Origin of the sequence: Agromyces sp. CCNWLW213, from assembly GCF_037199545.1 — a bacterium.
Taxonomy (GTDB): Bacteria; Actinomycetota; Actinomycetes; order Actinomycetales; family Microbacteriaceae; genus Agromyces.
Window position 1 is genome coordinate 80,036 of sequence record NZ_JBBBDX010000009.1, and the last position, 49,423, is coordinate 129,458.

Annotated in this window: 45 protein-coding genes; 27 read left to right on the plus strand and 18 right to left on the minus strand. The window is 73.8% G+C overall.

What is annotated here, in order from left to right; translation table 11 throughout:
* Nucleotides 1–121 precede the first annotated feature (121 nt).
* A complete protein-coding gene (gene gap, locus WBQ80_RS15165) occupies nt 122–1,117 on the minus strand; it encodes a type I glyceraldehyde-3-phosphate dehydrogenase (protein WP_336573045.1) in 996 nt (331 codons plus the stop codon).
* 190 nt (nt 1,118–1,307) lie between these two features.
* Between gap and WBQ80_RS15170 the strand changes: the two genes are divergently transcribed.
* Nucleotides 1,308–1,766 (plus strand): VanZ family protein, encoded by a 459-nt coding sequence (locus tag WBQ80_RS15170; protein WP_336573046.1) that lies wholly within the window; start codon nt 1,308–1,310, stop codon nt 1,764–1,766.
* 9 nt (nt 1,767–1,775) lie between these two features.
* On the opposite strand, the gene WBQ80_RS15175 is transcribed toward WBQ80_RS15170, so the two are convergent.
* Nucleotides 1,776–2,723 (minus strand): GlxA family transcriptional regulator, encoded by a 948-nt coding sequence (locus WBQ80_RS15175; protein ID WP_336573047.1) that lies wholly within the window; start codon nt 2,721–2,723, stop codon nt 1,776–1,778.
* A 67-nt stretch (nt 2,724–2,790) separates the two neighbouring features.
* Complete coding sequence (locus WBQ80_RS15180) at nt 2,791–3,489, minus strand: TetR/AcrR family transcriptional regulator (protein WP_336573048.1); 699 nt, start codon at nt 3,487–3,489, stop codon at nt 2,791–2,793.
* Nucleotides 3,490–3,557: 68 nt separating this feature from the next.
* On the opposite strand from WBQ80_RS15180, the gene WBQ80_RS15185 reads away from it, so the two are divergent.
* On the plus strand, nt 3,558–4,586 hold the full coding sequence (locus WBQ80_RS15185; RefSeq protein WP_336573049.1) for an NAD-dependent epimerase/dehydratase family protein: 1,029 nt from the start codon (nt 3,558–3,560) through the stop codon (nt 4,584–4,586).
* Nucleotides 4,587–4,613: 27 nt separating this feature from the next.
* Here WBQ80_RS15185 and WBQ80_RS15190 read toward each other — a convergent pair whose 3' ends face one another.
* On the minus strand, nt 4,614–5,357 hold the full coding sequence (locus tag WBQ80_RS15190; protein WP_336573050.1) for a glucose 1-dehydrogenase: 744 nt from the start codon (nt 5,355–5,357) through the stop codon (nt 4,614–4,616).
* A 145-nt stretch (nt 5,358–5,502) separates the two neighbouring features.
* On the opposite strand from WBQ80_RS15190, the gene WBQ80_RS15195 reads away from it, so the two are divergent.
* Complete coding sequence (locus WBQ80_RS15195; protein WP_336573051.1) at nt 5,503–7,263, plus strand: glycosyltransferase family 4 protein; 1,761 nt, start codon at nt 5,503–5,505, stop codon at nt 7,261–7,263.
* Between the two features lie 98 nt (nt 7,264–7,361).
* The gene (locus tag WBQ80_RS15200) at nt 7,362–7,556 is read left to right on the plus strand and encodes a hypothetical protein (protein WP_336573052.1); all 195 of its coding nucleotides are present in this window, start codon (nt 7,362–7,364) and stop codon (nt 7,554–7,556) included.
* A 53-nt stretch (nt 7,557–7,609) separates the two neighbouring features.
* Here WBQ80_RS15200 and WBQ80_RS15205 read toward each other — a convergent pair whose 3' ends face one another.
* Nucleotides 7,610–8,470, minus strand: coding sequence for an NAD-dependent epimerase/dehydratase family protein (locus WBQ80_RS15205; protein ID WP_336573053.1), 861 nt, complete (start codon nt 8,468–8,470; stop codon nt 7,610–7,612).
* Between the two features lie 122 nt (nt 8,471–8,592).
* Between WBQ80_RS15205 and WBQ80_RS15210 the strand changes: the two genes are divergently transcribed.
* Entirely contained in the window at nt 8,593–9,021 is a 429-nt protein-coding gene (locus WBQ80_RS15210; protein ID WP_336573054.1) for a hypothetical protein, read from the plus strand.
* Between the two features lie 19 nt (nt 9,022–9,040).
* Here WBQ80_RS15210 and WBQ80_RS15215 read toward each other — a convergent pair whose 3' ends face one another.
* The gene (locus tag WBQ80_RS15215; protein WP_336573055.1) at nt 9,041–9,568 is read right to left on the minus strand and encodes a hypothetical protein; all 528 of its coding nucleotides are present in this window, start codon (nt 9,566–9,568) and stop codon (nt 9,041–9,043) included.
* 73 nt (nt 9,569–9,641) lie between these two features.
* The gene (locus tag WBQ80_RS15220; RefSeq protein WP_336573056.1) at nt 9,642–10,598 is read right to left on the minus strand and encodes a 5'-3' exonuclease; all 957 of its coding nucleotides are present in this window, start codon (nt 10,596–10,598) and stop codon (nt 9,642–9,644) included.
* Nucleotides 10,599–10,760: 162 nt separating this feature from the next.
* On the opposite strand from WBQ80_RS15220, the gene msrB reads away from it, so the two are divergent.
* Genes msrB through WBQ80_RS15235 form a run of 3 tightly spaced genes read left to right on the plus strand, consistent with a single transcriptional unit; the run spans nt 10,761 to nt 12,910 of the window.
* The gene (gene msrB / locus WBQ80_RS15225; protein ID WP_336573057.1) at nt 10,761–11,261 is read left to right on the plus strand and encodes a peptide-methionine (R)-S-oxide reductase MsrB; all 501 of its coding nucleotides are present in this window, start codon (nt 10,761–10,763) and stop codon (nt 11,259–11,261) included.
* A complete protein-coding gene (gene msrA, locus WBQ80_RS15230) occupies nt 11,258–11,803 on the plus strand; it encodes a peptide-methionine (S)-S-oxide reductase MsrA (RefSeq protein WP_337282596.1) in 546 nt (181 codons plus the stop codon). The genes msrB and msrA overlap by 4 nt, the downstream gene beginning before the upstream one ends.
* Before the next feature lie 21 nt (nt 11,804–11,824).
* A complete protein-coding gene (locus tag WBQ80_RS15235; RefSeq protein WP_336573059.1) occupies nt 11,825–12,910 on the plus strand; it encodes an FUSC family protein in 1,086 nt (361 codons plus the stop codon).
* A 69-nt stretch (nt 12,911–12,979) separates the two neighbouring features.
* Here the strand turns inward: WBQ80_RS15235 and WBQ80_RS15240 are convergent, their stop codons facing one another.
* Nucleotides 12,980–13,201: a hypothetical protein gene (locus WBQ80_RS15240; protein WP_336573060.1), complete on the minus strand. Its 222-nt coding sequence runs from the start codon at nt 13,199–13,201 to the stop codon at nt 12,980–12,982.
* 208 nt (nt 13,202–13,409) lie between these two features.
* Between WBQ80_RS15240 and WBQ80_RS15245 the strand changes: the two genes are divergently transcribed.
* From WBQ80_RS15245 to WBQ80_RS15270, 6 genes are all read left to right on the plus strand, one after another.
* Entirely contained in the window at nt 13,410–16,322 is a 2,913-nt protein-coding gene (locus WBQ80_RS15245) for an aminotransferase class III-fold pyridoxal phosphate-dependent enzyme (RefSeq protein WP_337282597.1), read from the plus strand.
* Between the two features lie 46 nt (nt 16,323–16,368).
* Nucleotides 16,369–17,580 (plus strand): adenylate/guanylate cyclase domain-containing protein, encoded by a 1,212-nt coding sequence (locus WBQ80_RS15250; protein ID WP_336573385.1) that lies wholly within the window; start codon nt 16,369–16,371, stop codon nt 17,578–17,580.
* A 134-nt stretch (nt 17,581–17,714) separates the two neighbouring features.
* Nucleotides 17,715–18,932 (plus strand): carboxylate-amine ligase, encoded by a 1,218-nt coding sequence (locus tag WBQ80_RS15255; protein WP_336573386.1) that lies wholly within the window; start codon nt 17,715–17,717, stop codon nt 18,930–18,932.
* An 82-nt stretch (nt 18,933–19,014) separates the two neighbouring features.
* Nucleotides 19,015–19,881, plus strand: a complete 867-nt coding sequence (locus WBQ80_RS15260) for a TspO/MBR family protein (protein ID WP_336573387.1) — start codon at nt 19,015–19,017, stop codon at nt 19,879–19,881.
* Between the two features lie 139 nt (nt 19,882–20,020).
* Nucleotides 20,021–20,704, plus strand: coding sequence for an alpha/beta hydrolase family protein (locus WBQ80_RS15265; protein WP_336573388.1), 684 nt, complete (start codon nt 20,021–20,023; stop codon nt 20,702–20,704).
* A gap of 60 nt (nt 20,705–20,764) precedes the next feature.
* Nucleotides 20,765–21,172 carry a TM2 domain-containing protein gene (locus WBQ80_RS15270; protein WP_336573389.1) on the plus strand — a complete coding sequence of 136 codons (408 nt, stop codon included), beginning with the start codon at nt 20,765–20,767 and terminating at the stop codon, nt 21,170–21,172.
* A gap of 64 nt (nt 21,173–21,236) precedes the next feature.
* On the opposite strand, the gene WBQ80_RS15275 is transcribed toward WBQ80_RS15270, so the two are convergent.
* The gene (locus WBQ80_RS15275; RefSeq protein ID WP_337282598.1) at nt 21,237–21,992 is read right to left on the minus strand and encodes an SDR family NAD(P)-dependent oxidoreductase; all 756 of its coding nucleotides are present in this window, start codon (nt 21,990–21,992) and stop codon (nt 21,237–21,239) included.
* Between the two features lie 201 nt (nt 21,993–22,193).
* On the opposite strand from WBQ80_RS15275, the gene WBQ80_RS15280 reads away from it, so the two are divergent.
* Complete coding sequence (locus WBQ80_RS15280) at nt 22,194–23,735, plus strand: molybdopterin-dependent oxidoreductase (protein ID WP_336573392.1); 1,542 nt, start codon at nt 22,194–22,196, stop codon at nt 23,733–23,735.
* A 156-nt stretch (nt 23,736–23,891) separates the two neighbouring features.
* Here WBQ80_RS15280 and WBQ80_RS15285 read toward each other — a convergent pair whose 3' ends face one another.
* Genes WBQ80_RS15285 through WBQ80_RS15295 form a run of 3 tightly spaced genes read right to left on the minus strand, consistent with a single transcriptional unit; the run spans nt 23,892 to nt 28,239 of the window.
* The gene (locus tag WBQ80_RS15285; RefSeq protein ID WP_336573393.1) at nt 23,892–25,652 is read right to left on the minus strand and encodes an amidase; all 1,761 of its coding nucleotides are present in this window, start codon (nt 25,650–25,652) and stop codon (nt 23,892–23,894) included.
* The gene (locus WBQ80_RS15290; protein ID WP_336573394.1) at nt 25,649–26,698 is read right to left on the minus strand and encodes an agmatine deiminase family protein; all 1,050 of its coding nucleotides are present in this window, start codon (nt 26,696–26,698) and stop codon (nt 25,649–25,651) included. Before WBQ80_RS15290 ends, WBQ80_RS15285 begins: the two co-directional genes overlap by 4 nt.
* A complete protein-coding gene (locus WBQ80_RS15295; protein ID WP_336573395.1) occupies nt 26,695–28,239 on the minus strand; it encodes a purine-cytosine permease family protein in 1,545 nt (514 codons plus the stop codon). The genes WBQ80_RS15290 and WBQ80_RS15295 overlap by 4 nt, the downstream gene beginning before the upstream one ends.
* A 76-nt stretch (nt 28,240–28,315) precedes the next feature.
* Between WBQ80_RS15295 and WBQ80_RS15300 the strand changes: the two genes are divergently transcribed.
* The gene (locus WBQ80_RS15300; RefSeq protein ID WP_336573396.1) at nt 28,316–28,945 is read left to right on the plus strand and encodes a TetR/AcrR family transcriptional regulator; all 630 of its coding nucleotides are present in this window, start codon (nt 28,316–28,318) and stop codon (nt 28,943–28,945) included.
* 20 nt (nt 28,946–28,965) lie between these two features.
* Here WBQ80_RS15300 and WBQ80_RS15305 read toward each other — a convergent pair whose 3' ends face one another.
* Nucleotides 28,966–29,358 (minus strand): MmcQ/YjbR family DNA-binding protein, encoded by a 393-nt coding sequence (locus tag WBQ80_RS15305; protein ID WP_336573397.1) that lies wholly within the window; start codon nt 29,356–29,358, stop codon nt 28,966–28,968.
* Between the two features lie 108 nt (nt 29,359–29,466).
* Here WBQ80_RS15305 and WBQ80_RS15310 point away from each other — a divergent pair, with 108 nt between their 5' ends.
* A complete protein-coding gene (locus WBQ80_RS15310) occupies nt 29,467–33,033 on the plus strand; it encodes a TM0106 family RecB-like putative nuclease (protein WP_336573398.1) in 3,567 nt (1,188 codons plus the stop codon).
* Between the two features lie 81 nt (nt 33,034–33,114).
* The gene (locus WBQ80_RS15315; RefSeq protein WP_336573399.1) at nt 33,115–33,393 is read left to right on the plus strand and encodes a glutaredoxin family protein; all 279 of its coding nucleotides are present in this window, start codon (nt 33,115–33,117) and stop codon (nt 33,391–33,393) included.
* A gap of 87 nt (nt 33,394–33,480) precedes the next feature.
* On the opposite strand, the gene WBQ80_RS15320 is transcribed toward WBQ80_RS15315, so the two are convergent.
* A complete protein-coding gene (locus WBQ80_RS15320) occupies nt 33,481–34,482 on the minus strand; it encodes an LLM class F420-dependent oxidoreductase (protein ID WP_336573400.1) in 1,002 nt (333 codons plus the stop codon).
* Between the two features lie 116 nt (nt 34,483–34,598).
* Here WBQ80_RS15320 and WBQ80_RS15325 point away from each other — a divergent pair, with 116 nt between their 5' ends.
* Nucleotides 34,599–35,096, plus strand: a complete 498-nt coding sequence (locus WBQ80_RS15325) for a hypothetical protein (protein ID WP_336573401.1) — start codon at nt 34,599–34,601, stop codon at nt 35,094–35,096.
* A 71-nt stretch (nt 35,097–35,167) separates the two neighbouring features.
* On the opposite strand, the gene WBQ80_RS15330 is transcribed toward WBQ80_RS15325, so the two are convergent.
* Together WBQ80_RS15330 and WBQ80_RS15335 are read right to left on the minus strand one after the other, a co-directional pair.
* Nucleotides 35,168–36,352: a baeRF3 domain-containing protein gene (locus WBQ80_RS15330; RefSeq protein ID WP_336573402.1), complete on the minus strand. Its 1,185-nt coding sequence runs from the start codon at nt 36,350–36,352 to the stop codon at nt 35,168–35,170.
* A 137-nt stretch (nt 36,353–36,489) separates the two neighbouring features.
* Nucleotides 36,490–37,926 carry an FAD-binding oxidoreductase gene (locus tag WBQ80_RS15335; protein ID WP_336573403.1) on the minus strand — a complete coding sequence of 479 codons (1,437 nt, stop codon included), beginning with the start codon at nt 37,924–37,926 and terminating at the stop codon, nt 36,490–36,492.
* Nucleotides 37,927–38,154: 228 nt separating this feature from the next.
* Between WBQ80_RS15335 and WBQ80_RS15340 the strand changes: the two genes are divergently transcribed.
* From WBQ80_RS15340 to WBQ80_RS15375, 8 genes are all read left to right on the plus strand, one after another.
* On the plus strand, nt 38,155–39,204 hold the full coding sequence (locus tag WBQ80_RS15340) for an LLM class flavin-dependent oxidoreductase (protein ID WP_336573404.1): 1,050 nt from the start codon (nt 38,155–38,157) through the stop codon (nt 39,202–39,204).
* Nucleotides 39,205–39,363: 159 nt separating this feature from the next.
* A complete protein-coding gene (locus tag WBQ80_RS15345) occupies nt 39,364–40,560 on the plus strand; it encodes an ABC transporter substrate-binding protein (RefSeq protein ID WP_336573405.1) in 1,197 nt (398 codons plus the stop codon).
* A gap of 10 nt (nt 40,561–40,570) precedes the next feature.
* Nucleotides 40,571–41,440 (plus strand): branched-chain amino acid ABC transporter permease, encoded by an 870-nt coding sequence (locus WBQ80_RS15350; RefSeq protein WP_336573406.1) that lies wholly within the window; start codon nt 40,571–40,573, stop codon nt 41,438–41,440.
* Between the two features lies 1 nt (nt 41,441).
* On the plus strand, nt 41,442–43,439 hold the full coding sequence (locus WBQ80_RS15355; RefSeq protein WP_336573407.1) for a branched-chain amino acid ABC transporter ATP-binding protein/permease: 1,998 nt from the start codon (nt 41,442–41,444) through the stop codon (nt 43,437–43,439).
* Nucleotides 43,436–44,140, plus strand: a complete 705-nt coding sequence (locus WBQ80_RS15360) for an ABC transporter ATP-binding protein (RefSeq protein WP_336573408.1) — start codon at nt 43,436–43,438, stop codon at nt 44,138–44,140. Before WBQ80_RS15355 ends, WBQ80_RS15360 begins: the two co-directional genes overlap by 4 nt.
* A gap of 68 nt (nt 44,141–44,208) precedes the next feature.
* The gene (locus tag WBQ80_RS15365; protein ID WP_336573409.1) at nt 44,209–44,886 is read left to right on the plus strand and encodes a response regulator transcription factor; all 678 of its coding nucleotides are present in this window, start codon (nt 44,209–44,211) and stop codon (nt 44,884–44,886) included.
* Complete coding sequence (locus WBQ80_RS15370) at nt 44,879–46,285, plus strand: sensor histidine kinase (RefSeq protein WP_336573410.1); 1,407 nt, start codon at nt 44,879–44,881, stop codon at nt 46,283–46,285. Before WBQ80_RS15365 ends, WBQ80_RS15370 begins: the two co-directional genes overlap by 8 nt.
* Before the next feature lie 79 nt (nt 46,286–46,364).
* Entirely contained in the window at nt 46,365–46,763 is a 399-nt protein-coding gene (locus WBQ80_RS15375; RefSeq protein WP_336573411.1) for a hypothetical protein, read from the plus strand.
* A gap of 46 nt (nt 46,764–46,809) precedes the next feature.
* On the opposite strand, the gene WBQ80_RS15380 is transcribed toward WBQ80_RS15375, so the two are convergent.
* Nucleotides 46,810–48,546 (minus strand): alpha-glucosidase, encoded by a 1,737-nt coding sequence (locus WBQ80_RS15380; protein ID WP_336573412.1) that lies wholly within the window; start codon nt 48,544–48,546, stop codon nt 46,810–46,812.
* Nucleotides 48,547–48,684: 138 nt separating this feature from the next.
* On the minus strand, nt 48,685–49,101 hold the full coding sequence (locus WBQ80_RS15385; RefSeq protein ID WP_336573413.1) for a transferase: 417 nt from the start codon (nt 49,099–49,101) through the stop codon (nt 48,685–48,687).
* Nucleotides 49,102–49,423 lie beyond the last annotated feature (322 nt).

Below are 49,423 nucleotides of genomic sequence, written 5' to 3' on the forward strand. Positions count from 1 at the left end.
AAGAAACCCTCCACCCGCACCCGCACCCCCGCTTGGAACCCGCGGGGGAGAAAAACCCCCCCCCCCCCTCCCCCCCCCCCCCCCCCCCCCCCCCCCGACATCCGTTCGGCTGCGCCCGGCGTCAGGCCGCGAGCAGCTCCAGCGTGTCGATCACGCGGTTCGAGAAGCCCCACTCGTTGTCGTACCAGGCCACGACCTTGACGTGCCTGCCGTCGACGCGGGTGAGGTCGGCGTCGAAGATCGCCGAGTGCGGGTTGCCGACGATGTCGCTCGAGACGAGCGGCTCCTCGGAGTACTCGAGCACGCCTGCGAGCTCGCCCTCGGCGGCCGCGCGGTAGGCGGCGAGCACCTGCTCGCGCGTGACCTCCTTCGACACGGTCGCGTTGAGCTCGACGATCGAGCCGACCGGCACGGGCACGCGCATCGAGTCGCCGTTGAGCTTGCCGTCGAGCTTCGGCAGCACGAGGCCGATCGCCTTCGCGGCGCCCGTCGACGACGGCACGATGTTCTCCGCGGCGGCGCGGGCTCGGCGCGCGTCGGCGTGGGGCGCGTCCTGCAGGTTCTGGTCCTGCGTGTACGCGTGGATGGTGGTCATGAATCCGTGCTCGATGCCGGCGAGGTCGTCGAGCACCTTCGCGAGCGGCGCGAGCGCGTTCGTCGTGCAGGACGCGTTCGAGATCACGGTGTGGGCGGATGCGTCGTACGCGTCGGTGTTGACGCCGTAGGCGAGCGTGACGTCCGCGCCCTTCGACGGGGCGCTGACGAGGACCTTCTTCGCGCCCGCGGCGAGGTGCGCGCGCGCCGCCTCGGCGTCGGTGAAGCGGCCGGTCGACTCGAGCACGATGTCGACGTCGAGCTCGGCCCAGGGGAGCTTCGCCGGGTCGCGCTCGGCGAGCACCGTCACGCGGTGGCCGTCGATGACGAGCACGTCGCCGTCGACCTCGACCGAGCGGCCGAAGCGGCCGCCGACCGTGTCGTACTTGAGCAGCCGGGCGAGGGCCGCGGGGTCGGTGAGGTCGTTGACGGCCACGACCTCCAGGTTCGAGTCGCGCTCCAGGAGGGCGCGCAGGGTGTTGCGGCCGATGCGTCCGAAGCCGTTGACGGCGATGCGGGTCATTGCGGGGTGTTCCTTTCTCATCCGGAGACGTCCGGACCTCCCACCCTGGTCGGCGGCGGGGCGGCGCGGCAGTGGCTTGCAGGACAGCGTGCGAAAGGATCTCGCCAATCATGAAGCGGACAGCCGACGCACCGGGCGTGGAAAGGCGACTCGGAGGCGAGCTTCAGGCAGGTTGGGAAGGATGTCCCGCATGCGTCCCCTCCGACCCGCCCCCGTACTGCTCGTCGCGTACGTCGGCCTGGTGCTGTGGGCGACCCTCGGCCCGGTGCCCTGGGCCGGCCACGGCTACCAGGCGCCCGACGGCGTGCTCGACTGGCGGATCTGGCTCGACGCCGACACGTGGACCATGGGCACGCGCACCGAGTTCGTGCTCAACGTGCTCATGTTCGTCCCGCTCGGCGCGCTGCTCGCGCTCACGCTGCGGCGAGCGCCGCTGCTCGTCGTGACGGGTGTCGCGGTCGCCCTCGGCGTGGTCATCGAGCTCGCGCAGATCTCGATGGTGGACCGCATCTCCGACCCGCGCGACGTGGTCGCGAACGCCGGCGGTGCGTTCGTGGGCGTCCTCATCGCCCGCGGCATCGCGGCGATCGCAGGCCTGTCGTCGCAGACGCCCGCGCCGGCGCGGGCACGAGCGCAGCGCACCTCCTAGCCGCGAGGCTCAGGCCGCGAACGTGTGCCGGTACTCGCTCGGCGACGTGCCCAGGATGCGCTGGAAGTGCAGCCGCAGGTTGGCGCCCGTTCCGAGCCCCGCCTCGGCGGCGATCTGCTCGACGCCGAGGTCGGTGCGCTCGAGCAGCTCGCGCGCGAGGTCGATGCGCGCCCGCAGGATCCACTGCATGGGCGTGTAGCCGGTGTCGTCCACGAACCGGCGCGAGAACGTGCGCGGCGAGACGGTCGCGTTGCGCGCGAGGTCCTCGAGCGTGAGCGGCTCCTGCAGGTGCTCGAGCGCCCACTGCCGCGTCGCGGCGAACACGTCGCCGAGCGGCTCGGGCACCGCGCGCGGCACGTACTGCGCCTGTCCGCCGCTGCGGTAGGGCGCCGCGACGAGCCGCCGGGCCGCGTGGTTCGACACCGCCACGCCGTGGTCGCGCCGCACGAGGTGGAGGCAGAGGTCGATGCCGGATGCCGCGCCCGCCGAGGTCAGCACCTGGCCCTCGTCGACGAACAGCACGTTCTCGTCGACGTCGACCCGCGGATGCCGCGCCCGCAGCGCGCGGGTGTAGTGCCAGTGCGTCGTCGCGCGACGCCCGTCGAGCAGGCCCGTCGCGGCGAGCGCGAAGGCGCCGGTCGAGATGGCGGCGAGGCGCGCGCCGCGCTCGTGGGCCGCCAGGAGCGCGTCGACCACCGGTGCCGGCGGATCCTCCCGATCGGGGTGCCGGTAGCCCGGGATGAAGATCGTCTCGGCCCACTCGAACGCCTCGAGCCCGTCGGCCACGTGGTACGAGAGGCCGTCGCCGCCGGTGACCGGGCCGGGCCTCGCGCCGCACACGCGCACCTCGTACGGCATGCTCGCGCGGGTCGTGAAGGTCTGCGCTGGGATGCCCACGTCGAGCGGCTTGGCGCCCTCGAGCACGAGCACCGCGACCCGGTGGCTGCGTCGCGTCATGTGGCAAGAATGCCACCGATCGCAAGGATGGCGGCACTCGGGGGCACCGGGCCGTCGGCCCGGGGGTTCACCGATCGCCGGGCGGCGGCGGAGCCGCCTGCGGCCGCGGCCACCAGCCCGGCATGAGCGCCGCGATGCGGGCGGCGGATGCCGCGGCATCCGCCTCGTCGCCCATGGCCCAGGTCTCGATCGCACCCACGAGCCCGCCCCCGATGAACGCGGCGGCCTCCGCGAGCGCCGCGTCGGAGGCCGGCGCACCCGGCACGTCCTGTGCGCGCCACACCTCGAGCGCACGGCGGGCGCGGCGCCGCATCCGCTCGTCGAGCGCCGCCCGGAACACGCCGCGGCTCGCGGAGCCGAACAGCGCACGGTATCCGGCCCGCTCGAGGGCGACGTGGTCGAGCACCATGGTGAGCGAGTCGAGGTAGCGCTCGGCGACGTGCGCCGGGGTCTCGCCCGCGGGCTCGACCTCGACCGCGGCCAGCCGGTCGAGGTCCTGCGTGAACACCGCGAGCGCGAACGCGTGGACGCTCGGCGCGTGGGCGTAGAAGGTCGTGCGATGCACGCCCGCCTCGCGGCACAGCCGCGCGACGCTGATCGCGTCGAGCGGCTCGTCCTCGAGCAGGCGCAGGAGGGTCTCGGTGAGCGCGGCGCGCGTGCGGCGCTGCCGAGGATCGTCGAGGGGAACGGCGGCCGGGTCCGCCGCCCACGGCCGGCCGAGGGACCCGGCGGCCGGAGGCGGGCCCGCGGCATCCGTCTCGCTCATGCCGTCACCCTATCCGCGCCACGGGACGGGACCGGGACGGCCGGGTAGAGTCCGTCGCGGAGGTGGGAATGGGCGACGAACTGGTCCTCGTCACCGGCGGAACGGGCTTCGTCGCGGTGCACTGCATCGTGCGCCTCCTCGCGGAGGGGACCCGCGTGCGCGCGACCGTCCGCCACCCGCAGCGCGCTGACGACCTGCGGGCCCTCGTGCGGCTCGGGGGCGCCGATGCCACCGGGCTCGAGATCGCCACCGCCGACCTGCTCGACGACGCGGGCTGGCCCGCGGGCGTGGACGGGGCGACCCACGTGCTCCACGTCGCCTCGCCGTTCCCGGCGCGGCAGCCGAAGGACGAGCGCGAGCTCATCGCCCCCGCCCGCGAGGGTTCGCTGCGCGTGCTGCGCGCCGCGCGCGACGCCGGCGTGCGGCGCGTCGTGCTGACCTCGTCGTTCGCGGCCGTCGGGTACGGTCCGCACCCCGGCCGCCGGTTCACGGAGGCGGACTGGACGGACCCCGAGTCGCCGACGGTCACCCCGTACGTGCGCTCGAAGACGCTCGCCGAGCGCGCCGCCTGGGACTTCATGGGCCGCGAGGGCGGCGACATGGAGCTCGCGACGGTGAACCCGGTCGGCGTGTTCGGTCCCGCGATCGGCTCCGACCTGTCCGCGTCGCTCGAGCTCCTGCTCGCGCTCCTCGACGGACGGTTCCCGGCCGTGCCGCGGGGCTCCGTGAGCGCGGTCGACGTGCGCGACGTCGCCGACCTGCACGTGCGCGCGATGCGGCATCCGGCGGCGGCGGGCGAGCGGTTCCTCGCGGTCTCCGGCGACGCGTTCGAGTACCGCGAGCTGTCGCTGCTGCTGCGCGCCGAACTCGGCGAGCGGGCCCGGCGTGCACCCACGCGCGTGCTGCCCGACTGGGTGGTCCGCGCGGCGGCCCCCTTCGTGAGCGAGGCGCGCACGATCGCGGCCGACCTCGGGCGCCGGGCCGACGCGTCGCACGAGAAGGCGACGCGCGTGCTCGGCTGGACCCCGCGGCCCCGGGAGGAGGCCGTGGTCGCGGCGGCGCGCAGCCTGCTCGACCTCGGCCTCGTGCGCCCCTGACCGAGCGCCCGGGGACACGGCGGGGTCTCAGCCCTCGTAGTGCGCGAGACCCGCGGTCTCGCCGCCGTCGGCGACGAACTCGGCGCCGGTCGAGAAGCTCGACTCGTCGCTCGCGAGGAACAGGATGAGGTTCGACAGCTCGATCGGCTCGCCGACGCGGTGAAGCGCGACGTGGTTCTGCGGGGTCTCGAGCTCCTCGGTCATGGGCGTGCGGATGACGCCGGGGTGCACGGAGTTCACGCGGATGTTGTAGCGCCCGAGGTCGAGCGCCGCGTTCTTCGTGAGCCCGCGCACGCCGAACTTGGCGGCGTTGTAGCCCGGCAGCGCCTCGTAGCCCTGCAGCCCCGCGGTCGAGGAGATGTTGATGATCGAGCCCGCGCCCGACTCCTTCAGCGCCGGGATGGCGGCCTTGATCCCGTAGAACACGCCCGTGAGGTTGATGTCGAGGATCGTGTGCCAGGCGTCGATCGTGTAGTCCTCGATCGGGCCGAAGTTGGCGATGCCGGCGTTGTTCACGACCACGTCGAGCCGCCCGAACGCCTCCGTCGCCGCGGCGACCGCCGCCTCCCACTGGGCGTAGTCGGTCACGTCGAGGTGCACGTAGCGCGCGTGGTCCTCGCCGAGCTCCGCGGCGAGCGCCGAGCCCTCGTCGTCGAGCAGGTCGCCGACGACGACCTTCGCGCCCTCCTCGACGAGCCGGCGGGCGTGCGACGCCCCCATGCCCCGTGCTCCACCGCTGATGAGTACGACCTTGCCGCTGACGCGTGCCATGTGAACGCTCCTTGTCTCGCCGCGGGCGTTCGGCCCGCGGCATCCGTTGCCTTCTGGGCCCGGGGTCGGATGGCTCCGGGTGCTCCTTCTAATCTACACATGTCGATTAGGTGGCGGCTGAGTGCGGGCTGGGTATCGTGAGCGCGTGACTTCCGATCCCGCGCCCCGGACCCGCTTCGGCCTGAGCGTCGCCACGCCCTGGTACCCGACCAACCACCATCGGATGGCGGGGTCCTTCGTCGCCGAGCAGTCGCGGCTCGCCGGCGGCCTCGACGCGATCCGGGCGGGCGGGGGCATCCAGGTCGTGCACGGCGAGGAATGGGGCGCCGGCGCACCCGTGGACGCCGAACGGCTCCGACCGGCGTTCGACGCGACGCTCGACGCCCTGCGCCGCAGCGGCGGCACGCGCGTGAGCGGCGCGGTCGGCCCCGTGCACCGCGTGCCCGTCCTCACCGTCGGCGGCGACGACTGGGGCCGCCGCGGCGAGGCGCTGGTCCGCGACGCACGGCGCGTCATCGGCGAGTTCGCCTCGCCGGTCGTGCACGGGCACGTCGGCTACCTCGGCGGCCTCCTCGCCGCGCGACTCGCCGAACCCGGCGCACGGGTGATCGCGACCGAGCACTCGACCGCGCTGCGCGACGTGCTCGCCCAGCCGCAGGCGCGCGACCACTACGCCGAGCTCGTCGACCGCGCCGACGCGGTGTTCTGCGTGAGCGACCTCGTGCGCCGGCAGGTGCTCGACCGCGTCGACGACCCCCACGGGCGGGTGCGCGTGCTCCACAACCCGGTCGACTTCGCGCATGCCGCGCGCCGGGCGTCGGCCCCGTCGACCCTCCGCCGGTGGGTCTTCGTCGGCGGGCTCATCGAGCGGAAGGGCGTGCAGCGCCTGGCGCGCGCGTTCGCGATCGCCGCACGCGAGGACGCCGAGGTCTCGCTGTCGATGTACGGCACAGGTCCGCTGCGCGACGAGGTCGTGGCGATCGCCCGCGATGCCGGCGTCGCCGATCGCCTGCACCTCCACGGCGTGCTCGGCCACCGCGAACTGCTCGCGAAGCTGCCCGACTACGACGTCCTGTTCGCCCCGAGCACCTACGAGACGTTCCACCTCGCCGTGCCCGAGGCCGTCGCCGCCGGAGTCCCGGTGATCGTGACCCGGAGCGGCGGCCCCGAGGAGGCGCTCGCCGGCGTCGAGGACCGCGTCGGCCGCTTCGTCGACGTCGAGGACGCCCCCGACCAGCTGGTCGATGCGTGGCGCGACCTCTCGGCGGGGCTGGACCGGCTCGACCTCGACGGCGCGCGAGCCGAGCTGGACGCGCGCTACGGCCTCGACGCGGTGCGGCGCCGGCTCGCCGAGGCCTACGGCGTCGACGAGGCCGCGACGGCCGGGCCGGATGCCGCGACTGTGCATGCGGCGGCCGGATCGCCGGCCCCCGAGCGCATCGTGCTCGCGGCCGTCTCGGGGTGGCGCCGCTTCCACGTCGAGGCGGAGCTCGACGCCGCACGACGGCTCGGGGTCCCTGCGCAGCTCGTGACGTCCGACCCCGCGATCGCCGCCCTCGCGAGCGCGACCGGCGCGCCGAACGTCGCCGTCGTCAGACCCGCGGCGGTCGACCCCGCGGCCGCCGAGCCGTTCCCCGCGCGGGCGCGCCGCGCGGCGGCATCCGTACTGGGGGCGCTGCGATCGCGAGGCGTGCGCGCGGGCCTCGGCGCCGTCCGCCGCGAGTTGCCGACCCTCGGCCGGCCGCGGCCGGTCGCGGTGCCCGACGCAGCGACGCTGCTCGTCGCGGACTGCCAGTCGATGCCGCTCGCGACCGCCCTGCTCGAGCGGCACCCCGGGCTGCACCCCGTCGTCGAACTCGACCGCACCGGCACGCTCGCTCCGCCGCCGGACAGCGAGGGCGGCTGACCGGAGTCCGACGCCGGAGGAGAGCGGCGACCCTGTCAACCTCTGGCTGACGCCGACGGATGCTGCGAGCGTGGACCGTCCACCGAGAGGAGCGGACCATGAGCGACATGCGAGACGACCGGGGATCCGACGGACGCGAGCGCGACGGCGGCGCCGGCGACCGGCCGCCGGACGACGGGGGCACTGAGGGCACGATCCCGGCCGACCCCGACGGCGTGGCCGCGGGCGTGAGCGGGCAGCGGAACACGTTCGAACCCGAGGAGGACCCGGGCGTCGCCGACGTCGACGAGTGAGCGCGGCGGGTCGCGCCGCAGGGCGGGCGGCGAGGGCGCGGAGGCGCGGCCGGCTACGCCTCGCGCCAGCCGTGCCGCGGCTCGAAGCCCAGCTCGGCGTGCGCGCGGTCGATCGAGAACAGCGACTCGTGCTCGCCGAACTCGCGCCGCACCTCGACGCCCGGGAAGAACTCCTCGACGAGGGTGTCCGTCGGCCGCGACATCACGGTGTCGCGGTTGGCGATGAGGTAGCTGCGGGCGCCGGCGACGTCGGCCTCGAGCGCCAGGCGGACGGATGCCGCGGCATCTCGCACGTCGATGTAGCTGAACGCGTTGAACAGCCGCGACTCGGGGGACTCCTCGAACGACGGGAACTCGTCGTAGCGCGCCGGGTCGATCACGTTCGAGAACCGCAGCGCCACGAACGGGATGCCCGACCACGCCGACACGTGCTCGGCCATGGTCTCGCCGAGCACCTTGGACAGCGAGTAGGTGGTGGTCGGCCGCGGATAGTGGTCCTCGTCGATCGGGAGGTAGGCGGGCGGGGCGTCGCGGGTGAAGTCGAGCCCGAGCGTCGTCTCGCTCGACGCCCAGACGACGCGTCCGACCCCCGCGCGTGCCGCGGCGAGGAAGACGTTGGCGTTGACCGCGTTGTTGACGTTGAGCGTGCGCGCGGGCGTGAAGATCGACGGCGCGGGGATCGCCGCGAGGTGGGCGACGGCATCGACCCCGTCGATCACCTCGAACGCGTCACCGGCGTCGGTGAGGTCGGCCTGGGTGTAGGCGAGGTCTTCCCGGGACCACCGCGCGGGCAGCAGTGCGGACGGCGGGACGACGTCGGTCGCGAGCACCTCGTAGCCGTGCTCGAGCAGGTCGGCGACGACCGCCCGACCCGCGAGTCCCGATGCTCCCGTGACGCAGATCCGCTCGGCCATGCCGCTCCCCTCGTTCGCCGCCGGCGCGGCGGACGCGCCCATTCTCCGGGCCGGTCGGGCACCCGTCCACCCCGTTGCGCGTTCCGGCGCCGCCGGGCTCGCGCCGCACGTACGATCGAGGCATGAGCGACCCGGCCGAGCAGGATCCGCGGGACCCGCGGGATCCCACCCCGTGGTGGCAGGACCAGACCGACGTGGGCGGCATCGGCATGGCGCGGCTGTTCGCGTGGTCCGCGCTGCTCATGGGCATCGGCGCGCTCGGCATCGCGATCTTCGCGCCCCTCGCGGGCGATGCGCTGCGCACCGTCTGGATCGCGGGCTTCGGGACCGTCGCGATCTGGGTCGCCGGGATGGCGCCGCCGCGGTACCGCCGCGAGGGCGTGCGGGTGCCGTGGGCGGTGCCCGCCGCCATGGTCCTCGGCGGCCTCGCGATCCTCGTGGCGGCCTACGCGTTCATCGTGATCGCCGCGGCATCCGGCGGGGTCGAGCTGCCCGCCCCCGAGCACTGGCTGCCGCCGTCGGCGCCGGCACGACCCGGGGTGCCGACCTGAGCCGGGCGGATGCCGCGGCTCAGTCCTGGGCGGGCGGGCGGTTGTAGTCGGCGATCGACTCGTCGGCGTACTCGCGCGCGATCGTGCCGAACAGCTGCCATACGGGCTCGGCGACGGTGCCGCCGACGATGCACTCGCTCCCCGCGGACTCGACGAGCGCCGGTTCGCGGCTGGGGTCGTCGACCTCCATGTAGACGTACCAGTCCCCGTCGTCGCGGAGCAGCACGGTCGCCTCCTCGAACGGCGCGAAGACGGTCCGGCCCGGGTCGCCGTAGTACCCGCTCGTCTGCGCGCGACAGAGCGAATAGGCGTCGATCGCCTCGATCGGCCGGTCCGTCCCGCCCGCGGACGGGGACTCCGTCGGCGGCGCGCTCTCGGGGGGCGGTGCCGTGGTCTCCACCGGCGCGGTCGTCGTCGGCGGTGCGCTCGGCGAGGCGGTCGGGTCCGGGTCCCCGGGTGCGCACCCGGCGAGGAGGCCGGCGAGCGCGATCGCGCCGGCGACGAGCGTTGCGACGGGCGCTGGGCCGATGCGAGTGGTCCGGTTCATGCCCGCAGGGTAACGGCGCGGCGCTCCGGCGGGCATCAGGGCGCGCCCGGGCCGTCGGATCGGTCGGCGACGGTCAGGAGGTCCGGTCGAGCGCGGCGACCGCCCGGGTCACCGATCCGCCCAGGTTCCACTCGTCGGCGAGGGCCAGCAGCGCGCCACGCGGTCCCTCCGCGAGCGGGGCCAGTCGGGCGCCCGCCTCGTCGGCCGACGGCACCTCGAGGTCGCGCACCACGTTCACCACGCGCGGCGCGACGGCCAGGTAGTCGTGGGCGCCCCTGAGCCTGGCGCGCATCGTCGCGGACATGCGCGGCGCGGCGTCCGCGACATCCGGATCGCCCGACGCCACGACGAGCATCGCGTCGAGGGTGCCGAAGTCGCCGAGCAGGCCGGCGGCGGTCTTCTCGCCGATGCCCGCCACCCCCGGGAGGCCGTCGGAGGCGTCCCCGCGCAGCACCGCGAAGTCGGCGTACTGGGACGCCTCGATGCCGTACTTCGCGACGACCCACTCCCCGGTGACGAGCTCGAGCCGGCTCATGCCGCGCGCGGTGTAGACGATGCGCACCTCGCGCTCGTCGTCGACGAGCTGGAAGAGGTCGCGGTCGCCGGTGACCACGTCGACGGGCATCGTCGCGTGCGTGGCCATCGTGCCGATGACGTCGTCGGCCTCGTGCTCGGCGACGCCGACGACGGGGATGCCGAGCAGCCCGAGCACCTCGCGGATCATGGGGACCTGCGCCTCGAGGGGATCGGGGACCTCCTCGACGTCGGGACCGCCGGCGACGACCTGTTCGACGCGGTGCGCCTTGTAGCTCGGGATGAGGTCGACGCGCCACTGCGGCCGCCAGTCGTCGTCCCAGCAGGCGACGACGTGCGTGGGCTCGAAGTCGGTGACGAGCCTCGCGATCATGTCGAGCAGCCCCCGGACCGCGTTGACGGGCGTCCCGTCGGCCCGTCGGATGGAGTCGGGCACCCCGTAGAACGCGCGGAAGTAGAGCGAGGCGGTGTCGAGCAGCATCAGACGATCGGCCATGGGGCGATCCTGTCACAGCGAACCCACAGCCACGGCGCCCGGATCGCGGAACAGACCCGCCCCGTCGCCGGTTGTTCCGGATGACGCCACGACACCGCCCCGTGCGGTGTCGCGTTCGGGCGCCGCAGCCGGCGGCGACCATGGCGTCCAGGAGGAGGAACCGTGTCCCACGACTACCGCAGCACTCCCGAGGCGCTCGCCCGCCTCACGCCCCTGCAGCGCAAGGTCACGCAGGACGACGCGACCGAGCCGGCGTTCCGCAACGAGTACTGGAACAACCACGATCCGGGGCTCTACGTCGACGTCGTGTCGGGGCAGCCGCTGTTCGCGAGCGTGCACAAGTACGACAGCCGCTCCGGATGGCCGAGCTTCACCCGGCCCATCGACGACGGCGCCGTCACCGAGCACGTCGACCGCTCGCTGTTCATGAAGCGCGTCGAGGTCCGCTCGGCGGGCGCCGACAGCCACCTGGGCCACGTCTTCGACGACGGCCCGATCGAGGCCGGCGGCCTGCGCTACTGCATCAACTCCGCGGCCCTGCGCTTCGTGCACCTCGACGACCTCGAGGCCGAGGGCTACGGCGAGTACCGCCACCTGTTCGAGACGACGGATGCCGCGGCATCCGTCGCACGCACCACCACCGAGAGCGAGGACCGCGCATGACCACCCCCGGCGCCATCACGACCCTTCCCGGAGCCGAGACCGCCGTCCTCGCGGGCGGCTGCTTCTGGGGCATGGAGGAGCTCATCCGCAAGATGCCCGGCGTGCTCGGCACGCGCGTGGGCTATTCGGGCGGCGACGTGCCGAACGCGACCTACCGCAACCACGGCACGCACGCCGAGGCCATCGAGGTCGTGTTCGACCCCGCGAAGATCAGCTACCGCGGGCTGCTGGAGTTCTTCTTCCAGATCCACGACCCGACCACGAAGAACCGCCAGGGCAACGACATCGGCACCAGCTATCGCTCGGCGATCTACCCGACGAGCGCCGAGCAGCACGACACGGCGATCGACACCATCGCGGATGTCGACGCGTCGGGCATCTGGCCCGGCCCGGTCGTGACCGAGGTCGCGCCGGCCGGCGCGTTCTGGGAGGCGGAGCCGGAGCACCAGGACTACCTCCAGCGGATCCCGTGGGGCTACACGTGCCACTTCGTGCGCCCGGACTGGACGCTCCCGAAGCGCGACACGGCACAGGCGAGCTGACCGCCCGCTAGCGTGGGGCGCATGCGGTTCCCCCTGCGCGTCCCGGAACGGCTCCGCGTGTCGGAGCGGTTCCGGGCCACCAGGCGGGCGCCGCTGCTCCAGGTGCTGAAGTCGGCGGTCGCGACGGTCGCCGCGTGGCTCATCGCCGGGTGGCTCGTGCCCGGCCCGCTGCCGGTGTTCGCCGCGATCGCCGCGCTGCTCGTCGTGCAGCCGAGCGTGAACCAGTCGCTCGGCAAGGCCGTCGAACGCAGCGTCGGCGTGATCGCGGGCGTCGTGATCGCGTCGGCGCTCGGCGTCGCGTTCGGTCCGGCCGGGTGGGTCGTGCTCGTCGCCATCGTCGCGGCGATCCTCATCGCCTGGGCGCTGCGCATGACGACGGGCACGTCGAACCAGGTCGCGATCAGCGCGATGCTCGTGCTCGCACTGGGCGGCACGTCACCGGAGTACGCGCTCGATCGCGTGATCGAGACGCTCATCGGCGCGGCCATCGGCATCGTCGTGAACGTGCTGATCGTGCCGCCGGTGCTCGTCGCACCGTCGCGCGACCAGCTGGCCCGGCTCGGTGCGGAGCTCGCCGCGTCCCTCGACCGCCTCGCGGGCGCGCTCGAGACCCCCCAGCGGCCCGCCGACCTCACGGGCCTCATGATCGAGGCGCGGCTCATGCGGCCGATGCGCGAGGCGGCGGACGCCGCGATCGCCGAGGCCGAGGAGTCGCTGACCCTCAACCCGCGGCGCTCCGCCCACCGCGGCGACCTCGCCGAGCAGCGCAAGCTGCTGAACCGCCTGAGCCCCATGGTCACGCAGGTGGTCGGCATGACCCGCGCCTACGTCGACCACTACGACGACGGACTCTGCGACGAGCCCACGGTCCAGGCGATCGCCGAGCAGTTGCGCCGGGCCGCGCACGACGTGCGCCTCGCGGTCCACCTCGCCGACGTGGAGCCGCAGCCGCTGACGTCGGCGGTTCCCGCGCTCACCGCCCCGCTCGTGGTGTCTCCGCCGAAGTCCGACCACTGGATCCTCGTCGGCTCCCTCATGGAGGACCTGCGCCGCATCCGCGAGGAGCTCCTCGAGGACGAGGTGCCACCGGACGCCGCGGCCTTCTGAGACGGACTCAGCGGAGACGCTCGTCGTCGCCCGGCATCCCGGTCGACCTCGACCCGCACCCGCCCCGGGTCAGGCGAGCAGGTCGCGGACCGCGTCACCCCATTCGAAGCCGCAGTCGCGGCAGTCGAAGATCGGGGACTCGTCGTGGAGGCCGGCCGCGGCCGCATCCGCCACCTCGACCTCGAGGTCGAGCGGGCCGTATACGATCACGCGCACCGCGGCGGAGCCGCAGCGAAGGCAGGGCTCGTCGAGCACGTCGGGCTCGAGCGTCGGATGCATCGGGTTCGTCATGCGGATCACGGTAGGCGAGCCCGCCGACATCCGGCGCTGATCCCTCGCGCGTCGACCGGGAGGTGGACGGATGGCCCCGGTGCCGGCCGGCACGACGGGACGGCGAACGACGGCGGGGCGCATCGACGCCACGGCGGTGACCCTGCGCGGCGGGCCCGGTCTATCGTCGAGGCGATGCCGCCGAACGGCGGCGCCTCGAGGAGCGACCATGACCCAGGCCCACGCCGGCTTCGACTTCTTCTCCGCGGGCGAACTGCCCGCGCCGAGCGTGCCCGCCGACGAGGTCGCCGCGATCGTCCGCGAGCACTGGGGGCTCGACGTCGAGCTCGAGCCGCTCGGCAGCCAGCAGGACCAGAACTTCCTCGCGACGGTCGACGGCGCGCCGGCCGGCGTCGTGAAGATCACCAATCCCGCGTTCACGGCCGCCGAGCTCGACGCGCAGGACCACGCCGCCTCCCGCATCGCCGCCGAGGCGCCGCACCTGCGCATCGCGACGACCACCCTCGCCGGCGACGGGACGCCGCGTTCGGTCGTCGCCGAGACGAGCGAGGGGCCGCTCGCCGTCCGACTGCTCGAGCACCTCGCCGGCGGAACGCTCACGGGCAGCGCGCACCTCTCCCCCGCGGTCGTCGCCCGCATGGGCGAGCTCGCCGCGCATGCGAGCCTCGCGCTCGCCCGCTTCGAGCACCCCGGACTCGACCGCGTGCTGCAGTGGGACCTCAGGCACGCCGACCGCGTCGTCGACCTCCTCGCCCACTACCACCCCGACCCCGCCAAGCGGGCGCAGGTGACGGATGCCGCGGCCCGCGCCTGGGCGGACGTGCACGCCGTGGCCGCCGACCTGCCCGTGCAGGCCGTGCACCTCGACCTCACCGACGACAACGTCGTGTGCACGATCGAGGGCGGCATCCGCACGCCCGACGGGCTGATCGACTTCGGCGACGTCACCGCGACCTGGGCGGTCTCGGAGCTCGCGATCACGATCTCGTCGGTGCTGCCCGCGGTGCGCGCGTTCCACGCCCTGCGCCCGCTGTCGCCCGCCGAGGTGCGCGCGCTGTGGCCGCTCGTCGTGCTGCGCGGCGCGGTGCTCGTCGTGAGCGGCGAGCAGCAGGTGCAGATCGACGGCGGCGCCAACGAGTACGCCGCCGCAGGCGTCGAGCGCGAGTGGCGCATCTTCGAGCAGGCGACGTCCGTGCCGTCCGTCGTGATGACGGGCGTGATCGCCGACGCGCTCGGGGTGGATGGGGGGTCTCGAGACGGGCGCGGGGCGCCCTCATCGACCCGCAGGATCCCTGCGGGTCGAGGAGCGCCGCCGGAGGCGACGCGTCTCGAGACCCGGCCCGGCATCGACCCCGCCCGCGCCGCCCGCCTCGACGTCTCGATCGCCTCCGACGACGTCGACGCGGGCGCGTGGCTCGACCCCGACCTCGAGGAACGGCTCGCGCTCGCCGCACTCGACGCCGGCGCCTCCGTCGCCTGGCTCGAGCGCGCGACGCCGCGGCTCAGCGAAAGCCGCATCCGCTCCGCGGAATCGCCGGCGACCATCCCCACGGGCATCGACGCGTGGTTCGCCGAGGCGCAGCACCTGACGGCGGACGGCGACGCGCGGCTCGTCATCGAGACCGCCGACGGCGCCACGATCCTCGACGGCACCGTCCCGTCCCGCGTGCGCGCCCGCATCCGCGTCGAGGCGCCGGAGGCGCCGCGCGTGCCGCACCTCGTGCGTCCCGAGTACGCGCGCGGCTGGCTCGCGCTGACCGCGGATCCGGCCGTCGGCCTGGGGCTCGAGACGCGTCCGGCCGCGCCGGGCGCTCCTCGGCCCGCAGGTGCCGCAGCCGACGCGGCCGAGCTCATCGCCCGCCGCGACCGCGCGTTCGCCGAGGTGCAGGAGCACTACTACGACGCCCCGCCGCGCATCGAGCGCGGCTGGCGCGAGCACCTCGTCGGCACCGACGGGCGCGCGTACCTCGACATGGTGAACAACGTGACCCCGCTCGGCCACGGCCACCCGAAGCTCGCCGCCGCCGTCGCGAAGCAGCTGCGCACCCTCAACACGAACTCGCGGTTCAACTACGGCGCAGTCGTCGAGTTCTCCGAGCGGCTCGCCGCGCTCGCGCCCGACCCGCTCGACACCGTGTTCCTCGTGAACTCCGGCTCCGAGGCGACCGACCTCGCCATCCGCGTCGCGATGGCCGCGACCGGCCGCCGCGACATGGTCTCGCTCCTCGAGGCGTACCACGGCTGGACCTACGCGTCCGACGCCGTCAGCACGTCGACCGCCGACAACCCGAACGCGCTCGCGACCCGGCCCGACTGGGTGCACGCGCTCGACGCGCCGAACCCGTTCCGCGGCCTCCATCGGGGTGCGGATGCCGCGCGCTACGCGCCCGAGGCCGCCGAGCGCATCCGCGAGCTCGCGGCATCCGGTCGCCCGCCCGCCGGGTTCATCGCCGAGACCTTCTACGGCAACGCCGGCGGCATCCCGCTGCCCGACGGGTACCTCGCCGAGGTGTACGGGGCCGTGCGCGAGGCCGGCGGGCTCGCGATCGCCGACGAGGTGCAGGCCGGGTACGGCCGGCTCGGGCACTGGTTCTGGGGCTTCGAGCAGCAGGGCGTCGTGCCCGACGTGATCGCCGTCGCGAAGGCCGCCGGCAACGGGTACCCGCTCGGTGCCGTCATCACGACCCGTGGGATCGCCGCGCGCTACCGCACGCAGGGGTACTTCTTCTCGTCGACGGGCGGCAGCCCCGCCTCGAGCGTGGCCGGGCTCACCGTGCTCGACGCCTTCCGCGACGAGCGACTGCAGCAGAACGCGGCGGAGACCGGCGCGTACCTCAAGGGCCGGCTCCAGGCGCTCGCGGAGCAGCATCCGCTCATCGGCGCCGTGCACGGGCTGGGGCTGTACCTCGGCGTGGAGTTCGTGCGCGACCGGGCCACGCTCGAGCCCGCGACCGACGAGACCGCGGCGATCTGCGACCGGCTGCTGACGCTCGGCGTGATCATGCAGCCCACGGGCGACTTCCAGAACGTGCTCAAGGTGAAGCCGCCGCTCGTGGTCTCGCGCGAGAGCGCGGACTTCTTCGTCGACATGCTCGACCGGGTGCTCGCCGAAGGCTGGTAGGACGCGCTCCCACCCGCCCGGGCCGGCAGGGTCTACGCTCGGCCTCGTGGACGGGTCGGCCGAGCGGTACACGCGCGAGGAGCTCGTCGAGCGCTCGGGCGCCGACAGCGGATTCGTCGACCGGGTGCTCGGATCCGGCGCGATAGCGCCCGATCCGGACGGCGCCTTCGGGCCCGGCGACGTGCAGCGGGTCCGCCTCCTGGAGGCCTGCGACCGCGCCGGGTTGAGCGCCGAGGCGATCGGCGGGGCGGTCCGGTCGGGCAGGCTCTCGCTCGCGTTCCTCGACGCGCCGCAGTACCGCTGGTCCGAGCTCCGGGGCGAGACCTACGGCGAGCTCGCGACCCGGCTCGGCATGCCCTTCGAGGTCATCGGCCGCACCGGCGCCGCCCTCGTGAACCGGCACCTCCGACCCGGTGACCCGACGCGCGAGGACGACGAGGCCATCTTCACGGTCATCGGCATGGTCGCGGCGATGGTCGATGTCGACGCGATCATGCGGATCGGGCGCGTGTACGTCGACGCGCTGCGCCGCGTCTCCGAGGCCGAGAGCGAGCTGTTCCAGACCCACATCGTGGGCGGACTGATGCGGGCCGGCCTCTCGTACGGGGAAGCGCTCGAGCGGTCGGCGGGCCTCGGCGCCGAGATGACCCCGCTCATGGAGCAGATGGTGCTCACGCTCTACCGCCGCCAGCAGGAACGCGGATGGACCGCGGGCATCGTCGAGGGCATCGAGCGCGCCCTCGAGTCGTCCGGAAGTCCGCACGCCGGACCGGCGCGTCCGCCGGCGTTCGTCTTCATCGATCTCTCCGGGTACACGCGGCTCACCGACGAGCAGGGGGATGCCGCGGGCGCGCGACTCGCCCGCCGCATGAGCACCGTGGTCGATCACATCGCCACCGAGCACGCCGGCACGCCCGTCAAGTGGCTGGGCGACGGCGTCATGGTCCACTTCCGGCACGTCGCCCAGGCGGTGCGGGCCACGCTCGAGACCGTCGCCGCCGCCCCGGGTGTCGGGCTGCCCGCGCACGCCGGCATCGCCGCCGGACCCGTCGTCACGCAGGACGGGGACTACTTCGGTCGCGCGGTCAACCTCGCCTCGAGGATCTCCGCGGCCGCCACGGCCGGGCAGACCCTCGTGAGCGGTGCCGTCGTGGAGCTCGCCGACGATCCCGGGTTGTCCTTCCGGGAGGTCGGGCCCGTCGAGCTCAAGGGCATCGCCGAGCCCGTCACGGTCTTCGAGGCGACCGCGGTCGGCTGAGCCGACCGTTCCGCCCGGAGCGAGCGGCCGGACGCGCGACGCGGCACGCCCCCTTGACACCGTCGCCCGCACGGCGCACCCTGCAAGCAGGCGGTGGGGGGACCGGTACCCTTCCGCGCGTGAAGGGGGCGGCGATGACGACGTTCGGCATCGAGGAGGAGTTCTTCTTCCTCACACCGGAGGAGATGGTCCCCGCCAACATGGCCGAGGACGTCTACCTCCGGCTGGCCGGCGACCCGCAGTGGAGCCGGGTCGTGCACCGCGAGTTCCTCGCCTCGCAGATCGAGCATGCGAGCGCGGTGTTCACCGGGCTCGGCGAGGCCGGCCGGGCGCTGCTCGGCTTCCGGCACGAGGTCGACGCCGACGCCGGCCGCCACGGCGTGTGCGTCGCGAGCATCGGCACGACCCCCCACACCACCGCCTTCCCCACGATCGCGGACGTCGACCGCTACCACCGGATCGTGCGCGACATGGGGGGCGTGATCGCCGACCACCAGATGAGCGGGCTGCACGTGCACGTCGGCATCCCCACGCGCGAGCACGGCGTCGCCGCGCTCAACTCGGTGCGCCCCTGGCTGCCGCTGCTCACCGCGATGTCGGGCAACTCGCCGCTGTGGCGCGGGTACGACACGGGGTACGAGAGCTGGCGCACCATCCAGCTGCGCCGGTGGACGACCGCCGGATGCCCGCCCCGCTTCACCGACGCCGCCGACTACGACCGACGCATCCGCCAGCTCCTCGGCATGGGCGGCATGGTCGAGCTCGCCCTCATCGCCTGGAACGTGCGGCTCTCGGAGCACCTGCCGACCATCGAGTTCCGGATGTCGGACGCGCAGCTCACGACCGACGACACCCTGCTCGTCGCCGCCCTGTGCCGGGCGCTCGTGCTGCGGGCGATCGACGAGGTCGAGCGCGACGGCCTCATCGCCGCGACCCGCGTGCGGCCGGTGCGGCCGGCCGACGAGCCCGACCCCGATGTGCCGCCCGAGCTGCTCAGCGCCGCCATGGTGCACTCGGCGCACACGGGGCTCTCGGGCACGGCGTTCGACCCGGTGAGCGGATGCCTCGTGGCGGCGCCCGACGTCCTGCGACGCCTCGAGCGGTACCTCGCCGAGCCCCTCGAGCGCACGGGCGACCGGGAGGTCGTCCACGAGCTCCTCGAGCGGCTGCTGCGCGACGGCACGGGCGCCGCGCGTCAGCTCGCGGCGTGGCAGCGCAACGGGGTGGCCGGCCTGCGCCGGCTGTACGCGTCGACGATCACGGCGCCGTCGATCACCGGCAGGGGCGCCCCCGCCGGGCGCCTGCGGGGGCGTGCCCCGGACGACGAGCGGCTCGCCGGCGGCATCCGCTGATTCAACCGAACGGTTGAGGCGCCGCGGGCTGCGGCCCGCCTACCGTGGAGTCGGCCGACGAGATCCACCACGAGGAGATCCGATGAGCACGACGCACGAGACCGTCCGACCCGTCGCCGACGAGCGTCCCGCGGGCGCGGGCGACACGATCCGCCAGGTGGTCGTGCTCGTCACGAGCGTCCTCGCGATCGTCGCCGCCTTCATCGGCTCGGGCGCGTTCGTCGGCACGCCGATCCAGGATGCCGCGGGCGGCTGGCTCGACGCCGACTCGACGCTCATCGCGCCCGGCCGGCCGGCGTTCTCGATCTGGAGCGTCATCTACACCGGCATGCTCGCCTACGCGATCTGGCAGCTCCTGCCCGGCCAGCGCACCGACGCGCGGCACCGTCGCATCGGGTACGCGGTCGCCGCATCGCTCGTGCTCAACGCGCTGTGGATCGGCGTCGTGCAGCTCGACCTCCTCGGGCTCAGCCTGCCCGTCATCGTCGTGCTGCTGGCGGTGCTCGCCTGGCTGTTCGTGCAGCTGCGCCGGATGCCGCCGAAGAACCTCGTCGACACGATCGTGACCGACGGCTCGATCGGCCTCTACCTCGGCTGGGTCGTGGTCGCGACCGCCGCGAACGCCACCGCCGTGCTCGCCGCAGCCGACTTCTCCGGCTGGGGCCTGCCCGACGAGACGTGGGCCGTGATCGTGATCGCCGCGGCCGCCGCCGTCGGCGTCGGCCTCGCGCTGTGGGGCCGCGGCCGGATCGCACCCATGCTCTCGCTGTGCTGGGGCCTGTCGTGGGTCGCGGTCGCCCGGCTCACCGACCAGCCGGAGTCGACCACCACCGGCATCGCCGCGATCGTCGCCGTGGCGGTCGTCGTCGTCGTGACGCTCGGCGCACGCGTCGTCGCGATGCGGTCCGAGACGCCTCGACGCGAGACGGCGGACGCCGGCGCCACCTGACCCCGGGGGACGCTGCGTGGGGACGCAGCACGGGGAGCCGGGGCGTGTTCGGGTCGCCTCGGCTCCTTCGTGTGCGGGCAGCGCCGCACGCCTGCGGCGAACCTCGGCGGCGAACGCCGCCATCGGGCACCATGAAGTCATGCGCGCCGACGAACAGCACCGCTCGATCGACGTCGGCGACGGCATCGGCACGGTCCCGGCGGTGCTCCTGCGGCCCGCCGGCGCCGCCGCGACCGTCGTCGTCGCGCATGGGGCGGGCGCCGGCAAGGACCACCCGTTCCTGACCGGCTTCTGCCGGGCGCTCGCCGACGTCGGCGTCGCCACCCTGCGCTTCGACTTCCCCTACCGCGAGGCCGGGCGGCGGTTCCCCGACCGTCCTCCCGTCGCCATCGCGGCCTGGCGGGCGGTGATGGATGCCGCGGCCGGCGCGGGCGACGGCGAACCCGTGTGGGCCGCGGGCAAGTCGTACGGCGGCCGCATGGCGTCGATGGCCGTCGCCGAGGGGATGCCGGCCGCGGGCCTGGTGTTCCTCGGCTATCCGCTGCACGCACCCGGCAAGCCCGAGAAGCCGCGCGACGAGCACTTCGCCGCCCTCGCGGGCGCGCCGATGCTGTTCCTCCAGGGTCGCAACGACCCGTTCGCCATCCCGAACGAGCAGCTCGACGAGCTGGTGCGACGCGTGGGCCCCCCGGCGATCCTCGACTGGATCGAGGGCGGCAACCACTCCTTCGAGGTGAAGGGCGCCCGGCGTCCGCCCGCCGAGGTCGGAGCGGGCCTCGCGCCGCGAGTCGCTCGATTCGTCGCCGAGCACGCGAGCCCCTGAGGGACTTTCGTCCCCGGGCGACCGCGAACCGGGGTGGAGCATCGTGCGAGGGGGTGCATCATGACCGCTGACCCGCCCGGCACGCCGGGATACGCGAATCCGCAGGTCGCCCGCGCGGCCGCCGCGAACAGCTCCGAGCGCTCGTTCATCGCGACGTGGCTGTTCGCGTGGCTCCTGGGATTCCTCGGCGTCGACCGCTTCTACCTCGGCAAGGTCGGCACCGGCATCCTGAAGCTGCTCACGATCGGCGGCTTCGGCATCTGGTGGCTCGTCGACCTCGTCCTGACGCTGACGAACTCGCAGCACGATGCCGACGGACGGCGCGTCGTCGGCACCCGGCAGGAGCAGACGATCGGCTGGATCGTCACGGCCGTCGGCGTCCTGCTGGGCTGGGTCGCGAGCGCGATGACGCAGGCGTTCGCGTTCCTCACCGGGCAGGTGCTGCCCAACCTGCCCTGGTTCTCCTGACGCCCGGCCGCAGCGACTCCGGGGCCCGGCGGGGTGAGCGCCGGGCCCGCGGCATCCGCCGGGCTCAGAGCGCCGTGTAGCCTCCATCGACGAGGTGGTAGCTGCCCGTGATGAAGCTCGCGGCGTCGCTCGCGAGGAACGCGACGAGCGCGGCGACCTCCTCGGGCCGGCCGAGCCGCCCGATCGGGTGCTTGCCCACGAGGAACTCCTGCGTGGCCTCGTCGAGGTTCGCGTCGATGAGCGGCGTCTTGATGAAGGCAGGACCGACCGAGTTCACGCGGACGCCCTGCGTCGCGTACTCGAGCGCCGCGTTCTTGGTCAGGCCGACGAGCCCGTGCTTGGCGCTGACGTACGCCGACGAGCTCGCGAACCCGACGCTGCCGAGGATCGAGGCGATGTTCACGATCGACCCTCCGCCGTTCGCGACGATCGCGGGGAGCTGCGCGCGCATGCCGAGGAACACCGAGCCGAGGTTCACGGCGATGACCTTGTCCCAGCCGTCGACGGGGTACTCGCCGATCGGCGCGGCCGGCCCGCCGATGCCCGCGTTGTTCACGGCGATGCGCAGCGGCGCGAGCGCGTTCGCGGCGCTGATGGAAGCCTCGATCCAGCCCGGGTCGGTCACGTCGCCGACGGACGCCTCGGCGGTGCCGCCGGCCGTGCGGATCTCGTCGACGACCGCGTCGGCGTGGTCGCCGTTCATGTCGTTCACGAGCACGGAGGCGCCGTTCTCCGCGAGCAGCAGCGCGATCGCGCGGCCGATGCCGCTGCCGCCTCCGGTCACGATCGCCGAGCGGTCGGCCACGTCGTACTGGGCCATGAGGGTCTCCTGTCGGTTCGATGGGGTTCGGTCCGGGTGACGGATGCCGCCGGGCTCCGCCGCCACGCACCCACACCGTAGGCCTGCGCGGGCACCGCCCGACAGGGCCTTGCGTCCCGCCGTCCGAGGATCGGCTGACGGTGTGCTGACGTTTCGCCGCCGAGCGTTCGCCGACGCCGCGCTCGGACGTAGCCTGATGCCATGCCCGCCGCGAGCCCCCGCACCCGTACCCTGGCGCTGCCCGCCGCGGCAGGCGTGGCGGCCGCGGCCGTCGGCGCGGGCGTGGGCGAGCTCGCGGCGGCGGTGATCGCACCGGCCGCCTCGCCGTTCGCCTCGATCGGCTCGCTGCTCATCGACCTCGCTCCGCCGTGGGCGAAGGATGCCGCGATCGCGCTGTTCGGCACGGGCGACAAGATCGCCCTGCTCGTCGGCATCGGCGTGGTGCTCGCGGCGCTGGGCGCGTTCGCGGGCGTGCTCGAGGTGCGGCATCCGCGGTGGGGTCGGGGACTGTTCGCGTTCGCGGGCGTCTTCGGCGCGCTCGCGGCCGCGACGCGCGCGAACGCGTCGATGCTCGCGGTGCTGCCGGCGGCGCTCGGGGCGATCGCCGCGATGGCGGCGCTCACGCTGCTGCTCCGGAACGTCCCGGCTGCCGGGCCCGACACGACGGCGGACGGCGTGGACCGACGCCGGTTCCTCGCCTGGGCGGGCGGCGCGACGGTGCTCGGCGTGCTGGCCGCGATCGGCGCCTCCGCGCTGACGGCGGGATCCCGCGCGGTGGCCGCCGTGCGGGACGCGTTGCGGCTGCCCCCGCCCGTGCGCCGCGCCGCCGTCCCGGCGTCGGCCGAGCTCGGCATCGAGGGCCTGGCGCCGGTGATCACGCCGAATCGCGACTTCTACCGGATCGACACGGCCCTGAACGTGCCCCAGGTGGACCCGTCGGAGTGGCGGCTGCGCATCCACGGCATGGTCGACCGCGAGGTCGAGCTGACCTGGGACGACCTGCTCGCGCTGCCGCTCGCGGAGAGCGTGACGACGCTCGCGTGCGTGTCGAACGAGGTCGGCGGGGACCTCATCGGCACGGCCGTGTGGCTCGGGTACCCGATCCGCGAGCTGCTCGCCGAGGCGCGACCCTCCGCCGGTGCCGACATGGTGCTCTCGCGGAGCATCGACGGGTTCACCGCCTCGACGCCGCTCGAGGCGCTCACCGACCCCGACCGAGAGTCGGTCCTCGCCGTGGGCATGAACGGCGAGCCGCTGCCGCTCGAGCACGGGTTCCCGGTGCGGATGGTGGTGCCCGGGCTCTACGGCTACGTCTCGGCGACGAAGTGGGTGGTCGACCTCGAGGTGACGCGCTTCGACCGCGACCGCGCCTACTGGTCGGATCGGGGCTGGAGCGAGCGCGGGCCCGTCAAGCTGTCGTCCCGCATCGACGTGCCGCGGCAGGGCCGGTCCGTCGACGCCGGACGGGTGGTCGTCGCCGGCGTCGCGTGGCACCAGCACATCGGCGTCGCGGGGGTCGAGGTGCAGGTCGACGACGGCGAGTGGGAGCCGGCGACGCTCGCGACCGCGATCTCGGCCGACACGTGGGTGCAGTGGCGCTTCGAGTGGGATGCCACGGCGGGAGGCCACACGCTGCGGGTCCGCGCGACGTCGGCCGACGGCGAGGTGCAGACCGCCGACGTCGCCCCGGTCGCGCCCGACGGTGCGACGGGCCTGCACGAGCGCCGCGTCGACGTCCGCTGACGCACCCCCGCCGCCTCCCCCCGCCCCCGCCGCGCCCCCGCCGCCCTCCCCCCATCCGCGCGAGTCGCCAGGAATCGCCCCATCAGGGCGATCTTGGAACGTCTTCTGGCGACTCGGCGCGGGCGGGGTTGCGCAGGGAGGGGCGCGCGGGCGCGATCAGGCGAGGGGCGGGGTGCGCGGCGGGGCGACCCGGCGCGGCGCGAGCGCCTCGAACGCGGCGGCGAGGCGCAGCAGGGCCGTGTCGTCGTAGGCGCGCCCGGCGAACGTCAGGCCCACCGGCATCCGGATGTCGCGCATGAGCCCCATGGGCACGGTCACGGTCGGGATGCCGAGGTGCCGCGGCACGAGGTTGCCGTTCGCGACCCACACGCCGTTGCGCCAGCCGAGGTCGGCGGAGGCGGGGTCCACGTCCATGTCGGCCGGGCCGACGTCGGCGACGGCCGGGAACGCGACGGCGTCGAGCCCGAGCCCGTCCATCCACTCCTCGAGGTCGATGCGCCGGGTCTGCTCCAGGCCGCGCAGCCCGTCGGGCAGCTCGGGCATGTCCGCCCACGTGGCGTCCGGATGCGTGCGCACCCAGTCGGGGTACTCGGCGATGTCGTCGTCGAAGCCCGTGTACCGGTCGGGCAGCGCGCCCTCGGGGTGCGGGAAGATCCGCGCGCCGTCGACGTCGGCGAGCGTCGACAGGGCCGGGTCGCCGTTGGCCCGCAGGAAGTCCTCCCAGCCCCACGCCGAGAGGTCGACGATCTCGCGCTTCAGGTACTCCGGCGAGACGAGCCCGCGCGTCGCGATGGTCGGGGCGCCCGGGCGGTCGCCCTCGTAGTTCGACACGGCGGGGAAGTCGACGAGCACGACCTCGGCGCCGGCCGCCTCGAGTTCGCGGCGGGCGGCCTCCCAGAGCGCGATGACCGACTCGCGCGTCTCGATGCGCTGTCCGGTCGGTCCGCCGATGCCGACGGCGCGGCCGGGCTCGGCGGTGCCCGCCTCCGGGTCGGCGTTCACGTACATGCGGGGCACGCCGATGCGCTTCCCCTCGAGCACGTCGCCGGCGCCCGCGGCATCCGTCACCTGCAGGCCGGGGTACGAGTCAGGTCGAACCGCGGATGCCGCGGGCAGCTCGACCCACGGCTGCGCACGCCAGAAGTCGCCGCGGGTCTCGGGGTCGTCGGCGACGATCACGTCGAGCACCTCGAGCAGGTCGGCCATGGTCCGGGTGTGCGGCACGACCACGTCCATGGTCGGCACGAGCGGCCAGTTGCCGCGCACCGAGATCACGCCGCGCGACGGCGTGTAGGCGCACAGCGCGTTGTTCGACGCAGGCGCGCGGCCCGACGACCAGGTCTCCTCGCCGAGGCCGAACGCCGCGAACGACGCGGCCGTCGCCGTGCCCGACCCGTTCGACGAGCCGGACCCGAACGCGGCCGCGAGGTACTCGGCGTTGTACGGGCTCTCGGCGCGCCCGTACACGCCGCGCTGCATGCCGCCGTTGGCCATGGGCGGCATGTTGGTGAGGCCGAGGCAGATCGCACCGGCCGCGCGCAGCCGCTCGATCGTGAACGCGTCGCGCTGCGCGACGAGGTGCTCGAACGCGGGGCTCCCGGCCGCCGCGGTGAGCCCGCGCACGAGGTACGAGTCCTTCGCCGTGTACGGGATGCCGTCGAGGGGGCCGAGGGTCTCGCCGCGCGCGCGCCGCTCGTCGGACGCGCGCGCCTCGGCGAGCGCCTCGGGGTTGCGGACGACCACCGCGTTGAGCGCGGTCCCGGTGCCGGGTGCGTCGTACGCGTCGATGCGGGCGAGGTAGGCCTCGACCAGCTCGACCGCCGTCGTGCGGCCGGCCTCGAGGGCCGCGCGCAGGTCGGCGATCGACGCCTCGACGACGTCGAATCCGGCGTCGCCGCGGTCGCGCCCCGTGCTCATCGGTCGCCTCCCGCGGCCGGCAGCGCGGGCTGCTGCTGCGTGATGCAGTGGATGCCGCCGCCACGGGCGAAGATCGGGCGCGAGTCGACGGTCACGACCCGGCGCCCCGGGTAGGCGTCGGCGAGGATCGCCGCCGCCCGCGCATCGGCCTCGGGCTCCCCGAAGCCGCACGCGATCACGCCGCCGTTCACCACGAGGTGGTTCACGTAGCTCCAGTCGACGAACCCCTCGTCGTCGCGCAGCGTCGCTGGCGCGGGCAGGTCGATGATCTCGAACGTCCTGCCTGCGGCATCCGTCTGCCCCTCGAGCAGTTCGCGCAGCTCGCGCGTCACCACGAAGTCGGGGTGCGCCGAGTCGGCCTGGTGGTGCAGCAGCAGGCGGCCGGGCGACGGGATGGTCGCGACGATGTCGACGTGCCCGTTGGTGCCGAAGTCGTCGTAGTCGCGCGTGAGTCCCCGCGGCAGCCAGATCGCCTTCGTCGTGCCGATCGTGCGGGCGAGTTCGGCCTCGACGCGCGCGCGGTCGGCGTATGGGTTGCGGCGCGGGTCGAGCTGCACGGTGTCGGTGAGCAGCACCGTGCCCTCGCCGTCGACGTGGATGCCGCCGCCTTCGTTGACGAGCACCGAGCTCACGAGCTCGGCGCCGACGTGGGCCGCGGCGAACCGGGCGATCTCGGCCGAGACCTGCCACTCCGCCCACTCGGGCGCGCCCCAGCCGTTGAAGATCCAGTCGACGGCGCCGAGCACGCCGGGCCGCTCGTCGTCGAGCACGAACGTCGGACCGAAGTCGCGCATCCAGAACTCGTCGAGCGGGGCCTCGAGGACGTCGACCTCCGACGACAGCATGCGGCGGGCGCGATCGAGCTCGGTGGGGTCGACGACCATCGTGACGGGCTCGAACTCGGCGACGGCGTGGGCGACCGCGGTCCACGCCGCGTACCCCTCCTCGCGTTCCGCCGCGGCCTCGCCGAGGGTGATCCCCTCGCGGGGGAACGCCATCCACGTGCGCTCGTGCGGGGCGGTCTCGGCGGGCATGCGCCAGGTCATGCGGGCACCTCCCGGGTGGTGGGGGCGGATGCCGCGGCATCCGCCTCGATCTTCGCAGCGTGGTGGGCGGATGCCGCGCGCGGCCGTCGCGCCGGGTCGCGGTACGGGTCGGTGGCCAGCCACAGCAGCGCGTAGAGCCCGCCCCCGATGACAGGGCCGACGACGGCGGAGAGATCGGCGCCGCCGAGCGCCTCGGAGATCGGTCCGACGTGGAGCGTGGTGTTCGCCGACATCACCGCGACGACGACCGCGACGACCATCGCGGCGACGCCGGCCGGGAACACGCCGCCGCGGTACCAGAACGGGCTCGCCGGCGTGGTGTCGTCGAGCGCGCGGCCGTCGTACCGGTTGCGGCGGAGCACGATGTCGACGGCGTAGATCGCGACGAGCGGGCCGAACACGGTGACCGACAGCTCGAGCGACGCGCTCAGCGCGTCGAGGAAGCTCGGGGTGAGGAACAGGACCCACCCTGCGGCGCCGGTCGCGAGCACGCCGGTGACGATCGTCACGGCGGCGCGCGAGATGCGCGCGCCGAGCGCCTGCGCGTAGAACCCGGTGGAGTAGGCGACGAGCACGTTGTTCGTGATGCTCGAGAGCACGATCATGCCGAGGAAGACCGGCGTGAACCACGTCGGCACGATCTCGCCGATCGTGAGCTGCGGGTCGGTCATGTCGATCGCCGTGCCGGCGACGACGCCGAGCGCGCCGATGAGCACAGCCGGCAGGAACCCGCCGAGCGCGGTGTACCAGGCGACCTTCCGCTTGGAGACGTCGGCGGGCAGGTATCGCGCGTAGTCGGCGCCGGTGCCCCACGAGAGCGGGCTCGACGCGACGATCGCGAAGCCGAGCATGATGAGCGCCCAGTGCTCGGCGACGGGCAGCGGCGCGACCTCGTACGACCAGTCCGCGGCGCCGAGGACGAAGGTCGCGAGCACGACGAACACCACGGCGAGCGCGGCGGAGAACCACGGCGCGAGGGCGAGGATCGTCGCGTGGCCGTAGACGCCGATGACGAAGCTCAGGATGCCGACCACGAGGAGCACGCCCCACTCGCCGCCGGGCGGCAGGCCGATGCCGAAGTGCGCGACCAGGGCGATCGCGGCGAGCGTCGCGAACGCGACGTTGATGACCTCGTAGAACAGGCCGATCAGCACGCCCAGTCCGGCGCCGAAGACGCGGTTGCCGCGCACGCCGAACATCGCGCGCATGATCGTGACGCTCGGTGCGCCGGCGGCGGGGCCGCTCACGGCGAGCCAGCCCACGAGCGCCCACCACAGGTTGCCGACGACGGTGATGGCGAGCGCCTCCCACAGCGACAGGCCGAGCAGCATCAGCACGCCGCCGACCACGAAGTACAGGTAGCCGACGTTGGCCGAGAGCCACACCCAGAAGAGGCTCGAGGGCCGGCCGTGCCGCTCGCCCTCGGGGATGTGCTCGATGCCGTGCGTCTCGACGTGGCCGGCGCGGTCCGCGGCCGGCGCCGCGACGGGCGTGGCCGTGCCCGGGACCGGGCCCGGGCCCGGGAAGTCAGTGGGGGTCATCCTGCGAACCTCATCGTCCGTTCGTTTATTGATCATCTGATCAATAGTGCAGGAGGCTACATAGACTGGCGGCACGATGTCAACACCGATCAGAGCGCGAGCATCCCGCAAGAGCCCCGTCGAGCGATCCGCCGAGATCGCGGATGCCGCGCGCCGGGTCGCGCTCGAGCAGGGGCTCGCGGCCGTCACGCTGCGCTCGATCGCCGCGCGCGCCGGCGTGACCCCCGCCCTCGTCGCGCACTACCAGCCCAACATGGACGCGCTCGTCGCGAGCACGTTCGGCGCGATCGTGGCCGGCGAGATCGACGAGGTCGCCGATCTCCTCGCCGCCCTGCCGGGACCGCGCGAGCGCCTGGGCGCGCTGCTCGACACGCTCCTCGACGGGTCGCGCGACGACGTCACGGTCGTGTGGGTCGAGGCGTGGGCGCTCGGCCGGCGCAACGAGGCGCTCGCGGCATCCGTCCGCATGCAGATGGACGCGTGGCAGGCGGTCGTGCAGGGCGTGATCGAGCAGGGCGTCGACGACGCCGGGTTCGAGACGGATGACGCGGCCGCGACGTCGTGGCAGCTCCTCGGCATGGTCGACGGGCTCAACGCGCAGGCGCTCGTCCGGTGGGGCGACGCGGGCGACCGGGGCTCGCTCATCCACCGCGCGGTCGAGGGCATGCTCGGCCTGCCGAGGGGCGCACTGGCCGTCGGGCGCTGAGGCGCGCGGTCCGCTCGCCGTCAGTCGCCGTGGTGCGAGTACCACTCGTCGGCGAGCCGCTTCGGCGCGACCGCGAGGAAGGCCTCCGCCGCGAGCTCCTCGAGCCGGCGACGGGAAACGCGGTCCAGTCGCACGAGCACCGCCGGGAACCCGTCGAAGTGCGGCGTCGTGAAGAAGACCATCGGGTCCTCCTCGACGAGCGCGGACTTGACCGCCTCGTCCTCGACGCGCACGCCGAGCACCGGTCCCTCCTGCTCGACGATGCCGAGGAACGCGAGGTCGGCCTTCCGCAGCGGGCGCTCCCACACGAAGCCCCGGCCGTGCACGCGCCAGTGCGCGGCGCCCCAGCTCACGTGCTCGCTCGTGTCGGGGAAGGAGAGCGCGAGCTCGCGGACCTCGTCCCAGCCGACCATGCACCCCACGCTACGCCCGGCGTCCCGCCGGCGACAACGGCCGTCGCGGTGCTCCGATGTCGGATGCCGCGGCTAGCGTGGGTCGGGACGACGACGGAGGAGGCCCGGATGTACCTGGTTGGCGGCACCGTCGTCACGAGCGCGAGCGACCTCAAGAAGGCGTCGGACTGCGAGTTCGCCTTCCTGCGCGAACTCGACGTCAAGCTCGGCCGCGACACCCTGTTCGAGCCGGCGACCGATGCCATGCTCGAGCGCGCCGGCCGACTCGGCGACGCGCACGAGGAGCGCGTGCTGCAGCGCTATCGCGACGAGTTCGGGTCCGGCGTCGTCGAGATCGCCCGGCCCGACCTGCGCGACCCCGACCAGCTCGCCGCGGCGATCGAGGCGACCCGCGAGGCGTTCGCCTCCGGGGCGCCCGTGGTCTTCCAGGCGACCTTCGTCGACGACGGGTTCGTGGGCTTCGCCGACTTCATCGTGCGGCAGGCCGACGGGCGCTACCTCGTCCAAGACAGCAAGCTCGCGCGGCGTGCCCGCGTGACCGCGCTCCTGCAGCTCGCCGCGTACGCGACGCAGCTCGACCGGCTCGGCATCCCGCGCGCCGACACCGTCGAGCTCCTGCTCGGCGACGGCACCACCAGCTCCCACCGGCTCGACGACATCGAGCCGGTGTACCTCCTGCGGCGCGACCGGCTCCGGCGCATCGTCGACGAGCGGCTCGCCGACGACGGCCCCGTCGCGTGGGGCGATCCGCGGTACGCGTTCGACGGGCGCTGCCCCACCTGCGACCTCGAGGTGCACGCGCACCGGGATTTGCTGCTCGTGGCGGGGCTCCGCAGCACCCAGCGCGCGCACTTCGTCGAGGCGGGCATCCGCACGATCGACGAGCTCGCCGCCTCGACCGGTCCGGTCGAGGGCGTGCTCGACGCGACGCTCCAGGGTCTGCGCGTGCAGGCGCGGCTCCAGCTCGCCGCCGAGGCGGCCGAGCTCGAGGCTGCGGCAGCCGGCACCCGATCGGCCGACGACCCTCCGCTTCCGCCGCCCGTCGAGGTGCGCGAGCCGGGCGCCCTCGCGGCGATCCCCGAGCCCGATCCCGGCGACCTGTTCTTCGACTTCGAGGGCGATCCGCTCTACACCGAGGGCGCGGCGACCGAGTGGGGACTCGACTACCTGTTCGGCATGATCGACGTCGACGAGCGGTTCACGCCCATCTGGGCCCACAGCTTCGACGAGGAGCGCGAGGCGCTCCTGCAGTTCCTGGCGTTCGTGGCCGAACGGCGCCGACGCTATCCGAACCTGCACATCTACCACTACGCCAGCTACGAGCGCACGCACCTGACCTCCATCGCGGCCCGGCACGGCGTCGGCGAGGCCGAGGTCGACCAGCTGCTCGCCGACGGCGTGCTCGTCGACCTCTACCCGGTGGTCAAGCGCGCCGTCCGGGTCGGCAGCCGGTCGTACTCGATCAAGAAGCTCGAGCCGCTCTACATGGGCGACGAATTGCGCGAGGCCGACGTGAAGTCCGGCGGCGACTCCATCCTCGAGTACGTCCGCGCGCGCGAGCTCCGCGAGACCGGCGGACTCGATCCGGCGACCGGCCTGACCGGCGAGGCCGCGGCGCAGCACGTCCTCGACGACCTGGCCGAGTACAACCGCTACGACTGCGTCTCGACGCTCCGGCTGCGCGACTGGCTGCTCGGTCTCGCGCGCGAGCGCGGCGTCGCGCCCGTCCCCGCGCTGCTGCTCGCCGAGCCGACCGGCAAGCAGTACGCGGCGAGCCCGCTCGCGGTCGAACTCGAGCGACTCGCCGGGCCGGCCGACGCCCGCGTCGACGATCCCGACCGCCGGGCGCTCGCGATGGCCGCCGCGGCCATCGACTACCACGACCGCGAGATGAAGAGCTTCTGGTGGGGGCACTTCTTCCGCGTCGAGCAGCCGCTCGAGGCGTGGGAGGACCACCGCGACGTCCTCGTCGTCGACCCGGCCCAGACCGTCGTGCTCCAGGACTGGTATCGCGAGGGTCGACAGCAGCAGGACCGCCGCGAGCTCCTCCTGCGGGGCCGGGTGGCCCCGGGTTCGCGCTTCAGCCCGGGCGCCGACCTCTACCTCCTCTACGAGTGGCCCGCCCCGTTCCCCTCCGACGTGCGTCGTCCCGGATCCCGGGCATCGACGCGCGCGACCGTGCTCGAGGCGACCGCCGAGGGCGTCCGCATCTGCGAGCGCTCGGTGGCCGGCGAGACGTGGCGCGGACTCCCCGCCGCGCTCGTACCGGGCAACCCGCCGCCGGCGGGCCGGCAGAAGGACGCCATCGCGGAATGGGCGCGCCCCATCGTCGACCGGCACCCGCTCTGGCCGAAGGACCCGGCGGTCGACCTGCTCCGGCGCATCGCGCCGCGCACGCGCTCCGGATCGCTCGCGCCGCTGCCCGACCACGACTACGTCGGCGCGGTCGTGCGGTCGCTCGGCGACCTCGACGACTCGTACCTCGCCGTGCAGGGTCCCCCCGGCACGGGCAAGACCTACGTGGCCTCGCGGGTGATCGCCCGCCTCGTCGCGCGGCACGCCTGGAAGGTCGGGGTCGTCGCGCAGTCGCACGCGGTCGTCGAGCACCTGCTCGACGCGATCGTGGCGGCCGGGCTCGACCCGCGCCTCGTCGCGAAGGCGCCCAAGGACCGCGACGACGGCGTCGCGCGCCCGTGGACGGCGATCGAGAAGGACGGCGCAGCGACCCACCTCGCCACGAACGCGACCACCGGCTACGTGTTCGGCGGCACCGCATGGGACTTCGCCAACGAGGGGCGCGTGCCCCGCCGCGGCCTCGACCTCCTCGTCATCGACGAGGCCGGACAGTTCTCGCTCGCGTCGACGATCGCCGCATCCGTCGCCGCGCGGCGGCTGCTCCTGCTCGGCGATCCCCAGCAGCTGCCGCAGGTGAGCCAGGGCACCCACCCCGAACCGGTCGACATGTCCGCGCTGGGCTGGATCGCCGACGGCCACGACGTGCTGCCCGAGGAGTTCGGCTACTTCCTCGCGCAGAGCCGCCGCATGCACCCGGCGCTCGCCGCGCCCGTCTCGCACCTTTCCTACGAGGGCGCGCTCGAGTCGCACGAGTGCGCCGCGCTCCGATCGATCGACGGCGTCGCTCCCGGCCTCACCGTCGTCCCCGTCGCGCACGAGGGCAACACGACCGAGTCCGTGGAGGAGGCCGAAGAGGTCGCGCGAATCGCCTCCTCCCTGCTCGGCCGCGCGTACGCCGACACGACCGACGGGCCGGAGCCGGCCCGCGCGGCGCAGCGGCCGCTCACCCAGGCCGACCTCATCGTGGTCACCCCGTACAACGCCCAGCTCGCGCGGGTGCGCGAGTCGCTCGACCGGCGGGGGCTCCGCGACGTCCCGGTCGGCACCGTCGACAAGTTCCAGGGCCAGGAGGCCGCCGTCGCGATCGTGACGCTGGCGGCGTCCTCGGCCGCCGCAGCGCCGCGCGGGCTCGAGTTCCTGCTGCTCAAGAACCGGCTCAACGTCGCGATCTCGCGCGCGAAGGTGGCCGCGTACCTCGTCTACTCGCCGGGGCTCCTCGACGCCCTTCCGCGCACGCCGCAGGGGGTCGCCCAGCTGAGCGCCTTCGCCCGGCTGGTCGGTGTCGAACTGCCGACGCTCGACCGCGCACCCGTGGGGTAGCGGCATCCGAACGCCCGCCACGCGACCGCGCGGCCGCATGAGCTGAGAGAACCTCGCAGAGTACCCGCATAGGGTACTGCCATGACCTCCCCCACCGACGCGAACCCCGACCGCATCACCATGTACGGTGCCGCCTGGTGCGGCGACTGCCGCCGCTCGAAGGCGCTGCTCGACCGGCGCGGCGTCGACTACGAGTACGTCGACCTCGAGGCGGTCGTCGAGGGCGCCGCGCGCGCCAAGGCGATCTCCGGCCGCACGAACATCCCCGTGGTCGTCTTCCCCGATGGAACGCACTTCACCGAGCCGACCGACGCCCAGCTCGCGGCGAAGCTCGACGAGGCGGCGTCCGCCGCGGCCTGAGCCGCGGCATCCGGTTCATCCGCCCCCGCACGCGAACGGCGCTCCACCCCTGGGTGAAGCGCCGTTCGCGTGGGCGCGGACGCCGGCTCAGCGGAGCGCCGGCAGGACCTCGCGTTCGTACAGCTCGAGCCCGCTGCGGTCGTAGGCGAGCTCCGGGAAGTAGTGGATGGCGTAGCCGAGCCCGCGACGCCTCATGTCGAGGAGCCGCTCGACGACCTGGTCGGGCGTGCCGACCGCGATGGCCGACGGGCCCCGGTAGTCGTTCATGAAGCGCGCGGTGACCTCCGGCCCGAGGTGCGGCGCGACGCGCGCCTCGAGGCGCTCGAGGCGCCGGGCGACATCCGCCTCGGACTCGCCGATCACCGTGTTGAAGTTGGCGCTGCGCACGATGGAGTCGAAGTCGCGGCCCAGGCGGTCGGTGTGCCCGCGCAGCACCTCGCTCTTGTGGCTGAACTCCTCGGGGTTGCCGAAGAAGTTCGTGTACGAGGCGTACTTCGCGGCGATCCTCAGCGTGACCTTCTCGCCGCCGCCGGCCACCCACATCGGGATGCCTCCGGCCTGCAGCGGCTGCGGCTGCACGATGGCGCCGTCGACTCGGGTGAACTCGCCGTCGAGCGTGGCGCGGCCCGTGGTCCACGCCTGGTGCATGATCTCGACGCCCTCGCGCAGCATCCGCAGCCTCGCGGGCGCGTCGGGGAACCCGTACCCGTACGCACGCCACTCGTGCTCGTACCATCCGGCACCGATGCCCATCTCGATGCGGCCGCCCGAGATGAGGTCGGCCGTCGCGGCGACCTTCGCGAGGTACGCGGGGTTGCGGTACGACATGCACGTGCACATCTGCCCGAGCCGCACGCGAGAGGTCGACGCGGCGAACGCGGACATCAGCGACCACGCCTCGTGCGTCGCCTCGGTGTCGCTCGGAACGGGAGTCGTGTGGAAGTGGTCGTACACCCAGACGGACTCCCAGGGGGAGCCGTCGCGGTCGGCGTGCGCGGCGAGCCCGTGCATCGTCGACCAGTGCTCGGCCGGCTCGATGCCGACGAGGTCGTAGCGCCACCCCTGGGGAACGAAGAATCCGAATCGCATTCCGCAAGCCTAGGCGCCGCATGGAGGGCCCCGACGGAGGGATGCGGGAGCGCCCCCTCCGGATCTCAGCGCCACCCCTGATGCCGCGGGGAACGCTCGTCCGTAGCGTCGCCGACATGTCGCACCTCACCGATCACGCGCACGTGCACCCGGAGCAGTTGTCCGCCGTGGCGATCACGTCCGGCGGGGTCCGCGTCATCCATCTCGCGGGCGTCGCCGAATGCCCGAGCGAGCTCTGGCGCGTCGAGTTCGTGCCCGCCGGCCCCGCCATCGGCGCCAGCGCGGCACCCGAGCGGCTGCGCCTCGGCATCCGTTCCACGCCGCCGCGCCGCCGCGGCCGCGTCCGGCGCGCGCGCGTCACGTTCGAGGCCATCATCGAGGATCCGCGCACGCGCGAGATCGAGGTGCACCTGGAGTGCCAGCCCGCCGTCGTGGTCCCGGTGCTCGAGGCCGTCCCCGGATTCGGGGCGGGCGCCCGCGCGTCGCGACCCGACCCGCACCGCCGCGTCGCTCCGGCGTCCTCGCTGGTCCGGGCGGTGGCGGATGCCGTGACCCGGGCGATCGACGCGGTGCGCGCCACCGTGCCGCTCGTGCACGTGGCATCCGCCGTCTGACGCGGTCGGCCGGCACGGGCGCGGGGCCGCCCCCTCGGAGCGACCCCGCGGAATGCCGCGGAACCCCGCGCCTAGGTGAGCGCGAACCGCAGTTCGGCCACGGCGGGTCCCGACCAGTCGGTGTCGGCCAGGTCGTCGCCGCGCACCGTGACGACCTTGCCGCCGCGCGAGAGCACCATCATCGCGAGCTGGGGCAGGATGTCACCGGCGCGCGTGCCGTCGGCGAGCGCCGGTCCCCCGCCGTTCGAGGTGGCGAACTCGATGGCGCCCGATTCGAGGTCGAGCGTGCCGTTGACCGACGTGGTGAAGTCGAACCAGAGCGTCTCGACGCCGCCCTCGGCGGCCATGCGGCCGATCGCGGCCAGGTCGCGCTCGACCCGGCCCGCGCTGCCGTCGGCGAGGCCGCGCAGCGCCGCCTTCGCCTCGTGCACGTTCAGCGCGGCGAGCTGGCGCCGGAGCTCCTCGTCGATCTCGGCCGCGTTGAGGCGGTCGGGTCCGCCCTGCACGGGAACCACGCGCCGGCTGTTGTGGGCCCGGTCGAGGAAGGAGCCGAGCAGCGGTTCCGCCGCGAAGACGAAGAGCGGCACCTTGCCGTCGGGGTCGTGCGCGTTGAGCTCCTGCCAGACGGCGTCGGCCACCTGCTTGGAGTAGTTGTCCTGGATCTCGGGGCGGCGGTCCTGCTCGGGCGTGCCGCGGTCGCCGTGGCCCGCGCCCTTCTTGCGGGCGGGTTCGCCGAGGTCGCGGTTGCCCGCCTCCTCGAGGTTCTTGGGCAGGTTCGGGTCGAGCGGCATCTCCTCGGCGCGGGAGGTCGGCAGCGCATGCCAGAGCGCCCACTCGTTCGACGAGATCGTGATCGCGAACGCCTCCTGGTCCTGGCTGGGCGCGCGGAGCAGCTGGCCGAGCGTGAAGTGCGATCCGACGTGCACGGCGTCGTCGAGGCGGTTGGGCAGGACGTACACCTCGTTGAAGCCCGGCGCCGCGAAGACGGCGAGCGAGCGCGCGAGCGAGCTCCACACGGCCTTGTCGGCGAGGACGCGGTCCCGCTCGACCTTGAGCGTCTCGATGGCAGCGGCATCCTCGCCGTCGGCGCGGAGCCGGTCGAGCGCCTCGTCGAACGCGCTCTTCACCGCCGTCGCGGCCCGTTCGCGCTCGCTCACGATCGGCGCCGTCGACGCGTAGATCGTGACCGCGGGATGGTGCTCGCCGGCCAGCGCCCGGAAGTCGCTCGCGGTGGGCAGTTCGTAGTGGACCGTCATTCGTCCTCCTCCGATTCCGGCGACGACGACGTCGCCGTCGCGTGCCCCCAGCCTAGGAACCTCCGCTCCGATCCGACAGACCCCGCGGGACATGCGAACGGACCCGGCCGCTCGGCCGGGTCCGTTCGGTGGTGCGGTCAGCGACGCACCGGGTGGTTCGATCGGATGACGCCCGTGGGGTCGATCGCCGCCTTCAGCGCACGCAGGCGCGCGAGTCGGCCGTCGTCGCCGAAGAACCGCTCGCCGGCCGCGGGGCGCTCGGTGAAGTTGAGGTACTCCTCCGCCGCGCGCCACGGCTCGATGCGGGCCAGCAGGCGCCCGAGGGATGCCACGACCGCGTCGATGGTCTCCGGCGTGGCGATGCCGACGCCGAACACGAGGTAGCGGCCGTCGAAGCCCGAGATCGCGCCGGGGGCCGGCAGGCCCTGGTCCGCGGCGAGCTCGACCGCTGCGGCCGGGGCGAAGGCTCCGCCGAGGTGGCGGATCTCGGCGGAGAGCAGCGCGGTGCCGGAGTCGGCTCCGACCGCGGCGACGAACGCGCGCACCGCCTCGGCGGGCAGGTCCTTCAGCATCATCGCGTCGCCGTGGCCGGGCGTCGGGCCGGGCGGGTCCATGTGCAGCTGCAGCAGCTCGGCGGGCGCCTGCGGGTGCACCGTGTCGATCTCGGGGCCGAGCTCGCGCAGTGGCGCGAGCAGCCGTTCGGCGACCTCGGGCGTCTCCTGGACGACCGCCTCGACCACCGCGAACGAGCGGCCGGACAGGAACGGCGGCAGCTCGGGCATGGCCGGGAGGTGCAGCACGCGACCCACCGAGGTGACGCTGTCGGGCACCGACCGGGTCCACTCGGCCCAGGCCTCGAGCACCTCGCTCGCGCGGTCGATGGGGAAGAACAGGGTTCCCGCGATCACCTGCTCGAGCTCGAACAGCCCGAACTCGAGCGCGGTGACGACGCCGAAGTCGCCGCCGCCGCCGCGGACCGCCCAGAACAGCTCGGGGTCGTGCTCGGCGTCGACGCGGCGGAACTCGCCGTCGGCGGTCACGAGCTCGACCGCCACGACGTGGTTCGCGGCGAGGCCGTGGGCGCGTCCGAGGAACGACACCCCGCCGCCGAGCGTGTAGCCGACGACGCCGACATCGTGCGACGAACCGGCGAGCGCGGCGAGCCCGTGGGGCGCGGTCGCGGCGACCACGTCGCCCCAGAGCGCGCCGGGCTCCACGCGGGCGATGCGCTGGTTCGGGCGCACCTCGACGCCGCGGAGACCGTGCGTCCGCAGCAGGATCGCGTCGGCGAGTCCGTGGCCGTCCGCGAGGGGCGCGGCGTTGTGGCCCGTCGCCTGCGGGGCCACGGCGAGGCCGAGGTCGCGTGCGGCGCGCACGGTGCGGGCGATGTCGGCGACGGATGCCGCGACCACGACGGCGGCGGGCCGCTGGTCGACGGCGAGGTTCCAGGCGGCGCGGACGGCGTCCCAGTCGGCGTCGCCGGGCAGGTGGAGCCGGCCGTCGAGGCGCTCGTCGAGCATGGCGAACGACTCGCGCAGCGAGAGCGCGGCGGTGTCGAAGGCGAGGGAGTTCACGGATGGTTCCTTTCAGGTGCGTGGGGGTCGCGGGCCGGGCCGAGGTAGGGCGCTTGCTCCGACGGCCGCCCGGGTTGCCGGGGGCGCTCACGACGGGTTCCATCCAATGACGGGCGCGGCGGCCGGGACAGAGGGTCACCCCCCGGATCGGCTCAGGGTTATCCCGCGCATCCGGGTCCTCGGCCGCAGGGCGGAATAGGCCCGCGACCGGCCCGGTTGGGGTGAGGGATGCCTCTCTCACCACGTCTCTCAGTGCTCGATCTCGTGCCCGTGCGGAGCGGCCAGTCGTCGGCCGACGCGGTCGCGGCATCCGTCGCCCTGGCCCGTGCCGCCGACCGGCTCGGCTTCACGCGCTACTGGTTCGCCGAGCACCACAACATGCCCGCGGTCGCGTCGACCGCGCCGCCCGTGCTCATCGCGGCGACCGCCGCGCGCACCGAGCGCATCCGCGTGGGCTCGGGCGGCGTGATGCTGCCCAACCACGCGCCGCTCGTCGTCGCCGAGCAGTTCGCGGCGCTCGAGGCGCTCGCGCCCGGCCGCATCGACCTCGGCATCGGGCGCGCGCCCGGCAGCGACCCGGTCATCACCCAGCTGCTGCGCATCTCGGGGCCGACGGCCGACGTGGACCGGTTCCCCGACCACGTCGCCGACATCCTGAGCCTGCTCTCGCCCGACGGCGCGACGCTGCGCCTGACGAGCGGACGCGAGTACGCCATCCAGGCGACGCCCGCGGCCACCGCGGTCCCGGAGCTGTGGCTGCTCGGCAGCTCCGACTACTCCGCGCGGCTCGCGGCCGAGCTCGGACTCCCGTACGTGTTCGCGAACCACTTCTCGGGCGAGGGGCTCGAGCGCGCGCTCGAGCTGTACCGCACGGGCTACACGCCGAGCGAGCGGCATCCGTCGCCCCGGACGATCCTGACCCTCAACGCGGTCGTCGCCGACACCGCCGCCGAGGCCGAGGAGCGGGCGCTCCCCCAACTGCGCTCCATGGCGCGCCTGCGGCTCAACCGGCCCATGCGTCCGCTCGAGACCGTCGACGAGGCGCTCGCCGCGCCGCGCGACTCGGACGCCGACGAGGTCATCGCCCGGATGCGCGCGCGATGGGTCATCGGCGACGCGGATGCCGCGGCCGCGGCCGTGCGCGCGCTCGCCGGGCGGCACGGGGTCGACGAGGTCATGATCGCACCGGTGGCCGGCTCGCGCGCCGCCGAACCGGAGGATGGCACGGCCGGACGCGAGCGCACCCTCGAGCTGCTCGCCGAGCGCCTGGCCGGGTAGGCGCGAGCACGAGGTTTCGGTTCGGTCACTGCCCTTGCGGCCGGCCGGGGGGCACCGTATCGTCGGAGGACCCAATAAGTGACCGAATGGTCGGTCATGAACTCGGCGTCCCGCCTCGGTGATGAGCGCCACCCGATCTGGACTCGAAGGAGAGTTCCCATGCGACGCACCCACAGCCGCCTGCTCACCTCCGCCGCCGTCGCGGCCTCGCTCGCCCTCGCCTTCACCGGCTGCTCGACGTCGAACTTCGGCGGCGACGACGGCGGTGGCGGCGACGCCGCCGAGGAGGGGCCGGTCAAGATCGGCGCCGTGCTCGACATCACCGGCGTCGGCGCCAACCTCGGCGTCCCCGAGCAGGACACCCTCAACATGCTGGCCGAACAGCTCAACGAGGAGGGCGGCATCGACGGCCGCGAGGTCGAGCTCATCATCAAGGACAACCAGTCCACCGAGGACGGCGCCGCCAAGGCGACCACCCAGCTGATCGAGAACGACGACGTCGACCTCATCATCGGCGCCTCGCGCACCGGCCCCTCGCTCGCCATGCGCCCCCTCGTCGAGGCCGCGCAGCTGCCGACGATCTCGATCGCCGCGAACGCGGCCATCGTCGAGGGCTCCGAGTGGGTCTTCAAGACCGCCCAGAACGACGTCGTCGTGATCGAGCGCATCCTCGACGACGCCGAGTCGAAGGGCTACACCAAGGTGGCCCTCGCGCGCGACGCGACCGGCTTCGGCGAGGGCATCGCCGAGATCATCACCGAGCTGGGCGCCGAGCGCGGCATCGAGCTCACCGCGACCGAGTCGTTCGAGCCGAGCGCGACCGACTTCACGGCCCAGATGACGAACCTGCGCTCGGCCGACGCCGACGCCGTCATCATCTGGGGCATCACGCCGTCGGCCGGCCTCGCGCAGGCCGCGTACGTGCAGATCGGCGTCGGCAAGCCGGTGTACCAGTCGCACGGCGTCGCGAACGCCGCGTTCTTCGAGGCCGCCGGCGACGCCGCCGAGGGCGTCATCGCGCCGATGGGCCGCCTGCTCGTGGCCGACCAGCTCCAGGAGGACGACCCGCAGAAGGAGGTCATCGACCAGTTCATCGCCGACTACACCGAGGCCTACGACACCGCGCCGTCGAGCTTCGCCGGCCACGCGTACGACGCGTGGCAGATCGCCGTCGCCGCGATCCAGGAGGCGGGCACCGATCCCGGGGAGCTGCGCGACGCGATCGAGGCGACGAGCGACTTCGTCGGCATCTCGGGCGTGTTCACGATGACCCCGGAGAACCACTCCGGCCTCGAGGCCGACGCGCTCATCCTCGCGATCGCCGAGGGCGGCCGCTGGAACCTCTACGAAGAGTGAGCGACGTCCGTTGACCGACTTCCTCCAGCTGACGGCGGCAGGGTTGTCGCAGGGTTCCGTGTACGCCCTGCTCGCCGTCGGCCTGATCGCCACCTACACGGTGCGGCACGTCGTGAACATCGCCCAGGGCGACTACGCGATGCTCGCCGGCCTGGGGAGCATCTCGCTCGTCAGCGCCGGCGTGCCGCTGCCCGTCGCCATCCTCATCGCCCTGGTGACGGTCACGCTCGCATCGGTGCTCATCGAGCGCCTCGTGATCGCGCGCGTCAAGGACCTCACGACCCTCGTCTCGATCATCCTCACCCTCGGCGTCTCGACGCTGCTGCAGGCGATCATGCTGCTCGTCTGGGGCGCGGAAGCGCGGCGACTGCCGGCCTTCCCGGGCGAGGACCTGCTCATCGGCGGCGTCAGCATCCGGTCGCAGGAGCTCTGGATGCTCGGCACCCTCGTGGTGGTCGGCGGCGGGATCCTGCTCTTCTACGAGAAGACCCGGTGGGGCAAGGCGCTCCGCGCCTCGGCCGAGCAGCCGGTGGCGGCCCGCATCGTCGGCATCTCGCCGGCCGCGGCATCCGTCATCGCGTTCGCCATCGCGGGCTTCGCGGGCGCGGCAGCCGGCGTCGTGTCCTCGCCCATCTACCTCTCGATCTGGTCGGGCGGGCTGCTGCTCGGGCTCAAGGGGTTCGTCGCCGCGGTCCTCGGCGGGCTCGTGTCCTTCCGCGCCGCGATCGTCGGGGCGCTGCTGCTCGGCATGCTCGAGTCGTACGTCGCCGGGTACGTGGCATCCGGCTGGAAGGACGCGGTGGCGTTCTTCATCCTCATCATCGTGCTCATCATCCGACCGGCCGGCCTCGTGCTGCGCCCGAACGCGGTAAGGGTCTGACGTGACGCTCCTCGAGAAGACACCGGGGGCCGTCCGGTCGAAGACCGGATTCTGGCCGAACAACCGCTCCACCATCATCGGCGTGGCGATCCTCGCCGTGATCGTGATCATCGTGCCGTTCACGGCGACCTCGTCGATGATGAACATCGCCGTCTTCTCGATGATCTTCGCGCTGCCGGCGATCGGCCTGTCGCTGCTCATGGGGCTCGCGGGCCAGGTCTCGCTCGGCCAGGCGGCGTTCTTCGCGATCGGCGCCTACACGCACGCGATCCTGCTGCAGAAGTTCGAGGTGCCCGGCATCCTCGCCGCGGTGTGCGGCGTGCTCGCGGCCATGCTCGCGGCCCTGCTCGTCGGGCTGCCGATGCTCCGGCTGCGCGGCCACTACCTCGCGCTCGCGACCCTCGGCCTCGGCTTCATCGTCATGATCGCCGTGCGCGAGTGGGAGTTCACCGGCCGCACGACGGGCATCTACGGGTTCGGACGGCCCGAGGTCTTCGGCATCCCGATCGACAACAACGGGCTCTTCTTCTGGTTCGTCGCGCCGTTCGTGATCGTCGGCCTGGTCCTCGCGCTCAACCTGACGCGTTCGCGCGCCGGCCGCGCGCTCTCGGCGGTCAACGACTCCGAGCTCGCAGCCGAGTCGCTCGGCGTCAACACGTACGCGCTGCGCGTGAAGGTCTTCACGCTCTCGGCGGGCTTCGCCGGCCTCGGCGGCGTGTTCTACGCCTACCAGGTGCAGATCGTCTCGCCGCAGGTCGCGGAGTTCCACGTCTCGGTCGAGCTGCTGCTGATGGTCGTCATCGGCGGGCTCGGCTCGGTCTGGGGCGCGATCGCGGGCGCCTTCATCGTCGAGCTCCTCTCGGAGGGCCTGCGCGACCTCATCCCGGCCATCATCCCGGGCGCCACCGGCGAGGTGCAGCTCATCGGCTACGGCATCGTGCTCATCCTCGTCATCCTGCTCCTGCCGGGCGGGCTCTACCAGGCGGTGCGCACGGTCTGGGCCGCCATCCGTCGACGCTCGGCCTCGCGGCGGGTCGCCGCCGCGGCGAAGGTCCCGGACGGCACCGCCGACGCGGGCACGGGCGACGCGCCGACGCGCGCGTTCGGCGGCGTCCCGGGCGAACCGGCCGGACCGCCCGCGGTCGCCGACGACGAGCCGATCCCGAGCGTGCCGGCCATCTCGACGCCGCTCGCGGCCGGCGAGACCATCCTCGAGGTGCGCGGACTCACCAAGCGCTACGGCGGGGTCGTCGCCGTCGACGACGTGAGCTTCACGGTGCCCGCCGGCCGCATCATGGGCCTCATCGGGCCGAACGGCGCCGGAAAGACGACGTGCTTCAACATGATCACCGGCGCGATCCCGCCGACCTCGGGCACGGTCTCGTTCCTCGGCGAGGAGGTGCAGGGCCGCAAGCCGCACGTCGGCGCGGTCCGGGGCCTCACCCGCACCTTCCAGAACCTGCAGGTGTTCACGTCGACCGACGTGGTCGGCAACGTCTACATGGGCCGGTACCGCAAGGGCCGGGCCGGCATCATCCGCGGCATGCTCGGGCTCCAGGGGCGCGAGCAGTACCGCAACGAGGAGATCGCGCACGACATCCTCGACGCGATGCGACTCGGCGACGTCGCCGGCCTCGCCGCGGGCGACCTGCCCTTCGGGCGCCAGCGCATGATGGAGGTCTGCCGCGCGCTCGCGTCGGAGCCCGCGCTGCTGCTGCTCGACGAGCCCATGGCGGGCCTCTCGGGCCGGGAGCGCGACATGCTCGCGAACCTGCTCCGCGCGCTCCGCGACGCGGGGCTCACGATCGTGCTCGTCGAGCACGACGTCGCGCAGGTCCTCTCGCTCGCCGACTCCGTCGCGGTGCTCGACGACGGCGTGCTCATCGCGCACGGCGACCCGGAGTCGGTGCGCAACGATCCCGCGGTCATCGTCGCGTACCTCGGCACCGACGCCGAGGAGGCCAAGCACGAACTCGAGGAACTGGAGGAGCACGCATGACCCTGGTCGTCGATTCGCTCGATGCCGGCTACGGCAAGCTCGCGATCCTCCACGGCGTCAGCCTCGAGGTGTCGGCCGGCGAGATCGTCACGGTCGTCGGCTCGAACGGCGCCGGCAAGACCACGCTGCTGCGGGCGCTCAACGGCATCATCCGGCCCACCGCGGGCCGGGTCGCGCTCGAGGGCACCGACATCACCGGCCGGCCCACCGAGCGGATGGCCGCCCTGGGGCTCACGCACGTGCCCGAGAACCGCCTCTGCTTCCCGACGCTCACGGTGCGCGACAACCTCATGCTGGGCGCCTGGAGCCGCGGCGGCAAGGGCGACCTCGACGCGGTGCTCGAGCTGTTCCCGCGGCTGCAGCCGCGACTCGGGCAGGCCGCGGGCACCCTCTCCGGCGGCGAGCAGCAGATGGTCGCGATCGGCCGCGGACTGATGGCCTCGCCGAAGGCCATCCTGCTCGACGAGCCGTCGATCGGGCTCGCGCCGAAGGTCGTCGCCGAGATCATGAAGGTGCTGACGCAGCTGCGCGAGCGCGGACTCGCCGTCCTGCTGGTCGAGCAGAACGTGCGCGCATCGTTCGGCATCGCCGATCGCGCCGTCGTCATGCAGCGGGGCCGGGTGGTGCTCGAGGGCACGCCCGGCGAGCTCGTCGAGCTCCCCGAGGTGCGCAACGCCTACCTGGGGGGCGCCGCGGCGTAGCGCACCGGGCGCGCTTCAGCCCCGCTTCAGCGGCATCCGACAGGATGGGCCCAGCGGAGGGAGGGCGGATGCGGCTGCTGGTGGTCGAGGACGAGGCGCGCCTCGCCGAGGGCCTGCGGCGGGGGCTCGAGGCCGAGGGATTCGCCGTCGACGTCGCCGCGAACGGCACCGACGGCCTGTGGCTCGCTCGCGAGAACCGGTACGCGGCGATCCTGCTCGACATCATGCTCCCCGGCCTCAACGGCTACCTCGTGTGCCGCGCGCTCCGCGAGGCCGACGACTGGACGCCGGTGCTCATGCTCACCGCGAAGGACGGCGAGTGGGACCAGGTCGAGGCCCTCGACACCGGCGCCGACGACTACCTCACCAAGCCGTTCTCGTTCGCCGTCCTCGTGGCGCGCGTCCGGGCGCTCATCCGGCGCGGGGCGTCGGCGCGCCCCGCGGTGCTCGCCGCAGGCGACCTGCGGCTCGATCCGGCGACGCGCGAGGTGCGGCGCGCGGACGCCGCGGTCGAGCTCACCGCGCGCGAGTTCGCCGTGCTCGAGTTCCTCATGCGCCGGGCGGGCGAGGTGGTCTCCAAGCGCGAGATCCTCGAGGGCGTGTGGGACTTCGACTTCGACGGCGATCCCAACATCGTCGAGGTGTACATCCGCCACCTGCGCAACAAGGTCGACCGGCCGTTCGACCGCGAGGGCATCCAGACGCTGCGCGGCGCCGGGTACCGGCTGGCGGTCGACGGTGGCTGAGGGCACGGGCAGGGCGGATGCCGCGGCGCGCCGGCGCCTGGGCATCCGCGGCCGGATCACGCTCGTCGCGGCATCCGTCGTCGCGGTCGCGCTCGTGCTCGGCGCGGTCGGGTTCTGGGTCGTCCTGCGCTCGTCGCTCCTCGACGGCCTCCGCGCCGCGGCGGAGCGGGATGCCGAGACGGTCGCCGCCCGGATCGAGGCCGCCGGCCCGGACGCGCTCGACGACCTCGACGAGTTCGACGACGACGGCGTGATCCTCGTGTTCGACGCGGCCGGCGCGATGGTTCGGACGAGCGACGACGAGGTGGAGCCGGTCGGACCGGGTGAGCTCGCCGACGCGGGCTCGGTCCGCGTCGGCGGCGAGCGCATGCCCGTCGCCGTCGAGGAGGCCGGCGCCTTCACCGTGGTCGCGGGGCGCAGCACCGAGTCGGTGGACGAGACCGGCGAGACGGTCGCGCGGTTGCTCGCGACCTCGGTGCCGCTGCTCGTCGCGCTCGTCGCGGTCACGACCTGGCTCGTCGTCGGGCGGGCACTGGCCCCCGTCGAGCGGATGCGGCGCCAGGTCGACGCGGTCACCGCCGCGAACCTCTCCGAGCGGCTCGACGAACCGCCCGCCGACGACGAGATCGCACGCCTCGCCCGGACGCTCAACGGGATGCTGGGACGGCTCGACGCCGCGCAGGCCACGCAGCGGCGCTTCATCTCGGACGCCTCCCACGAGCTGAAGTCGCCGCTCGCGACGCTCCGCCAGTACGCCGAGGTCGCCCGGGCGCACCCGGATCGCGTGGGCGCACCCGAGCTGGGAGACGTCGTCCTCGAGGAGGGCGGGCGACTCGAGCGGCTCGTGCAGGCCCTGCTCGTGCTCGCGCGGGCCGACGAGGGCGCGCTGCGGCCGCAGTCGGCCGACGTCGACCTCGACGACCTGCTCCTCGCCGAGGCGTCGCGCGTGCGCTCCTCCGATCTCGACGTCGACACGACCGGGGTCCGCGCCACGCGCGTGCGCGGCGACGCCGCGCTGCTCGCGCAGCTCGTGCGGAACGTGGTCGACAACGCCGCCCGGCACGCGCGGACGAGGATCGTGCTCGCCGTGTCGCGGGCGGGCGACGCCGACGACGACGGCGACCGCCACGGCGACGGCGAGGCGACCGGGACGGCGGTGCTCACGGTCGACGACGACGGCGCGGGCATCCCCGCGGGCGAGCGCGACCGCGTGTTCGACCGCTTCGTGCGGCTCGACGACGCCCGAGCCCGCGACACCGGCGGGAGCGGCCTCGGGCTGTCGATCGTGCGCGAGATCGCGCGAGCGCACAGCGGGGACGCGCGCGTCGAGGCCGCCCCGGCGGGCGGCGCGCGCCTGCGCGTCGAGCTGCCGGCCGCGGCATCCGCCCCCCGTTCCTGAACCCGCGTTCAGGACCCTTCAGGCTGGCTTCAGCGCTCGCGCGAGAGCCTGTGGACGAACGATCGACACGGGAGGCACCATGAAGAAGCGCACCATCTGGATCACGACCGCCGCGGCGGCCGGCGTGCTCGCCCTCGGCGGCACCGCCGTCGCGTACGCCGCGACCGACGGATTCGAGACCGAGGACGACCGCGCGGGCACGTCGCAGGAGCAGGAGTCGGACGCGGCCGAGCAGCTCACCGGCGCCGACCTCGAGAAGGCGACCGACGCGGCCCTCGAGGAGACCGGCGGCGGCGAGGTCACCGACGCCGAGCGCGAGGACGACGGCGCGACCGCGGACGGCGCCGCGACGGCGTACGAGCTCGACGTGCGGCTCGACTCGGGCGAGTACGTCGAGGTCTCGCTCGACGAGGACTTCGGCGTGGTCGCCGTGGAGGAGGACGACGCGGACGACGCCGACGAGCCCGACGACGACTGATCCGACGCTCGGATCCCGAGGCGCCCCGGGCCACCCGCCCGGGGCGTCAGGCGTCCGCGGCGTAGACGCGCGCCTCCCACGGCGCGAGCGACGCGTCGGCCGGCGCGGGCGAGTCGGGGATCGTGTTCGTCAGGACGGGCACGTCACCGGGTTCGCCCGGCCCCGTTCCCCACCGCGCGAGGAGGTCGGGCGCGAACGCGGGGTCGTGCTCCGCCGACGACAGGTTCACGACCACGAGCAGCCGCTCGGCCCCGAGCACGCGCTCGTAGGCGAGGATCGCGGGGTGACCGGCATCCGCTCGCACGAACGACCCGTGCGCGACGACCGCACGCTCGTGCCGCAGCGCGATGAGCTGGCGGTGGTACTCGAACACCGAGCCCGGGTCGCCGGCCTGGGCCGCCGCATTGATGCGATCGTGGTTGGGGTTCACCGCGAGCCACGGCGTCCCCGACGTGAAGCCCGCGTTCGGCGTGGCATCCCACTGCATGGGGGTGCGGGCGTGGTCTCGGCTCATGAGGCTGAGGCCGGAGAGGGCCTCGGCCACGGCCGTGCCGCTCGCGACCTCCTCGGCGTACGCGTTGAGCGACTCCACGTCCCGGTAGTCGTCGATCACCGAGAACGGCGCGTTCGTCATCCCGAGCTCCTGGCCCTGGTAGACGTAGGGCGTGCCGCGCATGAGGTGCAGCATGGTCGCGAGCGCCGTCGCCGACGCGTACCAGTGCTCGTCGGCGTCGCCGAACCGGCTGACCGACCGGGCCTGGTCGTGGTTCTCGAGGTAGAGGCTGTTCCAGCCGACGTCGTGCAGGCCCTCCTGCCACTTCACGAGGGACGCCGCGAGCTCGCCCGGCTCGAGCGGCCGCGGCCGGAACTTGCTGATGCCGTGGTCGAGGCCCACGTGCTCGAACTGGAACACCATGTCGACCTCGCGGCGCGCCGGGTCGGTGAACAGGATCGCCTCGTCGAGCGTGACACCGGGCGTCTCTCCGACGGTGATGAGCCCCTCGCGGCCGTCGAACACCTCGCGGTGCATCTCCTGCAGGAACTCGTGCAGGCGCGGGCCGTTCGTGTACGACGCACCGCCGTCGCCGTACCGCCGGCCGTCGCGCACGGGCCCGTCGGGCAGTGACGGATGCTTCGAGATGAGGTTGATGACGTCCATCCGGAAGCCGTCGACGCCGCGGTCGAGCCACCACCGCATCATGTCGTAGACCGCCTCGCGCACCTCGGGGTTCTCCCAGTCGAGGTCGGGCTGCTTCACGTCGAACAGGTGCAGGTAGTACTCGCCCGTCGCCTCGTCCCACTCCCAGGTGGACCCGGAGAAGAACGACTCCCAGTTCGTCGGCTCGGCGCCGGGCTCGCCGCCGTGGGTGCCCGGGCGGGGCGGGCGCCACCAGTACCAGTCGCGCTTGGGGTTCTCGCGGCTCGAGCGCGACTCGACGAACCACGGGTGCTCGTCGGAGGTGTGGTTCACGACGAGGTCCATGACGAGTCGGATGCCGCGCGCGTGCATCGCACCGAGCAGCTCGTCGAAGTCGGCCAGGGTGCCGAACGCCGGGTCGATGTCGCGGTAGTCGCTGATGTCGTACCCGTTGTCGGCGTGCGGCGACCGGTACACGGGCGAGAGCCACACCACGTCGACGCCGAGGCGCTCGAGGTGGTCGAGCCGCTGCAGGATCCCGCGGAGGTCGCCCACGCCGTCGCCGTCGGAGTCCTGGAAGCTGCGCGGGTACACCTGGTAGACGACGGCCGACTTCCACCAGTCGGGTGCGATCTCGTTCCCCATGCCCCGATCCTCGCAGCCCGGCGCCGGTACGTCAGCCCCGGGCTCGGGAACGACCCGGGGCACGCGAGAGCCCCGGGCGCGAGGCCCGGGGCCGGGGTGGGTCGGATGCGGCGGCCGGGGTGTCCGGCCGCCGGGAGCTCAGGCTGCGAGGCCGAGCCGGCGCAGGTCGTCGCCCGACGCGCGGTGCTCGCCGCCCTCGGCGACGTGCGCCTCGCGCGGCACGCGCGCGCCGTTCTGCACGCGTGCGTTCGCGCCGACGGCCGCGTACGGCCCGACGACCGCGAAGCGGCCGACGACGGCGCCGCGTCCGACGTGCGCGTTGACGCCGACGGTCGCCTTCTCGGCGACGATCGCGTCCTGCTCGATCCAGGCGCCGTGCGAGATGACGGCTCCGCGCTGCACCTGCGCGCCCGGGTCGACGTAGGCGGTCGGGTCGACGAACGCCGTCGGATCCACCTTGGCGGTCGTGGCCACGAGGCCACGGCCGTTGACGTGCTTGCGGTAGCGACGCAGGATGCCGGCTTCGTCCTCGAACTCGACGTAGCTGATGCCCACGTGTCCTCCAATCGCCGAGACCGTGTCAGGTCGGGTCGGTCCCGGATACAGGTACAACATCACCCCTGACCGGGGCATTCCCCAGCCTCGCGGGCGCACCTGAATACCCGCGGGGATATTGCTGTGGCCGCGCTGCGAGCGAGGCGATCCGGCCGGTCGGGAGGGGTTCCGGGCCGCACGACGACCGCGGGGGGGGGGGGGGGGGGGGGGGGGGGGGGGGGGGGGGGGGGGGGGGGGGGGGGGAAGGGGAGGGGGGGGGGGGGGGGGGGGGGGGGGGGGGGGGGGGGGGGGGGGGGGGGGGGGGGGGGGGGGGGGGGGGGGG

Bases quoted from the DNA above. Each gene is read 5' to 3' on its own strand.
- gap (WP_336573045.1), bottom strand. From the start codon at position 1,117: ATGACCCGCATCGCCGTCAACGGCTTCGGACGCATCGGCCGCAACACC.
- WBQ80_RS15170 (WP_336573046.1), top strand. From the start codon at position 1,308: ATGCGTCCCCTCCGACCCGCCCCCGTACTGCTCGTCGCGTACGTCGGC.
- WBQ80_RS15175 (WP_336573047.1), bottom strand. From the start codon at position 2,723: ATGACGCGACGCAGCCACCGGGTCGCGGTGCTCGTGCTCGAGGGCGCC.
- WBQ80_RS15180 (WP_336573048.1), bottom strand. From the start codon at position 3,489: ATGAGCGAGACGGATGCCGCGGGCCCGCCTCCGGCCGCCGGGTCCCTC.
- WBQ80_RS15185 (WP_336573049.1), top strand. From the start codon at position 3,558: ATGGGCGACGAACTGGTCCTCGTCACCGGCGGAACGGGCTTCGTCGCG.
- WBQ80_RS15190 (WP_336573050.1), bottom strand. From the start codon at position 5,357: ATGGCACGCGTCAGCGGCAAGGTCGTACTCATCAGCGGTGGAGCACGG.
- WBQ80_RS15200 (WP_336573052.1), top strand. From the start codon at position 7,362: ATGAGCGACATGCGAGACGACCGGGGATCCGACGGACGCGAGCGCGAC.
- WBQ80_RS15205 (WP_336573053.1), bottom strand. From the start codon at position 8,470: ATGGCCGAGCGGATCTGCGTCACGGGAGCATCGGGACTCGCGGGTCGG.
- WBQ80_RS15210 (WP_336573054.1), top strand. From the start codon at position 8,593: ATGAGCGACCCGGCCGAGCAGGATCCGCGGGACCCGCGGGATCCCACC.
- WBQ80_RS15215 (WP_336573055.1), bottom strand. From the start codon at position 9,568: ATGAACCGGACCACTCGCATCGGCCCAGCGCCCGTCGCAACGCTCGTC.
- WBQ80_RS15220 (WP_336573056.1), bottom strand. From the start codon at position 10,598: ATGGCCGATCGTCTGATGCTGCTCGACACCGCCTCGCTCTACTTCCGC.
- msrA (WP_337282596.1), top strand. From the start codon at position 11,258: ATGACCACCCCCGGCGCCATCACGACCCTTCCCGGAGCCGAGACCGCC.
- WBQ80_RS15235 (WP_336573059.1), top strand. From the start codon at position 11,825: ATGCGGTTCCCCCTGCGCGTCCCGGAACGGCTCCGCGTGTCGGAGCGG.
- WBQ80_RS15240 (WP_336573060.1), bottom strand. From the start codon at position 13,201: ATGACGAACCCGATGCATCCGACGCTCGAGCCCGACGTGCTCGACGAG.
- WBQ80_RS15245 (WP_337282597.1), top strand. From the start codon at position 13,410: ATGACCCAGGCCCACGCCGGCTTCGACTTCTTCTCCGCGGGCGAACTG.
- WBQ80_RS15255 (WP_336573386.1), top strand. From the start codon at position 17,715: ATGACGACGTTCGGCATCGAGGAGGAGTTCTTCTTCCTCACACCGGAG.
- WBQ80_RS15260 (WP_336573387.1), top strand. From the start codon at position 19,015: ATGAGCACGACGCACGAGACCGTCCGACCCGTCGCCGACGAGCGTCCC.
- WBQ80_RS15265 (WP_336573388.1), top strand. From the start codon at position 20,021: ATGCGCGCCGACGAACAGCACCGCTCGATCGACGTCGGCGACGGCATC.
- WBQ80_RS15270 (WP_336573389.1), top strand. From the start codon at position 20,765: ATGACCGCTGACCCGCCCGGCACGCCGGGATACGCGAATCCGCAGGTC.
- WBQ80_RS15275 (WP_337282598.1), bottom strand. From the start codon at position 21,992: ATGGCCCAGTACGACGTGGCCGACCGCTCGGCGATCGTGACCGGAGGC.
- WBQ80_RS15280 (WP_336573392.1), top strand. From the start codon at position 22,194: ATGCCCGCCGCGAGCCCCCGCACCCGTACCCTGGCGCTGCCCGCCGCG.
- WBQ80_RS15285 (WP_336573393.1), bottom strand. From the start codon at position 25,652: ATGAGCACGGGGCGCGACCGCGGCGACGCCGGATTCGACGTCGTCGAG.
- WBQ80_RS15290 (WP_336573394.1), bottom strand. From the start codon at position 26,698: ATGACCTGGCGCATGCCCGCCGAGACCGCCCCGCACGAGCGCACGTGG.
- WBQ80_RS15295 (WP_336573395.1), bottom strand. From the start codon at position 28,239: ATGACCCCCACTGACTTCCCGGGCCCGGGCCCGGTCCCGGGCACGGCC.
- WBQ80_RS15300 (WP_336573396.1), top strand. From the start codon at position 28,316: ATGTCAACACCGATCAGAGCGCGAGCATCCCGCAAGAGCCCCGTCGAG.
- WBQ80_RS15305 (WP_336573397.1), bottom strand. From the start codon at position 29,358: ATGGTCGGCTGGGACGAGGTCCGCGAGCTCGCGCTCTCCTTCCCCGAC.
- WBQ80_RS15310 (WP_336573398.1), top strand. From the start codon at position 29,467: ATGTACCTGGTTGGCGGCACCGTCGTCACGAGCGCGAGCGACCTCAAG.
- WBQ80_RS15315 (WP_336573399.1), top strand. From the start codon at position 33,115: ATGACCTCCCCCACCGACGCGAACCCCGACCGCATCACCATGTACGGT.
- WBQ80_RS15320 (WP_336573400.1), bottom strand. From the start codon at position 34,482: ATGCGATTCGGATTCTTCGTTCCCCAGGGGTGGCGCTACGACCTCGTC.
- WBQ80_RS15325 (WP_336573401.1), top strand. From the start codon at position 34,599: ATGTCGCACCTCACCGATCACGCGCACGTGCACCCGGAGCAGTTGTCC.
- WBQ80_RS15330 (WP_336573402.1), bottom strand. From the start codon at position 36,352: ATGACGGTCCACTACGAACTGCCCACCGCGAGCGACTTCCGGGCGCTG.
- WBQ80_RS15340 (WP_336573404.1), top strand. From the start codon at position 38,155: ATGCCTCTCTCACCACGTCTCTCAGTGCTCGATCTCGTGCCCGTGCGG.
- WBQ80_RS15345 (WP_336573405.1), top strand. From the start codon at position 39,364: ATGCGACGCACCCACAGCCGCCTGCTCACCTCCGCCGCCGTCGCGGCC.
- WBQ80_RS15360 (WP_336573408.1), top strand. From the start codon at position 43,436: ATGACCCTGGTCGTCGATTCGCTCGATGCCGGCTACGGCAAGCTCGCG.
- WBQ80_RS15365 (WP_336573409.1), top strand. From the start codon at position 44,209: ATGCGGCTGCTGGTGGTCGAGGACGAGGCGCGCCTCGCCGAGGGCCTG.
- WBQ80_RS15375 (WP_336573411.1), top strand. From the start codon at position 46,365: ATGAAGAAGCGCACCATCTGGATCACGACCGCCGCGGCGGCCGGCGTG.
- WBQ80_RS15380 (WP_336573412.1), bottom strand. From the start codon at position 48,546: ATGGGGAACGAGATCGCACCCGACTGGTGGAAGTCGGCCGTCGTCTAC.